Annotated in this window: 47 protein-coding genes, 2 tRNA genes and 5 pseudogenes (1 of these 54 running past the window's edge); 32 read left to right on the top strand and 22 right to left on the bottom strand. The window is 38.9% G+C overall.

From position 1 onward, the window contains the following. The 3 genes from H7N67_RS01405 to H7N67_RS01395 form a co-directional block, all read left to right on the top strand. Window positions 1–480, top strand: the end of a protein-coding gene (locus H7N67_RS01405; protein ID WP_187938811.1) for a bifunctional metallophosphatase/5'-nucleotidase. It extends 1,266 nt beyond the left edge of the window; 480 of the gene's 1,746 nt are visible here — the last part of the coding sequence; the start codon falls outside the window, past its left edge; the stop codon is at window positions 478–480. Window positions 481–692: 212 nt separating this feature from the next. Continuing rightward, complete coding sequence (gene tlpB / locus H7N67_RS01400) at window positions 693–2,390, top strand: methyl-accepting chemotaxis protein TlpB (RefSeq protein ID WP_187938810.1); 1,698 nt, start codon at window positions 693–695, stop codon at window positions 2,388–2,390. A gap of 33 nt (window positions 2,391–2,423) precedes the next feature. Then, entirely contained in the window at window positions 2,424–3,206 is a 783-nt protein-coding gene (locus tag H7N67_RS01395) for a glycosyltransferase family 2 protein (RefSeq protein ID WP_187938809.1), read from the top strand. Here the strand turns inward: H7N67_RS01395 and H7N67_RS01390 are convergent. From H7N67_RS01390 to tlpA, 3 genes are all read right to left on the bottom strand, one after another. Then, window positions 3,189–3,950: an outer membrane beta-barrel protein gene (locus tag H7N67_RS01390; RefSeq protein WP_187938808.1), complete on the bottom strand. Its 762-nt coding sequence runs from the start codon at window positions 3,948–3,950 to the stop codon at window positions 3,189–3,191. The two genes, H7N67_RS01395 and H7N67_RS01390, sit on opposite strands and share 18 nt — an antisense overlap. A gap of 109 nt (window positions 3,951–4,059) precedes the next feature. After that, window positions 4,060–5,166, bottom strand: a complete 1,107-nt coding sequence (locus tag H7N67_RS01385) for an epoxyqueuosine reductase QueH (protein ID WP_187938807.1) — start codon at window positions 5,164–5,166, stop codon at window positions 4,060–4,062. Next, entirely contained in the window at window positions 5,166–7,193 is a 2,028-nt protein-coding gene (gene tlpA, locus H7N67_RS01380; RefSeq protein WP_187938806.1) for a methyl-accepting chemotaxis protein TlpA, read from the bottom strand. The genes H7N67_RS01385 and tlpA overlap by 1 nt, the downstream gene beginning before the upstream one ends. A 202-nt stretch (window positions 7,194–7,395) precedes the next feature. Here tlpA and thrC point away from each other — a divergent pair, with 202 nt between their 5' ends. Further along, window positions 7,396–8,856, top strand: a complete 1,461-nt coding sequence (thrC, locus tag H7N67_RS01375) for a threonine synthase (protein ID WP_187938805.1) — start codon at window positions 7,396–7,398, stop codon at window positions 8,854–8,856. Between the two features lie 104 nt (window positions 8,857–8,960). Then, window positions 8,961–9,674: a hypothetical protein gene (locus tag H7N67_RS01370; protein ID WP_187938804.1), complete on the top strand. Its 714-nt coding sequence runs from the start codon at window positions 8,961–8,963 to the stop codon at window positions 9,672–9,674. Window positions 9,675–9,795: 121 nt separating this feature from the next. Here H7N67_RS01370 and H7N67_RS01365 read toward each other — a convergent pair whose 3' ends face one another. Further along, window positions 9,796–10,740 (bottom strand): D-2-hydroxyacid dehydrogenase, encoded by a 945-nt coding sequence (locus tag H7N67_RS01365; RefSeq protein ID WP_187938803.1) that lies wholly within the window; start codon window positions 10,738–10,740, stop codon window positions 9,796–9,798. Window positions 10,741–10,812: 72 nt separating this feature from the next. Between H7N67_RS01365 and H7N67_RS01360 the strand changes: the two genes are divergently transcribed. The 3 genes and pseudogenes from H7N67_RS01360 (at window position 10,813) to futC1 (ending at window position 12,336) form a co-directional block, all read left to right on the top strand. Continuing rightward, window positions 10,813–11,343 carry a hypothetical protein gene (locus H7N67_RS01360; RefSeq protein WP_001125758.1) on the top strand — a complete coding sequence of 177 codons (531 nt, stop codon included), beginning with the start codon at window positions 10,813–10,815 and terminating at the stop codon, window positions 11,341–11,343. A 98-nt stretch (window positions 11,344–11,441) separates the two neighbouring features. Beyond that, a pseudogene (locus tag H7N67_RS01355) lies at window positions 11,442–11,899 on the top strand (O-fucosyltransferase family protein). Then, the gene (gene futC1, locus H7N67_RS01350) at window positions 11,896–12,336 is read left to right on the top strand and encodes an alpha-(1,2)-fucosyltransferase FutC1 (protein WP_187938801.1); all 441 of its coding nucleotides are present in this window, start codon (window positions 11,896–11,898) and stop codon (window positions 12,334–12,336) included. Before H7N67_RS01355 ends, futC1 begins: the two are co-directional and overlap by 4 nt. 21 nt (window positions 12,337–12,357) lie before the next feature. Here futC1 and H7N67_RS01345 read toward each other — a convergent pair whose 3' ends face one another. The 3 genes from H7N67_RS01345 to H7N67_RS01335 form a co-directional block, all read right to left on the bottom strand. Continuing rightward, window positions 12,358–13,188: a DNA-methyltransferase gene (locus tag H7N67_RS01345; RefSeq protein WP_187938800.1), complete on the bottom strand. Its 831-nt coding sequence runs from the start codon at window positions 13,186–13,188 to the stop codon at window positions 12,358–12,360. After that, entirely contained in the window at window positions 13,182–14,009 is an 828-nt protein-coding gene (locus tag H7N67_RS01340) for a type II restriction endonuclease (RefSeq protein ID WP_187938799.1), read from the bottom strand. The genes H7N67_RS01345 and H7N67_RS01340 overlap by 7 nt, the downstream gene beginning before the upstream one ends. Window positions 14,010–14,213: 204 nt before the next feature. Continuing rightward, a tRNA-Ser gene (locus H7N67_RS01335) sits at window positions 14,214–14,305 on the bottom strand. A 129-nt stretch (window positions 14,306–14,434) separates the two neighbouring features. Between H7N67_RS01335 and fabD the strand changes: the two genes are divergently transcribed. The 9 genes from fabD to tlpC all read left to right on the top strand — a co-directional run bounded on the left by fabD (window position 14,435) and on the right by tlpC (window position 24,822). Then, window positions 14,435–15,364, top strand: a complete 930-nt coding sequence (gene fabD, locus H7N67_RS01330) for an ACP S-malonyltransferase (RefSeq protein ID WP_001199015.1) — start codon at window positions 14,435–14,437, stop codon at window positions 15,362–15,364. Window positions 15,365–15,374: 10 nt separating this feature from the next. Next, window positions 15,375–16,070, top strand: a complete 696-nt coding sequence (locus tag H7N67_RS01325; RefSeq protein WP_187938798.1) for a 5'-methylthioadenosine/adenosylhomocysteine nucleosidase — start codon at window positions 15,375–15,377, stop codon at window positions 16,068–16,070. A gap of 136 nt (window positions 16,071–16,206) precedes the next feature. After that, window positions 16,207–18,264, top strand: coding sequence for an RNA polymerase sigma factor RpoD (rpoD, locus tag H7N67_RS01320; protein ID WP_187938862.1), 2,058 nt, complete (start codon window positions 16,207–16,209; stop codon window positions 18,262–18,264). Window positions 18,265–18,283: 19 nt separating this feature from the next. Next, entirely contained in the window at window positions 18,284–19,657 is a 1,374-nt protein-coding gene (locus tag H7N67_RS01315; RefSeq protein ID WP_187938797.1) for an SH3 domain-containing C40 family peptidase, read from the top strand. Window positions 19,658–19,710: 53 nt separating this feature from the next. Beyond that, window positions 19,711–21,063, top strand: coding sequence for an FAD-dependent oxidoreductase (locus H7N67_RS01310; protein WP_000061457.1), 1,353 nt, complete (start codon window positions 19,711–19,713; stop codon window positions 21,061–21,063). 6 nt (window positions 21,064–21,069) lie between these two features. After that, window positions 21,070–21,258 (top strand): DUF5408 family protein, encoded by a 189-nt coding sequence (locus tag H7N67_RS01305; protein ID WP_001168437.1) that lies wholly within the window; start codon window positions 21,070–21,072, stop codon window positions 21,256–21,258. Between the two features lie 355 nt (window positions 21,259–21,613). Beyond that, complete coding sequence (gene rplM, locus H7N67_RS01300) at window positions 21,614–22,039, top strand: 50S ribosomal protein L13 (protein WP_000167675.1); 426 nt, start codon at window positions 21,614–21,616, stop codon at window positions 22,037–22,039. Beyond that, entirely contained in the window at window positions 22,036–22,425 is a 390-nt protein-coding gene (gene rpsI / locus H7N67_RS01295; protein ID WP_001227269.1) for a 30S ribosomal protein S9, read from the top strand. The genes rplM and rpsI overlap by 4 nt, the downstream gene beginning before the upstream one ends. Window positions 22,426–22,800: 375 nt before the next feature. Then, entirely contained in the window at window positions 22,801–24,822 is a 2,022-nt protein-coding gene (gene tlpC / locus H7N67_RS01290) for a methyl-accepting chemotaxis protein TlpC (RefSeq protein ID WP_187938796.1), read from the top strand. Between the two features lie 398 nt (window positions 24,823–25,220). Here the strand turns inward: tlpC and H7N67_RS01285 are convergent, their stop codons facing one another. From H7N67_RS01285 to rpsT, 4 genes are all read right to left on the bottom strand, one after another. After that, window positions 25,221–26,957, bottom strand: a complete 1,737-nt coding sequence (locus H7N67_RS01285; protein ID WP_187938795.1) for a dentin sialophosphopreproprotein — start codon at window positions 26,955–26,957, stop codon at window positions 25,221–25,223. 250 nt (window positions 26,958–27,207) lie between these two features. After that, window positions 27,208–27,990, bottom strand: a complete 783-nt coding sequence (locus H7N67_RS01280; protein WP_187938794.1) for an outer membrane protein — start codon at window positions 27,988–27,990, stop codon at window positions 27,208–27,210. 421 nt (window positions 27,991–28,411) lie between these two features. Next, entirely contained in the window at window positions 28,412–29,470 is a 1,059-nt protein-coding gene (gene prfA, locus H7N67_RS01275; RefSeq protein WP_187938793.1) for a peptide chain release factor 1, read from the bottom strand. A gap of 126 nt (window positions 29,471–29,596) precedes the next feature. Further along, window positions 29,597–29,866 carry a 30S ribosomal protein S20 gene (gene rpsT, locus H7N67_RS01270; RefSeq protein ID WP_001273627.1) on the bottom strand — a complete coding sequence of 90 codons (270 nt, stop codon included), beginning with the start codon at window positions 29,864–29,866 and terminating at the stop codon, window positions 29,597–29,599. 89 nt (window positions 29,867–29,955) lie between these two features. Between rpsT and glmM the strand changes: the two genes are divergently transcribed. The 10 genes from glmM to H7N67_RS01220 all read left to right on the top strand — a co-directional run bounded on the left by glmM (window position 29,956) and on the right by H7N67_RS01220 (window position 38,058). Beyond that, complete coding sequence (gene glmM / locus H7N67_RS01265) at window positions 29,956–31,293, top strand: phosphoglucosamine mutase (RefSeq protein WP_187938792.1); 1,338 nt, start codon at window positions 29,956–29,958, stop codon at window positions 31,291–31,293. Beyond that, entirely contained in the window at window positions 31,287–31,760 is a 474-nt protein-coding gene (lspA, locus tag H7N67_RS01260; protein ID WP_187938791.1) for a signal peptidase II, read from the top strand. The genes glmM and lspA overlap by 7 nt, the downstream gene beginning before the upstream one ends. Window positions 31,761–31,780: 20 nt before the next feature. Next, window positions 31,781–31,856 (top strand) — tRNA-Val (locus tag H7N67_RS01255). A gap of 249 nt (window positions 31,857–32,105) precedes the next feature. Then, window positions 32,106–32,822: an urease subunit alpha gene (gene ureA / locus H7N67_RS01250; protein ID WP_000779226.1), complete on the top strand. Its 717-nt coding sequence runs from the start codon at window positions 32,106–32,108 to the stop codon at window positions 32,820–32,822. Between the two features lie 3 nt (window positions 32,823–32,825). Then, a complete protein-coding gene (gene ureB / locus H7N67_RS01245) occupies window positions 32,826–34,535 on the top strand; it encodes an urease subunit beta (protein WP_000724295.1) in 1,710 nt (569 codons plus the stop codon). A 220-nt stretch (window positions 34,536–34,755) separates the two neighbouring features. Next, window positions 34,756–35,343: an acid-activated urea channel protein UreI gene (ureI, locus tag H7N67_RS01240; RefSeq protein ID WP_000901277.1), complete on the top strand. Its 588-nt coding sequence runs from the start codon at window positions 34,756–34,758 to the stop codon at window positions 35,341–35,343. A gap of 1 nt (window position 35,344) precedes the next feature. Continuing rightward, complete coding sequence (ureE, locus tag H7N67_RS01235; protein ID WP_000583100.1) at window positions 35,345–35,857, top strand: urease accessory protein UreE; 513 nt, start codon at window positions 35,345–35,347, stop codon at window positions 35,855–35,857. An 11-nt stretch (window positions 35,858–35,868) separates the two neighbouring features. After that, window positions 35,869–36,633 (top strand): urease accessory protein UreF, encoded by a 765-nt coding sequence (locus tag H7N67_RS01230; RefSeq protein ID WP_156583903.1) that lies wholly within the window; start codon window positions 35,869–35,871, stop codon window positions 36,631–36,633. A gap of 28 nt (window positions 36,634–36,661) precedes the next feature. After that, window positions 36,662–37,261 (top strand): urease accessory protein UreG, encoded by a 600-nt coding sequence (gene ureG, locus H7N67_RS01225; RefSeq protein ID WP_000238764.1) that lies wholly within the window; start codon window positions 36,662–36,664, stop codon window positions 37,259–37,261. Continuing rightward, window positions 37,261–38,058 carry an urease accessory protein UreD gene (locus H7N67_RS01220; protein WP_187938790.1) on the top strand — a complete coding sequence of 266 codons (798 nt, stop codon included), beginning with the start codon at window positions 37,261–37,263 and terminating at the stop codon, window positions 38,056–38,058. Before ureG ends, H7N67_RS01220 begins: the two co-directional genes overlap by 1 nt. Window positions 38,059–38,397: 339 nt before the next feature. Here the strand turns inward: H7N67_RS01220 and H7N67_RS01215 are convergent, their stop codons facing one another. The 10 genes and pseudogenes from H7N67_RS01215 to H7N67_RS01170 all read right to left on the bottom strand — a co-directional run bounded on the left by H7N67_RS01215 (window position 38,398) and on the right by H7N67_RS01170 (window position 48,201). Then, window positions 38,398–40,818, bottom strand: a complete 2,421-nt coding sequence (locus H7N67_RS01215; RefSeq protein WP_187938861.1) for an FtsK/SpoIIIE domain-containing protein — start codon at window positions 40,816–40,818, stop codon at window positions 38,398–38,400. Further along, the gene (locus H7N67_RS01210) at window positions 40,811–41,158 is read right to left on the bottom strand and encodes a hypothetical protein (RefSeq protein WP_187938789.1); all 348 of its coding nucleotides are present in this window, start codon (window positions 41,156–41,158) and stop codon (window positions 40,811–40,813) included. The genes H7N67_RS01215 and H7N67_RS01210 overlap by 8 nt, the downstream gene beginning before the upstream one ends. Before the next feature lies 1 nt (window position 41,159). Further along, window positions 41,160–41,579 (bottom strand): SMI1/KNR4 family protein, encoded by a 420-nt coding sequence (locus H7N67_RS01205; RefSeq protein WP_042636766.1) that lies wholly within the window; start codon window positions 41,577–41,579, stop codon window positions 41,160–41,162. Then, window positions 41,549–43,032: pseudogene (locus tag H7N67_RS01200) on the bottom strand (HNH endonuclease signature motif containing protein). The gene H7N67_RS01205 and the pseudogene H7N67_RS01200 overlap by 31 nt, the downstream one beginning before the upstream one ends. A 10-nt stretch (window positions 43,033–43,042) precedes the next feature. After that, window positions 43,043–43,303 carry an ESAT-6/WXG100 family protein gene (locus H7N67_RS01195; RefSeq protein WP_042636767.1) on the bottom strand — a complete coding sequence of 87 codons (261 nt, stop codon included), beginning with the start codon at window positions 43,301–43,303 and terminating at the stop codon, window positions 43,043–43,045. Window positions 43,304–43,318: 15 nt separating this feature from the next. Beyond that, window positions 43,319–43,888, bottom strand: coding sequence for a hypothetical protein (locus H7N67_RS01190; RefSeq protein WP_187938788.1), 570 nt, complete (start codon window positions 43,886–43,888; stop codon window positions 43,319–43,321). Then, window positions 43,885–46,311, bottom strand: a complete 2,427-nt coding sequence (locus H7N67_RS01185; RefSeq protein WP_187938787.1) for a hypothetical protein — start codon at window positions 46,309–46,311, stop codon at window positions 43,885–43,887. The genes H7N67_RS01190 and H7N67_RS01185 overlap by 4 nt, the downstream gene beginning before the upstream one ends. A 16-nt stretch (window positions 46,312–46,327) precedes the next feature. Continuing rightward, window positions 46,328–47,029 (bottom strand): coiled-coil domain-containing protein, encoded by a 702-nt coding sequence (locus H7N67_RS01180; protein WP_187938786.1) that lies wholly within the window; start codon window positions 47,027–47,029, stop codon window positions 46,328–46,330. Then, window positions 47,030–47,695 (bottom strand): annotated as a pseudogene (locus H7N67_RS01175) (M protein). 296 nt (window positions 47,696–47,991) lie between these two features. After that, window positions 47,992–48,201: a hypothetical protein gene (locus H7N67_RS01170; protein WP_000848999.1), complete on the bottom strand. Its 210-nt coding sequence runs from the start codon at window positions 48,199–48,201 to the stop codon at window positions 47,992–47,994. Window positions 48,202–48,529: 328 nt separating this feature from the next. Here H7N67_RS01170 and H7N67_RS01165 point away from each other — a divergent pair, with 328 nt between their 5' ends. The 5 genes and pseudogenes from H7N67_RS01165 to H7N67_RS01145 all read left to right on the top strand — a co-directional run. Beyond that, window positions 48,530–52,087: a bifunctional proline dehydrogenase/L-glutamate gamma-semialdehyde dehydrogenase gene (locus tag H7N67_RS01165; protein ID WP_187938785.1), complete on the top strand. Its 3,558-nt coding sequence runs from the start codon at window positions 48,530–48,532 to the stop codon at window positions 52,085–52,087. Between the two features lie 26 nt (window positions 52,088–52,113). Then, a complete protein-coding gene (gene putP / locus H7N67_RS01160; RefSeq protein ID WP_187938784.1) occupies window positions 52,114–53,604 on the top strand; it encodes a sodium/proline symporter PutP in 1,491 nt (496 codons plus the stop codon). Window positions 53,605–53,640: 36 nt separating this feature from the next. Further along, window positions 53,641–56,109, top strand: a complete 2,469-nt coding sequence (locus H7N67_RS01155) for an adenine/cytosine DNA methyltransferase (RefSeq protein WP_042636774.1) — start codon at window positions 53,641–53,643, stop codon at window positions 56,107–56,109. Then, window positions 56,109–57,368 (top strand): restriction endonuclease, encoded by a 1,260-nt coding sequence (locus H7N67_RS01150; protein ID WP_187938783.1) that lies wholly within the window; start codon window positions 56,109–56,111, stop codon window positions 57,366–57,368. The genes H7N67_RS01155 and H7N67_RS01150 overlap by 1 nt, the downstream gene beginning before the upstream one ends. Before the next feature lie 43 nt (window positions 57,369–57,411). Next, window positions 57,412–57,549: pseudogene (locus H7N67_RS01145) on the top strand (DNA cytosine methyltransferase); the annotation flags it as partial. A 52-nt stretch (window positions 57,550–57,601) separates the two neighbouring features. On the opposite strand, the pseudogene H7N67_RS08175 reads toward H7N67_RS01145, so the two are convergent. Continuing rightward, a pseudogene (locus H7N67_RS08175) lies at window positions 57,602–57,671 on the bottom strand (RNA-guided endonuclease InsQ/TnpB family protein); the annotation flags it as partial.

Below are 57,671 nucleotides of genomic sequence, written 5' to 3'. Positions count from 1 at the left end.
GATTTGACGATCAGTTTTAATGAAAATGTTCGTGGCTATAACTTTGACATGTTTTCTGGTGTGAAATACCAAGTTGATGTTACCAAACCCGCCGGGCAAAGGATTATTAATCCGACAATTAACGGAAAACCCATTAACCCTAAAGCGGTCTATAAATTAGCGATCAACAATTACCGATTCGGGACATTATCCACGACTTTAAAGCTGGTTACGGACGCTGATAGGTATTATGATTCTTACGCTGCATTGCAAGATAACGGGCAAATACGGGATTTGATCATCCAATACATCACTGAAGAAAAAGGCGCAAAAGTAACCCCTGAATTGGAGGGTAATTGGGAAATCATCAACTACGATTTCAAAAACCCGTTGCTGGAAAAATTGAGAGAAAAATTAAAAGAGGGGAGCGTCAAAATCCCCACTTCAAAAGACGGGAGGACTTTGAACGTCAAATCCATTAAGGAAAGTGAAGTAAAATAAGATTTTTTATTTTTATTATTTATTCTTTAAGCCTAACTTAAAAAGGAATGTTCTATAATCCTAGATTGTTGGCTTTTCGCTTTTTTCAGCGGTTTTCAAACCACCGGGTTTTAATTTTATTTAGCGCCACTCATTTTTCGGGGGGGGGGGTGCATTTAGAAACTGAACTCTAAAATTAGGGTTTGACTTAAAAATGATTTATTAGGAGATAAATGATGTTTGCTTCAGTATTTGCTTCGCTAGGGACTCGTATTATGTTTGTCGTGCTAGCCGCTCTTTTGGGTTTAGGGGGGCTTTTTATTGGTTTTGTAAAGGTTATGCAGAAAGATGTGTTAGCGCAACTCATGGAGCATTTAGAAACCGGGCAATACAAAAAGCGTGAAAAAACGCTCGCTTACATGACAAAAATTATTGAACAGGGCATTCATGAGTATTACAAAAGTTTTGACAATGCTACTGCAAGAAAAATGGCGCTAGATTATTTCAAACGCATCAACGACGATAAGGGCATGATTTATATGGTGGTGGTGGATAAAAACGGGGTAGTATTGTTTGATCCGGTCAATCCTAAAACCGTAGGCCAATCAGGGCTTGACGCTCAGAGCGTTGATGGGGTGTATTATGTTAGGGGGTATTTGGAAGCGGCTAAAAAAGGGGGAGGCTACACTTATTATAAAATGCCTAAATACGATGGAGGCGTGCCGGAGAAAAAATTCGCCTACTCGCATTATGATGAGGTTTCTCAAATGGTGATCGCAACGACTTCTTATTACACTGACATTAACACAGAAAATAGAGCGATCAAAGAAGGCGTGAATAAGGTTTTTAATGAAAACACCACAAAACTATTCCTTTGGATACTGACAGCGACGATAGCGTTAGTGGTTTTGACGCTCATATACGCTAAATTGAGGATCGTGAAACGCATTGATGAACTGGTCCTTAAAATCAACGCTTTTAGCCATGGGGATAAGGATTTGAGGGCCAAAATTGATGTGGGTGATCGCAACGATGAAATCTCGCAAGTGGGCCGTGGGATCAATTTGTTTGTGGAAAACGCCCGCTTGATTATGGAAGAGATTAAAGGGATTTCCACTTCCAATAAAACTTCAATGGATAAATTGGTCCAAATCGTGCAAGAAACCCAAAAGAGCATGAAAGATTCCTCAACCACCCTAAATTCCGTAAAAAATAAAGCCACGGATGTAGCGAGCATGATGAATGCTTCCATAGAGCAGTCTCAAGGGTTAAGGAAGCGTTTGATTGAAACGCAAGGGCTTGTCAAAGAGAGCAAGGATGCGATTGGGGATTTATTTTCTCAAATCACAGAGAGCGCGCACACTGAAGAGGAACTCTCTAGCAAAGTGGAGCAGCTAAGCCGTAACGCTGATGATGTCAAATCCATTTTGGATATTATCAATGATATTGCCGATCAAACGAATTTATTAGCCCTAAACGCTGCTATTGAAGCCGCAAGGGCTGGTGAGCATGGCAGAGGCTTTGCGGTGGTGGCTGATGAAGTTAGGAATTTAGCCGGGCGCACTCAAAAGTCTTTAGCCGAAATCAATTCCACTATCATGGTGATTGTCCAAGAAATCAATGCCGTGAGTTCGCAAATGAATCTCAATTCGCAAAAAATGGAGCGCTTGAGCGATATGAGTAAAAGCGTGCAAGAAACTTACGAAAAAATGAGTTCTAATTTAAGCTCAGTCGTGTCAGACAGCAATCAAAGCATGGACGATTACGCTAAATCCGGACGCCAAATTGAAGCTATGGTAAGCGATTTTGTAGGAGTGGAAAAAGTGGCTTCTAAAACTTTAGCGGATTCTTCAGATATTTTAAATATCGCTACGCATGTGAGCGGAACGACCATGAATTTAGACAAACAAGTGAACTTATTTAAAACTTAATTAAGGGGGAGTTTATCAAAAAAGAGGGTTGGATTGTTAAAAGTTTCTGTGATCACGGCGTGTTTTAATAGCGAAAAAACCATTGAAGACACCATTCTTTCCGTGCTTCATCAAACTTATAAAAACATTGAACACATCATTATAGACGGGGCTAGCGCGGATAGCACTTTAGGAATCATTCAAAAATATAAGGATAAAATCGCTTGCGTGGTGAGTGAAAAAGATAAGGGCATTTATGACGCCATGAATAAGGGCATAAAGCGTTCTAGTGGGGATATTATCGCTTTATTGAATAGCGATGATTTTTACAAAGACGAGTTTGTGATAGAAAAAGTGGTGCATGAGTTTGAAAACAAAAATTGCGATAGCGTGTATGCGGATCTGGTGTTTGTCAAACCGGATCGTTTAGAAAAAGTGGTGCGCTATTATGAAAGCGGGGAGTTTAGCCCTAAAACCTTGCTTTATGGCGTGGTGCCAGCGCACCCCACGCTTTTTGTCAAAAAAGAAATTTATGAACGCTACGGCTTATACAAAACCGATTATAAGATTTCAGCGGATTTTGAGATGATCATCCGCTTGTTTGTGGTGCAAAAAATAAGCTTTTCTTACTTGAAAGAAGCGTTAGTGGTGATGCGCACCGGGGGGGTTAGCACAAGCGGGTTTAAAAGCCTTTTATTAAGGAATAAAGAAAACATAAGAGCATGCCAAGAAAACGGCATTCAAGCGAATGTTTTTTCCATGCTTTTAAAATACCCTAGGAAAGTGATGGGCTTGTTTAAAAGAGGATCTAAAGGGGGGCTAAAACGAGACGATTAAAGAAAGATTAGCGTTAAATCGTGGTTTGAATCTTTCTTGATGGTTATTGTAGGTGTAAAAAACATTTCTCACTAAAGGCATTTCAATCCCAAACTGCAAAGACAAATAGCCGATAAAATCCACGATAAAACCAAAGCGAAAGGGGGCTTGGAAAAAGGTTTTCTTGGCTCTAGGGATGATTGTTGTGATAGCGCCGGATTTGATCGTATCCACCAATAACACCCCTTGCTCTAAAGCGATTCCTAAATAACTCCTAAAGCGATAAATATTTTTATCCACAAAAATCCAAGAAAAATCTAACGCACCTCCGTAATTTTGCACCATTAGGATTTGAGGCTGGGAGAGCGAAACGGAATGGGAATAGTTATAGACGCTAAAGATTCTAAAACCGACTTTAGGGTGGTTTCTTAAAAAATGCTCCAAGCCCGTAGCGGTATTAAACCCTATGCTATTAGCCATAAGAGTCAAGTTTTGATTAGTGGTTGAATAAGCGGCTTGCGAATAGTTGTATCCAAAAATAAAGAAAAATTTAAGGCTTTTTTCTAAAGCCCTTTTTAAGATTTGCTGGTTTTTATCTAGGATTTTCTGTTTTTCATTGTTTTTATCAAGGGTTAGGGGTTTAGGTTTGTCGTCTTCATTCTTGTTTTTAAAATTTTCTAAGAATTGAGACCAAGTGATTTCTTTAGCTTCTAAAAAGAGTGGATTCAACGATAAAAAGAGATAAACACTAAATAGAGTTTTCAAATACAGCCTTAAACTTTTTGCGGCTATTATGCCTAATTATCTTAAATTGATTTTAAATTACTTGTGCGTTTTACTATAACCCCCACCCACGCACAACGCTTAATTTGGCTTAGAGCAAATAAAACACCTTTTCTTCTTGGAAAATGCTTTTAATTTCCACAAAAAGGGTTTTTTCTATGCGTTCTTCTAGCACAATAATAGGGTTTATGCTCTCGCTCCCGCTCACTAACGCCCTTAAAGACAACTCTTCTTCATAATTTAAGGGGTTAAGGTTTAACTCTTTTAAATTATCGTAGTTTTTTGCCATAAGAGTGTTAAGGCCTTCTAAAGTTAAAAACAAGGTTTCATCTCTTTGGCTATAGCCTACTAGCGCGTTTAAACGCTGGGAAAAAACCCACCTTAAATCGTTGATCCTAACCTTAGCCTTGCTTTTAGAGCGCACTAGAATGTAACAATTCAAGGGGTTTGAATTTTTAGAAAGCCACACGCCTCCACTTAATAAGCGGTAAGTTGCGATCGTTTTTTGGGCTAAAAAAGGCTTATTAGCGTCCTTTTTAGCTGCGTCTAATGTTCTAAAAACTTGCGTCCTTTCTTCAATACTTGCGGGTAAAATCTGGCGTTTTAAAGGCGAGTAAAGCTCAAAGGGGCTTCTGTTTTGGGATTCTTTTTGGATTTTTAAAGCGAATTGGCAACCGCAATAATTTTGCCGATAAAGCTCGTTTTCTCTCGCCAAAGCTTGCAAGTTTAAATCCAACTCGCTCTTAAAATGTTCAAAATTATCGTTTCTAAACACAACAAATTCCAAATTGTGCCTTTGCGCGATGTGTTGCCCCTTGGCGATGAGCTGGTTAGGGTCTTTTTTAGGGCTTGTGAGTAAGGTGGTGGTGAATTTTTCTTCCCCTAATTCAAAGGCTTTCAACGCGCTCGTTTCTAATCGCAAGTCAAAGCATTCAAAACAGCGTTCGCTTTTTTCCCCTAACAATTCCTTACCCTTAGCTTTATCTAAAAATTTTTCTAATTCATAATCGCCTTCAAGCAATTCAATTCCTAGCATCTCGCAAGTGCGTTTCACATCTTCTAAACGCAACAAGTATTCGCTATAAGGGTGGATATTGGGGTTATAGAAAAACCCTACAATTTTTTCACCCGCAAAAGCCTCTTTAGCCTTTTTTAAAAAATACAGGTTATCCACTGAACAGCAAATATGAATGAGCATTAAAACTGCTTTTTATTCACGTCTTCTAAAATATCGTTAGAGACCTTGTCAATTTCTTGACTGATTTCTAACGAATCGCTAGCGATTTTTAGATTGCCCTCAGTAACTGATCTTAAGGCTTCAATAGAAGCGTTGATTTCTTCCACTTCTTTAACCTGGTTTTTAATGCTCTCGCTCGTGTCTGAAATGCTTTGAACAAGAATATTAATATTAGCTTCAATTTCGCTGAGCGATTTTTGCGTCCTTTCAGCGAGTTTCCTCACTTCATCAGCCACCACCGCAAAGCCTCTGCCATGCTCGCCCGCTCTTGCGGCTTCAATAGCAGCGTTTAGGGCTAAAAGATTGGTTTGATCAGCAATATCTCTAATGATTTCTACAATGCTTTTAATGTCTTGCCCTTGTTCAATCATGGCTTCACTTTGAGAGCTCACGCCTTGAATGGAAGTGGTGATATTTTCTATCGTTTTGGAAGTTTCCATCAAGCTTTTGTGTTGGGAGTTTGAAGCCTTTTCTAAATTTTGCACGCATTCTTTTAAATTCGCGCTATCGTTCGCTAAATCTTTGGCAAAATTAGACGAAGTTTCTAGCATTTTTTGGATTTCTTGCCCTAAAGCGTTAGTAACCAATTCCACCCTACCCGAAGCGTTTTGGATCCGGCCTCTAAAATCCAAACCAGAATAGCTTTCAAAGATTTTGAAAATGCTTGGCATGTGAGTCCCCACGCTTTCTTGCAAATAATCCATGATCCCGTTTAGTGCTTCCCTCAATTCTTTCAAATCAGGGCTTGCGGGATCAGCTGTGATGCGCACCGCAAAATTCCCTGCTTTCACGTCTGAAACCACTTTAATGGTGTCTTGGACGGCTTGCCTGTCTTCTTGCATGGTTTTTTGGGTTTGCAAGATATTTTTATTGATCGCTGTTTGCATGCGGCCTAATTCGTCATTAGATCGCGCTTCAATCAATTTAATATCGTTAGAATGGGCTTGATTGTTCAATAATTTAAAGAAATGAGACAAGGTGCTAGAAACGACTTCCAAAGGACTGCTCACGATCGCTCGCATTAAGAGAGTGATCGCTATAATCAAGGCTAACACCATGATAGCGCTCGCTATGATCACCACAAAACGCACCGAGCCCACTTGCTCATAGACCTTGTCTTTTTCAATGATTAAAGCGATCATCCAATTAAGATTGTCTTTACTTTCTGCTTTGCCTAGCATTCTAAAGGTTTCAACGGCTAAAAAATTCTCCTTATGGCTAAAGGGATCCAGGTATTCTAAAGTCGCTTTAGAGCCGTTTTCTAAAATAGCCATCACTTCGTTGGTGGCTTTAGGCACGCTCTTATAAATTTCTGCGATAGATTTGTCTTGCAAACTCTTATTCGCGCTCAAAAGCACTTTACCTTTAACGCCAATTAAAAATAAATCGCTCCTGTTTTTAGTGATTTCATTACTGAAGCTGTCAATGGAAATAAAAATCATCAAAGCCCCTACAACCTCTTGAGCGTTTCCATTCAATAAAGGTAAAAGAATATCAACCCCATAAACTTCCGCCCCATTAGGCATTTTCCTATAATAAGGCAAGCTTTTAGAAATTTCTTTATTTTTCATCGCTTTTTGCACTAAAGGGTTATTCCCTAATGACGGGTTTTCCATCACTTTAATCGTATCGTTATCCCTTAAAAGCGTCAATCTCAAATCCTCTCTGTCTTTAAAAAACATGCTCACCCCAGCGACATGGGAATTGGCTAAAATGAAGTTTTTTAACAAGTTGATTTTGATTTCTCTTTTGGTGTCTTTAGGGAGCATTTCTTTGACAATGCCCATGCTCGTATAGGTGTTTTCCAAAACCCCTTGCACTTCCTTAACCTTAAAATGCAAACTATCTTGCATAGAACGCAAGGTGTTTTCTTTTAAAATCTCTTTCACCCTGCTGTTCAAGGACACCCCTAAAATGCTCACGCACACGATCGCAATCAACGCCACCCACAATATGATTTTATTACCGATACTCAAACCTTTAGACAAAACACAACCTTACTATGATGAATTTTTTGCCCATTTGCGGCAAAATTTTAAACCGCACTATAGTATTATAAGCATAAATCCAAAATTAAACCGGATTAAAAAGACAATCAATCATTCTCATTAAAAAATTGTTTTAAGGTTACATTCGCTCTTTTAGGGTATGCTACGACTTGAAATTATCCAAATATAAAAAGGAATCATTATGCCTTTTGTCCCCACGCGCTCTTTGAAAGAAAAAAAGATTGATTTTATTGAAGCAATATTAAACCCCAACGCCCCCAAAGGCGGGCTTTACACTTTAGAGCGTTTTGAAACATTAGAATGGCAAGATTGTTTGAATCTGAGCTATAACGAGCTAGTGGAATGCGTGTTTGAGCGGTTGGGTTTAGAGATTCCTAAGGGTTTATTGACAGACGCTTTAAAACGCTATGAAAATTTTGATAACCCTAAAAATCCAGCCCCTATTTTTGCGCTCAATGAAAGGCTTTTTGTCCAAGAGCTCTACCATGGGCCTAGTTTGGCGTTTAAAGACATGGCGTTACAGCCTTTAGCGAGCTTGTTTTCTAACCTAGCGGTAGGAAAAAATGAAAAGTATTTAATGCTCGTTTCTACAAGTGGGGATACCGGCCCTGCGACTTTAGAAAGTTTGGCGGGCATGCCTAATGTTTTTGTGGTGTGTTTATACCCCAAAGACGGCACAAGCTTAGTCCAAAAGCTCCAAATGGTTACCCAAAGCGCTAGCAATTTAAAGGTCTTTGGGATCAGCGGGGATTTTGATGATGCGCAAAACGCGCTCAAAAACCTTTTAAAAGACGATGATTTTAACGAGGCTTTAAAAGCGCACCAATTGAAATTAAGCGTGGCTAATTCCGTGAATTTTGGGCGTATCGCTTTTCAAATCGTCTATCATATTTGGGGCTTTTTGGAATTGTATAAAAAAGGTGCAATCAATTCTAAAGAAAAAATCACCCTAGCCATACCTAGCGGTAATTTTGGGAACGCTTTAGGGGCGTTTTATGCCAAAAAAATGGGCTTGAATATTGCTAAAATCAAGGTTGTAACCAACAGCAATGATGTTTTAAGGGAGTTTATAGAAACAGGGCGTTACGATTTAACCCACCGCTCTTTAAAGCAAACTTTCTCGCCGGCTATGGATATTTTAAAAAGCTCTAACGTGGAAAGGGTGCTTTTTAGCCTTTATGGGTTTGAACGCACGCTAGAATTGATGCAAGCTTTAGAAGAAGAGAAATTTTATGCCTTAAAACCTAAAGAATTAGCCCTTTTACAGGAGCATTTTTCTTGCGCGAGCTGCTCAGATGAAGCTTGTTTGAAAACAATCCAAGAAGTTTATGCAGAGCACCAATACCTGATTGACCCCCACACCGCCACCGCTTTAAACGCTAGCTTGAAAACCCACGAAAAAACCCTTGTTTCTGCCACCGCTTCTTATGAAAAATTCCCTAAAACCACCCTTTTAGCCCTAAACGAGCAAAAGAAAAACGATAACGACAAAACCGCCCTAGAAACGCTTAAAAACAACTACAATACCCCAGATAGCAAACGCCTTGATGATTTGTTTGAAAGAGGGATCAAGCACCAAGAAGTTTTAAAACTCAATGAGATCAAATCTTCTATTCTTTTGTGGCTAGAAAACACGCATTAGAGTTTTTTACGCTTTTAACCTTAATAAAAGTTACATTTTAAGTTAAAACACACTATAATTAAATAAACTCTAAACGAAAATTAAACTGAATGAAAGGAGTCTGAATGAAAAAAATCGTTTTAGTAGCGATAGCCTTACTGATAAGTGCTTGCGCGAGCTATAAGATCACGCCTGAACATGTTACATCTTATAATAATGGGATTCAAGTGATGACCTCCACGCAAGCCAAATCTAAAGTCCAGCTAGAAATCGCTCAAAGCAAATTGAAAGGTTTGAATGAATCCCCCTTAGTGCTGTATGTAGCGGCGCAAGTTATAGAGGGAAATCCTGTGGTGTTTAGCCGTAAAGCCATTTCAGTGTCTATCAACCAAACGAATTTACCGGTCTTAAGCTTGAGACAGGTGATGAAATCCAGTTTTGATTTTGAGGGTATTTTACAAAGTTTTAATATTGCCGTGCCGACCACCCCTATTGATAATGTCAATATGATCACCCCGCCTATGTTTTATTACGGGCAAGGGAGTTTTTTAGCTTATAACGGCATGATGTATGGGGGAATGGGCTTGTATGGACCAGGCTTTGGCATGATGATGATGGATGATGTAGAAGAGCAAGAAGTCATGCAAGAAAGTCGCCAAGCTTTAAAAATCCTAGCGATCAATTACCTTAAAAACAACACCCTTAATGTTGAAGGTAAGGCTAAGGGAGGGTTTGTGGTAGTGGATACCAAAAACCTTAAAACCCCGGGTGTGGTGGTGGTTAAAGTCTTTTTAGAAGATGAAATCCACACCTTTAAAATTGATATTTCTAAGATGTAATCATCCCCTTTAATAAAGCCTTTGGGGGTCAATCCACCTTAAAGGCTTTTTTCTTAATGGGTTAAATCTAGCAAGATTGTCTGATAACCATTAAAAACGATTAAACCCCATTTTTTTGCGTTTATTTTTGAGAAGCTAAAAAATCCTGGATATTTTCTTTGGTTTTTTCCACTAAAGTTTTCAAGCTGTCGCTATACGCCCATGCGATATGGGGGGTTAAAAGCAATTTATTTTGGATCTTTGGGTTCAAAAACGCATGATCTTTTTCAAAAGGCTCTTTCACAAACACATCGCTCCCATAATACAAATCTTTGGTTTCTAAAATTCCAGCCAGATCCTTTTCATTCACAATGCCCCCACGCCCCACATTGATTAAAACCGCCCCGTCTTTTAGGCTTTGCAATTCCTTTAGAGCGATTAAATCGCGCGTGCTTTCATTTAAGGGGGCATGAATGCTGATAATATCGCTTGTTGTGAGCAGATCTTTTAAACTCAAACGCTCATACTCTTCTTTTTTATCTTTAGGGGAAAAATACACCACCTTTGCCCCGAAAGCTTGGGCGAGTTTGGCGACTCTTTTACCGATTGTGCCTAAACCAATAACCCCCCATTGACTCCCTTTAATAAGCCCCATTTTAATATCGCTAATGTGCGTAAAAATATCGCTTTGACTATATTCCCCGCTTTTGCAATAATGATCGTAATCATTGATCCTTCCCAGCAAAGACAACGCGCACGCTAAAGTGTGCTGGGCTACGGATTCTGTAGAATAAGCGCTCACATTTTTGACTTCTATGCCTAAAGCTTTCGCGCTTTTTATATCCACATTATCCGTGCCTGTAGCAGTAATGCAAATGAGTTTGAGTTTAGGCAATTGGCTTAAAATTTCTTGAGTGATAACGACTTTATTCAGCACTACAATCTCAGCGTCTTTGCAGCGCTCAACCACTTGATTAGGCGAAGTGATCTCATAAAAATCAAAATCCGCCACTTCTTTTAAAACTTCTAGCGCCTTTAACCCCACGCTTTTAGCGTCTAAGACCACGCCTTTTTTGAATGTTTCCATCTCTTTACTCCTAGATTTAATTTTAAAATTATATAATTAAACCACAAAATCCTTTTTTAAAAGAAACTAAGCATGCCAAAACCCAAGAAAAACACCCTCCCATGTAGCCTTTCTATCAAAATGTCTTATTTCATGCGCTTTCTCATTAAATGGCGCACCCGCTCTTTAAGCCATAAAATGATGACTCTGATTCAAATCTTAAGCATTCTGGCTTTAGCGAGCAAGGCCAGCGAAGATTTAGAAGAGCAACTCAAAAAAATCAAAGCTTACATTTATAGAACCCTAAACGCTAAAATCGCCTCTGATGTGTATAACCGAGTGCTTATTTTAGTGAATGAATATTGCGCTAATGAAGAATTGTTTGATAAAGAGAGCGTTAAAATTTCAGATTTACTCATTCAAGACATTCAGCTTTACGCTTTAGTGGATGAAATGCTTAAAGAAGATAAATACCAAGTCCAGCACACCATTTTAAAGGGCATCATCAAGCGCAAATACGATGAAGCCTACTCGCTCAATAGCGAAGACAGGATTCTTTTAGAATACCAAGAACGCTTACTAGAACCCTCATACGCATCTTTTTCAAATAAAAAATTCAAATGATTTGAAAGCGTTACTTGCCCCACTTTTTAGGCTTTTATTGAAAAAGGGCTTTAAAATGAGCTAAAATTAGCGTTTCATTTGACAAATAAAGGGATTGAATGGCTTTTAAGGTGGTGCAAATTTGCGGAGGGCTTGGGAATCAAATGTTTCAATACGCTTTTGCTAAAAGTTTGCAAAAACACCTTAATGCACCTGTGCTATTAGATATTACTTCTTTTGATGGGAGTAATAGGAAAATGCAATTAGAACTTTTCCCTATTGATTTGCCCTATGCGAGCGCGAAAGAAATCGCTATAGCCAAAATGCAACACCTCCCCAAGCTAGTAAGAGACGCGCTCAAATGCATGGGATTTGATAGGGTGAGTCAAGAAATCGTTTTTGAATACGAGCCTAAATTACTAAAGCCAAGCCGCTTGACTTATTTTTTTGGCTATTTCCAAGATCCACGATATTTTGACGCTATATCCCCTTTAATCAAGCAAACCTTCACTCTACCCCCCCCCCCCAGAAAATAGTAAAAAAAAAGAGGAAGAATACCACCGCAAGCTTTCTTTGATTTTAGCCGCTAAAAACAGCGTGTTTGTGCATATAAGAAGAGGGGATTATGTGGGGATTGGCTGTCAGCTTGGTATTGATTATCAAAAAAAAGCGCTTGAGTATATGGCAAAGCGCGTGCTAAACATGGAGCTTTTTGTGTTTTGCGAAGATTTAGAATTCACGCAAAATCTTGATCTGGGCTACCCTTTTATGGACATGACCACTAGAAATAAAGAAGAAGAGGCGTATTGGGATATGCTGCTCATGCAATCTTGTCAGCATGGCATTATCGCTAATAGCACTTATAGCTGGTGGGCGGCTTATTTGATAAAAAATCCAGAAAAAATCATTATTGGCCCCAAACACTGGCTTTTTGGGCATGAAAATATCCTTTGTGAGGAATGGGTGAAAATAGAATCCCATTTTGAGGTGAAATCCCAAAAGTATAACGCTTAAAGCGGCTTAAAAAAGGGCTTACTAGAGATTTAAATCTTTGATTTTAGATTGTATCTCTTGATAGCGAGCGTCTAATTCTATTTTTCTGTTCATGGATATTTTGATAAATTCGCTTTCTTTTTCTATGCCGATAAATTCCCTTTTCAAAAGATTGGCCGCAATGCCTGTGGTAGAGCTCCCGCTAAAAGGATCGCCAATGAGGGAATTTTCATCGCTCGCCATTAAAAGCAAGCGCACTAATAAAGCGAGGGGTTTTTGAGTGGGGTGCTTGCCATTAACTTTTTCCCAAGGAGCGATCGCTGGGAAATTCCACACATCGCGCATTTGTTTATCATTATTGATCTTTTTTAAAATCTCATAGTTAAAAACATGCTTATGCTTGCGGCTTTTCCTCGCCCAAATGATTTGCTCAGCGGAATGCGTTAAATAACGGCAGCTGAAATTGGGCGGGGGGTTGGTCTTTTGCCAAGTAATGAGGTTTAAAATCTTAAAATCCAATTTTTGTAAAATACGCCCCAAAGAAAAGATGTTGTGGTAAGTCCCACTGATTAAAAGGCTTCCTGTGTTTTTTAAAGCCTTTTTGGCGTTGTTTATCCACTGGTAATTGAACTCATCAATATCATTGACGCTCTCTTCTTTATCCCAATCGCCCTTATTGACGCTCACGATTTTACCGCTCTGTATGCTTAAGCCGTCATTAGAAAGGAAATAAGGCGGATCAGCAAAAATCAAATCAAAAGCGTTTTCAAATTGGGGCAAAACCTCATTGCAATCCCCTTGATAAAGGGTGAAAAGCTGATCTTGGCTTTTAAAAATGGGGTGTGCGATTTCATTAGAATGCGTGATTACCATTTTTGCATCTTTAATATAAAATCACCCACATTGCTCAAATTGTAGATCTCCACAGATTTGTAAGCTTCTTGGAGTTTGTTTTTAGCGTCCAGCCAACCTATGCCATCGGTTATCCAAATAAATTCGTAATTGGGGAATGCTTCAAATTTTAAAGCTAAGTCCTGATAGGATCTTGCTACTTCATTAAGCTTACTCCCACTAATGGTATAAAAATTAGCTTCTATAAAATAAGTTTTATCTTTACCACAAACAACAAAATCAAATTTTTTAATATCATCTCCAAAAGCTTGGCATAAATCCTCAAATTCTCTAATATTTACTTGTTCTTTAAATTGAGCTTGAAAAAAAAGACCGCTAAGATGATTTTCCATGACTTTTCCGCTGCGATTTTTTCTTGCATTGCTATCAAGCCCCACTTCTATACCAAAAACAAAATCATTTAAATCTTTAATATCTCTGTTGCAAAAAATTCGCTCCAACCCCGTTTGACGAATAAACTCATAGACTTTTTCATCATCTTCAAAATAAGAATATAGGGGGTAAAAATTGCCATTAGCATCACGCACTATATCATCTTTATTTCTCACAGCAATGAGAATATTTAAAACATTAAAAGCTTTGGGGTATTCTTTAAAAAGACTTTTAATGCAATTTTTAAGTTCTTTTGTATCTTTCCCAAGTAAAAAATTCAAGTGGTTTAAAGCAATACTTATTTCATTTTTATTTTTGAGACACTTTTGCCAATCGGTGAAAAAATCTAAAGTTCGATTGCTTGTCTTAAGGCTTTTTAAAAAAGTATCAAAGGGCAGATGGTTTTTCATTTTTACTCCGTTTTAATGTTTTTCTTCAATATATATTTTTTGCGTTTTACAACCCTTATAGGGTTAGGCTGGGTGTCTCTCTTCACCCAACCTAAAATTTGTATTTGTAAAATCTGTAAAAGGAGTGTCGTAAAAGGAATGCTTAGAAACTATATGTCTCTTGTTAATACATTCTAAACAAAAAGTTTTTAAAGGCAAAAAGGCTGGCGGACAGGGAGGGATTCGAACCCTCGGTAACCTTGACGGCTACGCATCCTTAGCAGGGATGTGGTTTCAGCCAACTCACCCACCTGTCCTTCAAAAAGTAGAATTATAGTAAAAATAAGTTAAAATAAACCTTAAACTTTAATGGTTTCTAAACAAAACTAAGGGCTTTTATATTACAATCTCAAATTATGGATTAATAAAACTTAAAGGATAACACCATGCAATACGCGCTATTATTTCCAGGGCAAGGCTCGCAATGTATAGGAATGGGAAAATCATTCTATGAGAGCCACACCCTAGCTAAAGAATTGTTTGAAAGGGCCTCTAATGCGCTTAAAGTGGATATGAAAAAAACGCTTTTTGAAGAAAACGAGCTTTTAAAAGAGAGCGCTTACACCCAACCTGCCATTTATTTAGTGAGCTATATCGCTTATCAGTTACTCAACAAGCAAGCAAATGGGGGGTTAAAACCCGTTTTCGCTTTAGGGCATTCGCTCGGCGAAGTGAGCGCGGTGTCTTTGAGTGGGGCGTTAGATTTTGAAAAAGCCCTTAAACTCACGCACCAAAGAGGCAAAATGATGCAAGAAGCGTGCCTGAATAAAGATGCATCCATGATGGTCGTTTTGGGCGTTTCTGAAGAAAGCCTTTTGAGTTTGTGTCAAAGAACCAAAAATGTGTGGTGCGCGAATTTCAATGGCGGCATGCAAGTGGTTTTAGCCGGGATTAAAGACGATTTGAAAGCCCTAGAGCCGACTTTAAAGGAAATGGGGGCTAAAAGAGTGGTTTTTTTAGAAATGAGCGTGGCGAGCCATTGCCCTTTTTTAGAGCCTATGATTTTTAAATTCCAGGAATTGCTAGAAAAAAGCCTGAAAGATAAATTCCATTTTGAAATCATCTCCAATGCGACTAACGAAGCGTATCACAACAAAGCCAAAGCCGTTGAATTATTGAGCTTGCAACTCACTCAGCCGGTGCGTTATCAAGACTGCGTGAAATCTAATAACGACCGAGTGGATGTTTTTTTTGAATTAGGCTGTGGGAGTGTGTTAAAGGGGCTTAACAAGCGCTTAAGCAACAAGCCCACTATAAGCGTGGGGGATAATAAAGGGCTTGATGAAGCCATTGAGTTTTTAGAAGAATACGTGTGATTGGGAGAAAATGGTGCAAAAAATTGGCATTTTGGGGGCGATGAGAGAAGAAATAACCCCTATTTTAGAATTGTTTGGCGTGGGTTTTGAAGAAATCCCTTTAGGGGGGAATGTTTTCCATAAAGGCGTTTATAATGATAAGGAAATCATTGTCGCTTATAGCAAGATTGGCAAGGTGCATTCCACTTTAACCACAACGAGCATGATTTTAGCGTTTGGCGTTCAAAAGGTGCTTTTTAGCGGAGTAGCTGGAAGCTTAGTTAAAGATTTAAAAATCAATGATTTGTTAGTGGCTCAAAAATTAGTCCAACATGATGTGGATTTGAGCGCGTTTGATCACCCTTTAGGGTTTATCCCCGAAAGCGCGATTTTTATTGAAACGAGCGGAAGTTTAAACGCCCTAGCTAAAAAGATCGCTAATGAGCAACATATCGCGCTCAAAGAAGGCGTCATCGCATCAGGCGATCAGTTTGTGCATAGTAAAGAAAGGAAAGAATTTTTAGTTAGCGAGTTTAAGGCGAGCGCGGTGGAAATGGAGGGGGCGAGCGTGGCGTTTGTGTGCCAAAAATTTGGCGTACCATGCTGCGTGCTAAGGAGCATTAGCGATAACGCCGATGAGGAAGCTAACATGAGTTTTGATGAATTTTTAGAAAAAAGCGCTCAAACTTCAGCGAAATTCTTGAAAAGCATGGTGGATAAGCTTTAGGGCTTGTTTTTACCAAACGCAAACCATTAAATTTTATTTTAAACTCATTTTATAATTAGAATTTAAGCTATTTTTTAGTAAAATAACAAAGGATTAGGTGTATCTTATCTTATGGATCTAGCTTTTGATTGAAAGCATGGGTTCTTATTTTATGGAGTGTCCAATGAAAAAGAAAGCTAACGAAGAAAAAGCCCAAAAAAGAGCTAAACAAGAAGCCAAAACAGAAGCCGCACAAGAAAATAAAACTAAAGAAAACAATAAAGCCAAAGAGAGCAAAATTAAAGAAAATAAAACCAAAGAAAGCAAAATCAAAGAAACTAAAGCGAAAGAGCTTGTTCCTGTTAAAAAGCTTAGTTTCAATGAAGCGTTAGAAGAATTGTTCGCTAATTCCTTAAGCGATTGCGTTTCTTATGAGTCTATCATTCAAATCAGCACGAAAGTCCCCACTCTAGATCAAGTCAAAAAAATCAAAGAATTGTGCCAAAAATACCAAAAGAAATTGGTCAGCTCTTCAGAATATGCTAAAAAACTCAATGCGATTGACAAGATTAAAAACACCGAAGAAAAGCAAAGAGTTTTAGATGAAGAATTAGAAGATGGCTATGACTTTTTGAAAGAAAAGGATTTTTTAGAGTGGAGCAGAAGCGATAGCCCGGTGCGCATGTATTTGCGTGAAATGGGGGATATAAAACTTTTAAGCAAAGATGAAGAGATTGAATTGAGCAAGCAGATCCGCTTGGGTGAAGACATTATTTTAGACGCGATTTGCTCGGTGCCGTATTTGATTGATTTTATCTATGCGTATAAAGACGCTTTAATCAATCGTGAACGAAGGGTTAAAGAGCTTTTCAGGAGCTTTGATGATGACGATGAAAATAGCGTGAGCGATTCTAAAAAAGATGACGACAACGAAGAAGACGAAGAAAACCAAGAAAGGAAAAAAGTCGTTTCCGAAAAAGACAAGAAGCGCGTAAAAAAGGTTCAAGAAAGCTTTAAAGCCCTAGATAAGGCTAAAAAAGAATGGCTCAAAGCCCTTGAAGCCCCTGTAGATGAAAAAGAAGATGAGCTAGTGCGTTTATTGACCCTAGCTTACAAACGCCAAACGCTCAAAGACAGACTCTATGACTTAGAGCCTACCAGCAAACTGATTAATGAATTAGTCAAAACGATGGAAACCACTTTAAAAAGCGGCGATGGGTTTGAAAAAGAGTTGAAACGCTTGGAATACAAACTGCCCTTATTCAATGACACTCTCATCGCTAACCATAAAAAAATCCTTGCTAATATCACTAACATGACTAAAGAAGATATTATCGCTCAAGTGCCAGAAGCGACTATGGTGAGCGTGTATATGGATCTTAAAAAGCTTTTTTTGACTAAAGAAGCGAGCGAAGAGGGCTTTGATTTAGCCCCCAACAAGCTAAAAGAAATTTTAGAGCAAATCAAAAGAGGGAAATTGATTTCCGATCGCGCTAAAAACAAAATGGCTAAATCCAATTTAAGGTTGGTAGTGAGCATCGCTAAACGATTCACAAGTAGAGGCTTACCCTTCTTGGATTTGATTCAAGAGGGCAATATCGGCTTGATGAAAGCAGTGGATAAGTTTGAGCATGAAAAGGGCTTCAAGTTTTCTACCTATGCGACCTGGTGGATCAAACAAGCTATTAGCAGAGCCATAGCCGATCAAGCCCGCACTATCCGCATCCCTATTCACATGATTGACACCATTAATCGCATCAATAAAGTCATGCGTAAACACATTCAAGAAACCGGCAAAGAGCCTGATTTAGAAGTGGTGGCTGAAGAAGTGGGGCTTTCGTTAGATAAAGTGAAGAATGTGATTAAGGTGACTAAAGAGCCTATCAGTTTAGAAACCCCAGTCGGCAATGATGATGACGGCAAATTTGGGGATTTCGTGGAAGATAAAAATATCGTTAGCTCCATTGATCACATCATGCGAGAAGATTTAAAAGCCCAGATTGAAAGCGTTTTGGATCAGTTGAATGAGCGAGAAAAAGCGGTGATCCGCATGCGTTTTGGGCTTTTAGACGATGAAAGCGATCGAACTTTAGAAGAAATTGGCAAGGAATTGAATGTTACTAGAGAAAGGGTGCGCCAGATTGAAAGCTCTGCGATCAAAAAATTGAGAAGTCCGCAATACGGGCGCATTTTAAGAAACTATTTGCGCATTTGACATTAAGGTTCTCTAAAGCATGCGTTATTTTCTTGTAGTTTTCTTGTTTTTGTTTGTGGGTTGCATGAAAAAGGATTTCACGCTCAAAGATTTATCCTTGCCCCAAGAGGCTTCAAACTATCTTGCAAGCTCTCAAAATGGCAGTCATAATAACCAAAGCATTGACCCCCAAGCGTTAAGAGAAAACCTAAAAGAGAGCTATCTCAAAGCGTGGTATTCCCCATGGCTAGATGCGAAAATCAAAAGCAATAAAAAAGAAGTGTTTTGGATCCTCAAAGAGATGAATAAATCCACCGGTTATGGCGAAGATCTAAAACCCAACGCAAAAGCTTTCAATGATGAGCTTATTAAAAGCATGGATATTGAGCATTACCCGAGCGCTAAGATTAGGGCTGTTGTGGTGCGAGATAGCGATGTAAGGGCTGTGCCTACTAACAAACCTTATTATCTCTCTCCAAAAGGCTATCCCTTTGACAGGTATCAAAATTCGCTGATTTTTCAAGGCACGCCGGTTTTGATCACGCATTTTAATACAGATAAAACTTACGCCCACATTCAAAGCAGTTTTGTTTATGGCTGGATTAAAGTCAGCGATCTAGCTTACATGCACGATAAAGACATAGAGCTTTTAACCAAGCTTAAAAATTATGTCATGCCTATAAAAGATAAAATCCCCCTTTATACAGACTATGGGGATTTTTACACCGATGCTAGGGTGGGCGAATTGTTCGCTCTCATCCCCCAAAGTCAAAACGCATCTCAAAAACCCCAAAAAAAGGAATTGAAAGCCTATGGTTTTTTGAGAGACGCTAAGGGTTATGCAGATTTACAAAGCGTGATCTTAGATGAAAAGGATTTTTTTGTTTTCCCTAAGGCTTTTAACAGCGAGAACATGGCGTATTTTATAGACACCATGCTAGGGCAAAAATACGGCTGGGGGGGGCTATTGGGTAATAGGGATTGCTCGGCTTTCACTAGAGATAGTTTTGCTAATTTTGGTATTTTGCTCCCCAGAAATTCCTACGCGCAAAGCCGTTATGCGAACAATTATGTGGATTTAAGCTCCATGAAAGCTAAAGAAAAAGAAGATTACATCCTTAAAAACGCCACGCCTTTTGGAACGCTCATCTATTTAAAAGGGCATATCATGCTCTATTTAGGCGCATACAACCATCAAGCGATAGTCGCTCACAGCATTTGGTCGGTGCAAACCCAAAAGCATTTTAAAACCTTGAGCCATAAAATAGGAGGCGTGGTGATCACTTCATTATGGTTAGCCGAAGAACATAATGGGGCGTTTTCTAAAAAGAAATTATTGATTGATAGGGTGCTTGGAATGAGCGATTTGAAAGATTTTGTCCATAAAACCTCAAGCCCCTTGAATGCGAATTGATTTTCTTATACTATGATTACGATTTATCAATTTAAAACATTTGGAGAAAGACAATGAGTATGGAATTTGATGCTGTGATTATTGGAGGTGGGGTTTCAGGGTGCGCGACCTTTTATACTTTGAGCGAATACAGCTCCTTAAAGCGCGTGGCTATCGTGGAAAAATGCTCTAAATTGGCTCAAATCAGCTCCAGTGCTAAAGCTAATTCGCAAACCATTCATGATGGCTCTATTGAAACGAATTACACTCCTGAAAAAGCTAAAAAAGTGCGTTTGAGCGCTTATAAAACCAGACAATACGCGCTCAATAAAGGCTTGCAAAATGAAGTGATTTTTGAAACCCAGAAAATGGCTATAGGCGTGGGCGATGAAGAATGCGAGTTCATGAAAAAACGCTATGAATCCTTTAAAGAAATCTTTGTGGGGTTAGAAGAATTTGACAAGCAAAAGATTAAAGAATTAGAGCCTAATGTGATTTTAGGGGCTAATGGCATAGACAGGCATGAAAATATTGTCGGGCATGGTTATCAAAAAGATTGGAGCACCATGAATTTTGCGAAGTTGAGTGAAAACTTCGTTGAAGAAGCCCTAAAATTAAGGCCTAACAACCAGGTGTTTTTGAATTTCAAAGTGAAAAAGATTGAAAAACGCAACGACACTTACGCCGTAATTTCAGAAGACGCTGAAGAAGTGTATGCTAAATTCGTTTTGGTCAATGCTGGCTCTTACGCTTTGCCTTTGGCTCAGAGCATGGGCTATGGCCTAGATTTAGGGTGCTTGCCTGTGGCGGGCAGCTTTTATTTTGTGCCGGATTTATTAAGGGGTAAGGTTTATACCGTTCAAAACCCCAAGCTCCCTTTTGCAGCCGTGCATGGCGACCCTGATGCTGTCATTAAAGGAAAAACACGAATCGGGCCTACCGCTTTAACGATGCCTAAATTAGAGCGCAATAAATGTTGGCTTAAAGGCATTAGCTTGGAATTGTTGAAAATGGATTTGAATAAAGATGTGTTTAAGATCGCGTTTGATTTGATGAGCGATAAAGAAATCCGTAATTATGTGTTTAAAAACATGGTTTTTGAATTGCCTATTATCGGTAAAAGGAAATTTTTAAAAGACGCTCAAAAAATCATTCCCTCTCTTAGCCTAGAAGATTTAGAATACGCTCATGGTTTTGGCGAAGTGCGCCCGCAAGTTTTAGACAGAACCAAGCGAAAACTGGAATTAGGCGAAAAAAAGATTTGCACCCATAAAGGCATCACTTTCAACATGACCCCTTCTCCAGGCGCGACGAGCTGCTTGCAAAACGCCCTTGTGGATTCCCAAGAAATCGCTGCGTATTTGGGCGAGAGCTTTGAATTAGAACGCTTTTATAAAGATTTATCCCCAGAAGAATTGGAAAATTAAAAACGCATGCAAAAAGAACAAGAAGCCCGAGAAATCGCTAAAAAAGCCGTTCAAATCGTGTTTTTTTTAGGGATTGTGGTGGTGCTTTTGATGATGATAAACCTTTACATGCTCATCAATCAAATCAACGCGAGCGCTCAAATGAGCCAACAAATCAAAAAAATAGAAGAAAGGCTTAATCAAGGGCAAAAGTAAAGGCTTTGGCTTATTAAGCATGAGTAACAAAATTAAAAAATGCTCAAAGGCATTTTTTAAAATAAATGCAATAAAAGAGCTTGCGAAAAGCAAGTGATAGCCTCTTTAAAAAGCGGTCTTTTGGGGTTAGGAGGTTTTTAGTTGGGGGTTGTAGGGGAGGGTTATTGTAAAATACCCCCCTATCCCTTTAAGAAAATGGGTTTTACTTAAGAAATGAGTTTTACCATAAAATCAAAAGCAATCAAACAATTTTTTTTAAAAAACCCTATTTTTAAACTTTAAACTTTCCTTAAATTCAGCAATATTTAAGCTTATTTCCTTATAATGAGTGCTTTAATTTTATCAAAGGATTCTTATGACAAAGACTGCTAAAGTCAATGACATCGTTCGTGATTGGGTCGTTTTAGACGCTAAAGACAAAGTTTTTGGCCGCTTGATCACTGAAATCGCTGTGCTTTTAAGAGGGAAACACCGCCCTTTTTACACCCCCAATGTGGATTGTGGGGATTTTGTGGTGGTTATCAACGCCAATAAGGTTAAATTTTCAGGCATGAAATTAGAGGATAAAGAGTATTTTACCCATTCAGGCTATTTTGGCAGCACCAAGAGCAAGACTCTCCAAGAGATGCTAGAAAAAACCCCTGAAAAGCTCTACCACTTAGCCGTTAGGGGCATGCTCCCTAAAACGAAATTAGGGAAAGCGATGATTAAAAAACTCAAAGTTTATCGTGATGATAAGCACCCTCACACCGCACAAACTAGCAAAAAGGACGCTAAATGAGAAAAATCTATGCTACCGGTAAAAGAAAAACCGCTATCGCTAAAGTGTGGCTCACTCCGGGTAAAGGCGAATTGAGTATCAATGAGCAGAGCCTGAATCAATGGTTGGGCGGGCATGAAGCCATTAAAATGAAGGTCATGCAACCCCTACTTTTAACCAAACAAGAACAATCTGTGGATATTAAAGCGGTGGTTTTTGGTGGGGGCTACTCAGCGCAAGCGGAAGCCTTAAGGCATGGCATTTCTAAAGCTTTGAACGCTTATGATATTGCTTTTAGAGCCATTTTAAAACCTAAGGGCTTGCTCACTAGGGATTCAAGGGTGGTTGAACGCAAAAAATATGGTAAAAGAAAGGCTAGAAGAAGCCCGCAATTCTCTAAAAGGTAATTTTTATTTCTTTTTGCCTCTCCTTTGGAGGGCTTTGGCTCTCTTTCATTTTCTACTTTTTGTTCTCTCTTGTTTTATTAAAATTTCAAAATAAGCTATAACTACGCCACCACCAAAAAACACGCCTAAACCCCTAAAACTCGCATCTGTCTTTTTTAGGTTTTTAGCTTTTTGTGTGACAAAAAGATTAACCCCCCGCTTGGGTATTTGAACGCCCAAAATCATTCGGTTTTTTCAAATAAGCCCGCTTGTGTAGGCTCTTAAAAAAGATTTTTGCTTTTGTGTTTTTTAGGGTTTTTTGCGTGTGGTTTGATTGGAGTTGTGAATAATGTGTAATAATCGTTCTCTATCAATAGTTTTAAAAGGACAAAGGGAATGAAATCTACAAGAATTGGTTCTAAAATTGTGATGATGGTGTGTGCGGTTGTTATTGTCATTAGCACTGTTATGGGCTTTATTATCAATCACAAGGTTGAAAGCGTGTTGCAAAGCCAAGCCACAGAATTGTTGCAAAAAAAGGCTCAGTTAGTCAGTTTTAAGATTCAAGGCATTATGAAGCGTATTTTTATTGGCGCTAACACCCTTGAAAAATTCTTAAGCGATGAAAATAACGCTATCAACGACACCCTAAAAAAGCGCATGCTCTCTGAGTTTTTGCTAGCAAACCCTCATGTGTTATTGATTAGCGCAATTTATACGAATAATAATGAACAAGTTATCACTGCCATGAACATGGATTCAAAAATCGCCTACCCTAATACCGCACTCAATGAAAACATGACCAATCAAATCCATTCGCTCAAAAGTATAACCCGTTCAGATCCCTATTATAAGGAGGTTAATGGCGATAAAATCTATGGCATGGATATTACCCTCCCCCTAATGGGTAAAAATCAAAATGTTATAGGCGCGCTAAATTTCTTTTTAAACATTGACGCTTTTTATACCGATGTAATAGGCAAGAAAAAGAGCAACACCTTTTTAATGGGGAAAAACGGCAGGCTTTTAATCAACCCTAATCGTGAGATCCAAGATAAAATTTTAAGCGCTATCAATCCAGACAAACGAGTCGCTAAAGCTGTGGAGTATTACAATCAAAACGAAGCAGGCACTTTGAGCTACCATTCATTGAGCGGGAATACAGAAACCTTTTTAGCCATACAGCCCTTTGATCTTTTTGAAGAAAAAGGGAATAACGGCAATCATTGGCGTTGGGCAATCGGAAAATATGTCAATAAATCTTTAGTTTTTAAAGAAGCGACAAACACCAAATTCATTATCATCACCACTTTAATTTTAGGCGTGCTGGTGTTAGCCCTTTTAGTCTTTATCATCGTTTCCAATCTCATAACCAAACGCATCAGTAGGGTCAATAACACCCTAAATGATTTTTTCAACCTGCTCAATAACCCCAAAAATAACCATGCCATAAGCCTAACGCCCCCAAGCGCTTATGATGAAATCGGGCAAATGCAAGCTTCCATTAATGAAAATATCCTTAAAACCCAAGAAAACATTCAAGCCGATAATAAAGCCATTCAAAACAGCATTGAAGTGGCTAATTTTGTGGAAAATGGGGATTTCACGCAAGAAATCGCATGCGTGCCTAGAAATAAAGATTTGCAAGCTTTAAGAAACACGATTAATAGCATTATCCAGTATTTCCGCAACCAAATTGGCGCCAATATTGAAGCCCTAAATAACGCCCTAGAGCATTATAAAAACCTGGATTTCACCCACCACATCCAAAACCCCAAAGCCAACATGGAAAAAGCGCTCAACACTTTAGGGCAAGAAATTTCTAGCATGCTTAAAGCTTCTTTAGGGTTTGCGAACGCGCTCAATCATGAATCCAAAGATTTAAAAACTTGCGTGGATAACTTAACCAAAACCGCCCACAAACAAGAAAGAAGCCTGAAAAACACCACCCAATCCTTAGAAGAAATCACTAATATTATCACAACGATTGATTCTAAAAGTCAAGAGATGATTTCTCAAGGCGAAGACATTAAAAGCGTGGTGGATATGATTAGAGACATCGCTGATCAAACGAATCTATTAGCCCTAAATGCCGCTATTGAAGCCGCAAGAGCTGGCGAGCATGGCAGAGGCTTTGCGGTGGTGGCTGATGAAGTGAGGAAGCTCGCTGAAAGGACGCAAAAATCCCTCAGCGAAATTGAAGCCAATATCAATATTTTAGTTCAAAGCATCGCCGATAACGCTGAGTCTATCAAAATGCAAAATAAGGGCGTAGAAAACATCCACAACTCCATTAACGCCTTGCAACAAGATGTGCAGGATAATTTGACTATCGCTAACCATTCCTTACAAGTCAGCACCAAAATTGATGGGATCTCCCAAGATATTTTAGAAGATGTGAGCAAGAAGAAATTTTGATTTCTGCTTTTAATTTTGAGCGTCTGAAACGTGGAACCGCCCCTTTTTAAAGCAAGGGGCTTTCTAGCTGTAAAGTGTTCTAACGGACGCTAACATGAAAGGCTCCTTAAAGTCTGCATGGGCGTTTCTTACCCTAAAAAGATTAGAGGTATTTTGTTAGCTTGAATATAGCCTAAGTGCTTACATCTTGCACCCTAAAGGACGGAGTTTTTTGCACTAGTTTGATGATAAAAAGCTTTGGTTGGATTTTTAAAAGCGTTCTTAAAGAGAGTTAGTTGGGGGTTAAAGGGGTATTCATCGCAAAATATCCCCCCTATTACTTTAAAAGAATCGTTTTTACTATAAATAAAAATATTCCTTAAAGTTTTGGCTATCACTCTTTGATATTGGGGTTAATCTCAATTCCCCATGTCTCCCATATCGCCACCCATATCGTCGTTCATGTCCCCCATATCGCCCATGTCATCGTTGCTATTACCCATGTCGTCGTTCATGTCGTTCGCGTTGTTCATGTCATCGCCCATGTCGTTGCTCATGTCGTCATTAGCGTTACCCGCATCATCGTTGCCGTTGTTCATGTTGCTCATATCATCAGTGTTACCGGTATCCGTATTGCCGGTGTCCGTGTTGCCGGTATCCGTACTATTCATATCGCCGGTATTGTTGCTGCTAGCATCTTTATCGTCAGTGGGGGTGTCAGTGGTGCTAGTATCATTTGTGGTGTTAGCGTCCATGTGATCATCATTGTGATCATCGGTGTTAGTGGCACTGTTAGGGTTTATGAGCGCGTTACCCCCTTGATCTTTGCTGTCATTTGCATGGGTGTTGGCCATGTTACTAGTAGGCGTTTGTTGTGCAGGTTGTTGCATAGGGTTATTCATCGCATCATTCAAATCATCTCTATCATCGCCATCAATTTTCAAACTCCCGTCTAAATAATTCCCCACCACATCGCTGCTATGGCTTAATTGTTGCACGCTGTCTAGGGCTTTATCCACTTGAGCTTGTTGCTCGCTTGAAAGCCCTTTTTGATCTTTTAAGTCATTGTCTAGTTGGTTCAAGTTATTGTCTAGCTTGTCTCTTACTTCCATAGCTTTATTGACCACTGAATCAATCTTACTAGGACTCGCCCCATCTTGCTTCATTTCTTTGATTTGCCCCACCAAATGGTTAAGCTCTTTGGCTTGAGAAGTTATCGCATCCACGCTTTTAGTGGGCATGGCTTTGGTGTGGAAAAGCGAATTGTCTTTGAGCATGCGGCTGTTGTCTAAATTGACTAAAGCGCTATTCAAGCGGTTGGTTTGAATATCCTTGCTGAATTTAGGATCACGATAAAAACTCATGAGATTTGCTGGTTGCGAAGATTTATCGTCTTTATCGTCTTTGTCATCATCAGTAGGCGTATCAAGTTGATTAATGGAAGCGTCATGGTCTAAAATCTCTTCTTGATCGATCGCATACATGTAATTTTCTAACATCAAGTAATCTTGAACTTGCATCATGAAAAACATGTTAGGGTAGAACCCATACATGCCATCATAAAAGTCATAAAAATCATACATGCCCATGCCATACATTCCATACATGCCATACATACCATAATAAGGGCTATAGTAGGAGGAGTTGTAATAGTTGTTGCTCCTGTAATAAGGGCTTTGAGCCTTTTCATTCTCCTGTTGCTTTTTAAGATACGCCCCTACCACGCTCAAATCAGCGAGCATTTTTTGAGCCGTTTTTTGATCTTTTAAAGAAATGCCTAAGGGGATATAAATACCGGTGCGGTAACTATAAAAAGAATCCCTAGCGATGATTTTAAGGCAATATTTCAAATTCTTTTGCAATTTTAGGGCTTGCCTTAAACGCGCATGCGCTCTTAAATTCCCCAAGATGCCAGAGCCAAAACGCATTTTTTCCACTAATGTGCTGAATTTTTTCGCATCGCCATTAGCCGCATTGATATAGTTTAAAGCGCTAGCCCCCCACTCTTCAGTGCTGCTTTTATAACCCCCAAAATTCACTATTTTTGGCGTTAATTCCCCTTTTAATTGCGAATCTTTTAAATCAAACAACGCCCTATTCACGCTGATAGCGTTTAAACTGAGTGTCATTATAAAAAGTATTTTTATAGCTTTCATTGATAACCTTAAAAAATATCTCTTGCGAGCATTATAGACTATTTTTAGAAATTAAAATGATTTTTGAAAACAAGCCAAAGTAAAAAATAAAACCTAAAAAACAAAAGGTTCTGTTTTAAACGCTTCTTTAGTTTTAAAAAACTTTCTTAAACAAAAACCTAACCCCCCAACACAACAAAACAAATATCGCAAAAAAAAGAAAAAAGAAACCAACAGAGAGAAAACCCTCTATTGGAAAGAAGAGAAAGGCTTAGAAGTTGATCATGTAGTTAAAATAGATAGAGAAGTTCCTTTTATAGAACATATCTACTGATCCATCTACGCCCCTTTCTTTATAGAATTGGTTGGTGAATAAAGGCAATTTAAAGCCCACTTCAATCCCGCTGTGTTTAGAGAAATTGCTCCTAAAACCAAATTCCACAGGCATTTGGAAGTAGCTTGTGTTCATGCTCGCTGAACAGCCGGCGGTGTTGTTGCAAATTCGCATTTGAGATTTCAAGTAGCTCTCTCCTTGAACGATAAACGAATCCCCTCCTAACCCAAAGCCTAAGAACAACCCTGCTGTGTTATAGCCCTCTTTACTTTCATAGAAGTTATAGAGCGCATCAAAGCCCACGCCATAAGTGAAGTCATTCACTTGAGACGCGCCCTCCATGATTCCAAGCTGGCTCCCCACAAAGCTTAAATTCGCATGGTTATAGCTGTAGTATCCATAAGATCTAAAGCCAAAGCGTTTGGTTTTACCAAAGAACCACTTATACCCTGCCATCGCATCTACCCCATACATTTGCCCGTAATTATTGGTGTTGATCACGCTTGGCGTGTAGGTTGCTTGGGCTTGAGGGGCTGGAGCTGTTTGATTGCTGCCAAACATTGAAGTGTCTATTGGGGTGTTATTGTTAGCGCCTGGGGTGCGGGTGGTGTTTTGGTTTTCTAAATTAGAATATTGAAACCCCCCTCCTAAAAACGCACCGCTTTTTTCTGCCATAGACACACTAAAGGCTAATGCCATACCTAAAAAAACTTTTTTCATTTAAAACTCCTTAATGTGAGAAATCCTAAGGATTTCTTTTTTTATTGCATTCATGCATGCCACAAAAAAATATAGGGGATCACCAAAATTTGAGAGTTGTCCTCATATATTTATTCGCTTTTACAGAATACAATTCGCTCTTACAAATATTGAGCTTTGGAGTTATATCACAAAAAAGTGAATTTTTTGTTAAGAATATGTTAAATAAATCGTTTTATTTTTTAAAAATGTATTTATATATATAGAATTTAAAATTATATTTATAGCTAGATTTTATGGAAGCTTTTACGCTGTTTTTGTGGCAAAAATTTAGAGCATGTAAAATTTGGAAGCATGTTAGGGTTTTTAGTGGTAGTGGGTGGCTATCTTAAAAAATGCTTGAGCGTTTTATCCCCTTTGTTTTATCGTTTTAGTAGGGGTTTTATTCAAACTGGCTTTGAGCATGAGCGATTAAAGGGTTAATCACTTCATCTAAATTCCCTGAAAGCATGATCTCTTCTAAACTATACAGAGTTAAATTGATTCTATGCTCGCTCAAGCGGTTTTGCGGGTAATTATAGGTGCGGATCCTTTCACTCCTATCCCCACTACCCACTTGCTCCTTTCGGTCTTTGGCGTTAGCGAGTTGCTGCTCTTCAATTTGTTTTTCATAAAGGCGCGCTTTTAGGATTTTTAGGGCTTTGTCCTTGTTTTTATGCTGGGATTTTTCATCTTGCATGCTCACGCTGATATTGGTGGGGAGGTGCGTGATGCGCACCGCAGAGTCTGTGGTGTTGACGCATTGCCCCCCATGCCCACCAGCGCGAAACACTTCAATCTTTAGATCGCTAGGGTTGAGAGTAACTTCCACATCATCCACTTCAGGCATGATCGCTACCGTGATAGCGGAAGTGTGGATTCGCCCTTGAGATTCTGTCTCAGGGACTCTTTGGACTCGATGCGTGCCTGCTTCAAATTTGAGCCTTGAATACACGCCCTTACCCTTAATCAAAACGATGATTTCTTTATAGCCCCCTACGCTGTTTTCGCTAGAGCTTACTATTTCTACTTTCCATTTTTTCAAATCCGCATAACGGCAATACGCCTTAAACAAATCCCCTACAAAAATGCCCGCTTCATCGCCCCCTGTGCCGGCTCTTAACTCTAAATAAATGTTTTTATCGTCGTTAGGATCTTTAGGAATAAGGAGTTGCTTAATGGCAGTTTCTAGATCGCTTTTTTGGATTTCTAAAATTTTTAACTCTTCTTTAGCCAGTTCGCTCAATTCCTTGTCTTCTAAAAGCTCTTTATTTTCTTTGATATTCTCTAAAACGCTCAAATACTCTTTGCTCGCTATGGAGATTTCTTCAATGGAGCTTTGCTCTTTGCTCAATTCGGTGAGTTTTTTAATATCGTTAATCACTTCAGTGCTAGAAAGCAACGCTGTGAGTTCGTCGTATCGTTTGAGAATGGAAGAAAGCTTTTCGGCTAGAATAGACATGCGAGACTACCTATCAATAAAAAGATATATAAAAAGACGCGACAATTCAAAAAACGCAAAACTTAAAAAGAAGCCCAATAATAAAAACCCATCACTGGGCTTAAAGAAGTTAAAAACGCCCCAAAACTAAGCGAGAGCGATTTTTTTCACTGAAGCGTTAAGCCTTGAAACTTTCCTAGAAGCGGTGTTTTTCTTTAAAATCCCCTTGCTGACAAATTTATGCAACTCTTTATTAGCGATTTTCAAACGCTCTTGAGCTTTTGCTACATCATTGATGGCGACCGCTTCACGCACGGCCTTAATGATATTTTTAACTTTAGTTTTATAGAACCTGTTGCGTTCGGTTCTTTTAATGGTCTGTCTGATTCGCTTTTCTGCGGACTTATGATTTGCCATAGCCTTGTTTTAATCCCTTTGTAATGTAAAATTTGGCATAATTCTATCTAAAAATTGATTAAAAATAGTTTAAAAGGTATTTTATAACGATGAAAATTTTTGGGACTGATGGCGTGAGGGGTAAAGCAGGGGTGAAACTCACCCCCATGTTTGTGATGCGTTTGGGCGTTGCTGCCGGATTGTATTTTAAAAAACATTCTCAAACGAATAAAATTCTAATCGGTAAAGACACCAGAAAAAGCGGCTATATGGTAGAAAACGCTTTAGTGAGCGCTCTCACTTCCATAGGCTATAATGTGATCCAAATAGGGCCTATGCCCACCCCTGCGATCGCGTTTTTAACCGAAGACATGCGCTGTGATGCGGGCATTATGATAAGCGCGAGCCACAACCCTTTTGAAGATAATGGCATTAAGTTCTTCAATTCTTATGGTTATAAGCTTAAAGAAGAAGAAGAAAGAGCGATTGAAGAAATCTTTCATGATGAAGGATTACTGCATTCCAGCTATAAAGTAGGCGAGAGCGTCGGTAGCGCTAAAAGGATAGACGATGTCATAGGGCGCTATATCGTGCATTTAAAACACTCTTTCCCCAAACATTTGAATTTACAGAGTTTAAGGATCGTGCTAGATACCGCTAATGGTGCGGCTTATAAGGTGGCTCCGGTCGTTTTTAGCGAGCTTGGGGCTGATGTGTTAGTGATTAATGATGAACCTAACGGGTGTAATATTAATGAGCAATGCGGGGCTTTACACCCTAACCAATTGAGCCAGGAAGTGAAAAAATACCGCGCGGATCTGGGCTTTGCTTTTGATGGCGATGCTGACAGGCTAGTGGTGGTGGATAATTTAGGGAATATCGTGCATGGGGATAAGCTTTTAGGGGTGTTAGGGGTTTATCAAAAATCTAAAAACGCCCTTTCTTCTCAAGCAATTGTCGCTACAAACATGAGCAATTTAGCCCTTAAAGAATACTTAAAATCCCAAGATTTGGAATTGAAGCATTGCGCGATTGGGGATAAGTTTGTGAGCGAATGCATGCGATTGAATAAAGCCAATTTTGGAGGCGAACAAAGCGGGCATATCATTTTTAGCGATTACGCTAAAACGGGCGATGGTTTGGTGTGCGCTTTGCAAGTGAGCGCGCTTGTGTTAGAAAGTAAGCAGGTAAGCTCTGTTGCGTTAAACCCCTTTGAATTATACCCCCAAAACCTAGTGAATTTGAATGTCCAAAAAAAACCTCCTTTAGAAAGCCTGAAAGGTTATAGCGCTCTTTTAAAAGAATTAGACCAGCTAGAAATCCGCTATTTGATCCGTTATAGCGGCACTGAAAACAAATTACGAATCCTTTTAGAAGCTAAAGACGAAAAACTTTTAGAATCCAAAATGCAAGAATTAAAAGAATTTTTTGAAGGGCATTTGTGCTAAAAACCACCCAACAAAGCCTGTTGGTTTTTATGGGGGTTTTTTTCCTTATTTTTGGCGTGGATCAAGCGATCAAATACGCTATTTTAGAGGGGTTTCGCTATGAAAGTTTGGTTATAGATATTGTTTTAGTATTCAATAAAGGCGTGGCGTTTTCCTTGCTCAGTTTTTTAGAGGGGGGTTTGAAATACTTGCAAATCCTTTTGATTTTAGGGCCTTTTATCTTTTTAATGCGCCAAAAGGAGCTTTTTAAAAGCCATGCCATAGAGTTTGGCATGGTGTTTGGCGCTGGGGTTTCTAATGTTTTAGACCGGTTTGTGCATGGGGGCGTGGTGGATTATGTGTATTATCATTATGGCTTTGATTTTGCCATTTTTAATTTCGCTGATGTCATGATAGATGTGGGCGTGGGCGTTTTATTGTTAAGACAATTCTTTTTTAAGCAAAAACAAAACAAAATTAAGGCATAATTGCCCTTTTTAAAATAAAAGGTCGCGTAGCTCAGTTGGTAGAGCACTACCTTGACATGGTAGTGGCCGCTGGTTCAAGTCCAGTCGTGGCCACCATTATCACTCCAATTTTAATTCTCATTTTTTTGCGAGTTTTTGATCTTTATAAATTCTAAAGGGGTATTAAATGCGCTTCCAATAACGATTTTATAGCGCTTCAAAACTATAACACTAATTCATTTTAAATAATAATTAGTTAATGAACGCTTCTGTTAATCTTAGTAAATCAAAACATTGCTACAATTACATCCAACCTTGATTGCGTTATGTCTTCAAGGAAAAACACTTTAAGAATAGGAGAATGAGATGAAACTCACCCCAAAAGAGTTAGATAAGTTGATGCTCCACTACGCTGGAGAATTGGCTAAAAAACGCAAAGAAAAAGGCATTAAGCTTAACTATGTAGAAGCGGTAGCTTTGATTAGTGCCCATATTATGGAAGAAGCGAGAGCTGGTAAAAAGACTGCGGCTGAATTGATGCAAGAAGGACGCACTCTTTTAAAACCGGATGATGTGATGGATGGTGTGGCAAGCATGATCCATGAAGTGGGTATTGAAGCGATGTTTCCTGATGGGACCAAACTCGTAACCGTGCATACCCCTATTGAGGCTAATGGAAAATTAGTTCCTGGTGAGTTGTTCTTAAAAAATGAAGACATCACTATCAACGAAGGCAAAAAAGCCGTTAGCGTGAAAGTTAAAAATGTTGGCGACAGACCGGTTCAAATCGGCTCACACTTCCATTTCTTTGAAGTGAATAGATGCTTAGACTTTGACAGAGAAAAAACTTTCGGTAAACGCTTAGACATTGCGAGCGGGACAGCGGTAAGGTTTGAGCCTGGCGAAGAAAAATCCGTAGAATTGATTGACATTGGCGGTAACAGGAGAATCTTTGGATTTAACGCATTGGTTGATAGGCAAGCCGATAGCGAAAGCAAAAAAATTGCTTTACACAGAGCTAAAGAGCGTGGTTTTCATGGCGCTAAAAGCGATGACAACTATGTAAAAACAATTAAGGAGTAAGAAATGAAAAAGATTAGCAGAAAAGAATATGTTTCTATGTATGGCCCTACCACAGGCGATAAAGTGAGATTAGGCGATACAGACTTGATCGCTGAAGTAGAACATGACTACACCATTTATGGAGAAGAGCTTAAATTCGGTGGCGGTAAAACCCTAAGAGAAGGCATGAGCCAATCTAACAACCCTAGCAAAGAAGAACTGGATTTAATCATCACTAACGCTTTAATCGTGGATTACACCGGTATTTATAAAGCGGATATTGGTATTAAAGATGGCAAAATCGCTGGCATTGGTAAAGGCGGTAACAAAGACATGCAAGATGGCGTTAAAAACAATCTTAGCGTGGGTCCTGCTACTGAAGCCTTAGCCGGTGAAGGTTTGATCGTAACTGCTGGTGGTATTGACACACACATCCACTTCATTTCACCCCAACAAATCCCTACAGCTTTTGCAAGCGGTGTAACAACCATGATTGGTGGCGGAACTGGTCCTGCTGATGGCACTAACGCAACCACTATCACTCCAGGTAGAAGAAACTTAAAATGGATGCTCAGAGCGGCTGAAGAATATTCTATGAACTTGGGTTTCTTGGCTAAAGGTAACGCTTCTAACGACGCGAGCTTAGCCGATCAAATTGAAGCCGGTGCGATTGGCTTTAAAATCCACGAAGACTGGGGCACCACTCCTTCTGCAATCAATCATGCGTTAGATGTTGCGGACAAATACGATGTGCAAGTCGCTATCCACACAGACACTTTGAATGAAGCCGGTTGTGTAGAAGACACTATGGCAGCCATTGCCGGACGCACTATGCACACTTTCCACACTGAAGGCGCTGGTGGCGGACACGCTCCTGATATTATTAAAGTAGCTGGTGAACACAACATTCTTCCCGCTTCCACTAACCCCACTATCCCTTTCACGGTGAATACAGAAGCCGAACACATGGACATGCTTATGGTGTGCCACCACTTGGATAAAAGCATTAAAGAAGATGTTCAGTTCGCTGATTCAAGGATCCGCCCTCAAACCATTGCGGCTGAAGACACTTTGCATGACATGGGGATTTTCTCAATCACTAGTTCTGACTCTCAAGCTATGGGTCGTGTGGGTGAAGTTATCACCAGGACTTGGCAAACAGCCGACAAAAACAAAAAAGAATTTGGTCGCTTGAAAGAAGAAAAAGGCGATAACGACAACTTCAGGATCAAACGCTACTTGTCTAAATACACCATTAACCCAGCGATCGCTCATGGGATTAGCGAGTATGTAGGTTCTGTAGAAGTGGGCAAAGTGGCTGACTTGGTATTGTGGAGTCCAGCATTCTTTGGCGTGAAACCCAACATGATCATCAAAGGCGGGTTCATTGCATTAAGTCAAATGGGCGATGCAAACGCTTCTATCCCTACCCCACAACCAGTTTATTACAGAGAAATGTTCGCTCATCATGGTAAAGCTAAATACGATGCAAACATCACTTTTGTGTCTCAAGCGGCTTATGATAAAGGCATTAAAGAAGAATTAGGACTTGAAAGACAAGTGTTGCCGGTAAAAAATTGCAGAAATATCACTAAAAAAGACATGCAATTCAACGACACTACCGCTCACATTGAAGTCAATCCTGAAACTTACCATGTGTTCGTGGATGGCAAAGAAGTAACTTCTAAACCAGCCAATAAAGTGAGCTTGGCGCAACTCTTTAGCATTTTCTAGGATTTTTTCTAGGATTTTTAATTTTCTAGGATTTTTAGGAGCGACACTCCTTAGTCCTTATTTTTTAGCTCTCTGATTTTTTGTTTATCAAAAAATTGGGGGCTTTTTTTTGTTTTTATTTTTTGTCAATTTACTATTTTTCTTTATGATTAGCTCAAGCAACAAAAGTTATTCGTAAGGTGCGTTTGTTGTAAAAATTTTTGTTTGGAAGGAAAAGGCAATGCTAGGACTTGTATTGTTATATGTTGGGATTGTTTTAATCAGCAATGGGATTTGCGGGTTAACCAAAGTCGATCCTAAAAGCACTGCGGTGATGAACTTTTTTGTGGGCGGACTTTCCATTGTTTGTAATGTGGTTGTCATCACTTATTCTGCACTCAACCCTACAGCCCCTGTAGAAGGCGCTGAAGATATTGCTCAAGTATCGCACCATTTGACTAATTTCTATGGGCCAGCGACTGGGTTATTGTTTGGTTTCACCTACTTGTATGCGGCCATCAACCACACTTTTGGTTTGGATTGGAGGCCGTATTCTTGGTATAGCTTATTCGTAGCGATCAACACTGTTCCTGCTGCGATTTTATCCCACTATAGCGATATGCTTGATGACCACAAAGTGTTAGGCATCACTGAAGGCGATTGGTGGGCGATCATTTGGTTGGCTTGGGGTGTTTTGTGGCTTACCGCTTTCATTGAAAACATCTTGAAAATCCCTTTAGGGAAATTCACTCCGTGGCTTGCTATCATTGAGGGTATTTTAACCGCTTGGATCCCTGCTTGGTTACTCTTTATCCAACACTGGGTGTGAGATGATCATAGAGCGTTTAGTTGGCAATCTAAGGGATTTAAACCCCTTGGATTTCAGCGTGGATTATGTGGATTTAGAATGGTTTGAAACGAGGAAAAAAATCGCTCGCTTTAAAACCAGGCAAGGCAAAGACATAGCCATACGCCTTAAAGACGCTCCCAAGTTGGGTCTCTCTCAAGGGGATATTTTATTTAAAGAAGAGAAGGAAATTATCGCCGTTAATATCTTGGATTCTGAAGTTATTCACATTCAAGCTAAGAGCGTGGCAGAAGTAGCGAAAATATGCTACGAAATAGGAAACCGCCATGCGGCTTTATACTATGGCGAGTCTCAATTTGAATTTAAAACACCATTTGAAAAGCCCACACTAGCGTTATTAGAAAAGCTAGGGGTTCAAAATCGTGTTTTAAGTTCAAAACTGGATTCCAAAGAACGCTTAACCGTGAGCATGCCCCATAGTGAGCCTAATTTTAAGGTCTCACTGGCGAGCGATTTTAAAGTGGTCATGAAATAGAAAAATAACAAATGGATAAAGGAAAAAGCGTGAAAAGCACTGAAAAAAGCGTGGGTACGCCCCCAAAAACTCCAAAGACAGACAACAACGCTCATGTGGATAATGAATTTCTGATCTTACAAGTCAATGATGCGGTGTTCCCTATTGGATCTTACACGCATTCTTTTGGGCTAGAAACTTACATCCAGCAAAAAAAGGTTAGCAATAAAGAAAGCGCTTTAGAGTATTTAAAAGCCAATCTCTCTAGCCAGTTCCTTTACACGGAAATGCTGAGCTTGAAACTAACCTATGAAAGTGCCCTCCAACAAGATTTAAAAAAAATTTTAGGGGTTGAAGAAATCATTACGCTATCCACAAGCCCCATGGAATTACGATTAGCCAATCAAAAGCTAGGCAATCGTTTCATTAAAACCTTACAAGCCATGAACGAATTAGACATGGGTGCATTTTTTAACGCTTACGCTCAACAAACCAAAGATCCCACCCATGCCACTAGCTATGGCGTTTTTGCGGCGAGTTTGGGGATTGAATTGAAAAAGGCTTTAAGGCATTATCTTTATGCGCAAACTTCTAACATGGTGATCAACTGCGTTAAAAGCGTCCCCTTATCCCAAAACGACGGGCAAAAAATCTTATTGAGCTTGCAAAGCCCTTTTAACCAGCTCATAGAAAAAACCCTAGAACTAGACGAAAGCCACTTGTGCGCGGCAAGCGTTCAAAACGACATTAAGGCGATGCAGCATGAGAGTTTATACTCGCGCCTTTATATGTCTTGAATTTTAATCTCAAATTGAAAGGAATTTTATGGTAAAAATTGGAGTTTGTGGTCCTGTAGGAAGCGGTAAAACCGCCTTGATTGAAGCTTTAACGCGCCACATGTCAAAAGATTACGACATGGCGGTTATCACTAATGATATTTACACTAAAGAAGACGCAGAGTTTATGTGTAAAAATTCGGTGATGCCACGAGAGAGGATTATTGGCGTAGAAACTGGAGGCTGTCCTCACACCGCCATTAGAGAAGACGCTTCTATGAATTTAGAAGCGGTAGAAGAAATGCATGGCCGTTTCCCTAATTTGGAACTGCTTTTGATTGAAAGCGGAGGCGACAACCTTTCAGCGACTTTCAACCCAGAGCTAGCAGATTTTACGATTTTTGTGATTGATGTGGCTGAGGGCGATAAAATCCCTAGGAAAGGCGGCCCAGGAATCACGCGCTCAGACTTGCTTGTCATCAATAAGATTGATTTAGCCCCCTATGTGGGAGCGGACTTGAAAGTCATGGAAAGGGATTCTAAAAAAATGCGCGGCGAAAAGCCCTTTATTTTCACGAATATCCGCGCTAAAGAAGGCCTAAATGATGTGATCGCATGGATTAAGCGCAACGCTTTATTGGAAGATTGATGAACACTTACGCTCAAGAATCCAAGCTCAGGCTAAAAACCAAAATAGGGGCTGACGGGCGGTGCGTGATTGAGGACAATTTTTTCACGCCCCCCTTTAAGCTTATGGCACCTTTTTACCCTAAAGACGATTTAGCTGAAATCATGCTTTTAGCGGTAAGCCCTGGCTTAATGAAAGGCGATGTGCAAGACATGCAATTAAGCATCGGTCCAAATTGCAAGCTAAGGATCACCTCGCAATCCTTTGAAAAAATCCATAACACTGAAGACGGGTTTGCCAGCAGAGACATGCATATTGTTGTGGGGGAAAACGCTTTTTTAGACTTCGCGCCTTTCCCGTTAATCCCCTTTGAAAACGCGCATTTTAAGGGCAATACCACGATTTCTTTACACTCTAGCTCTCAGTTGCTTTATAGTGAAATCATTGTCGCTGGGCGAGTGGCGCGCAATGAGTTGTTCCAATTCAACCGCTTGCACACCAAAATCGCTATTTTACAAGATGAGAAACCCATCTATTATGATAACACGATTTTAGATCCCAAAACCACCGACATGATGAATATGTGCATGTTTGATGGCTATACGCATTATTTGAATTTGGTGCTTGTCAATTGCCCCATAGAGCTGTCTGGCGTGCGAGGATTGATTGAAGAGAGCGAAGGGGTGGATGGAGCCGTGAGCGAGATTGCTAGTTCTCATTTATGCCTAAAAGCTTTAGCGAAAGGTTCAGAACCCTTGTTGCATTTAAGAGAAAAAATCGCTCGCTTTATCACCCAAACGATTACGCCAAAGGTTTAAAAACACTTCAAAAAGATTAAATTAAGATTAAATTCCTTTAGTCTTTTTAACCCCCCCCTTTTTTTTAACTCTCTTTTTTTAACTCTCTTTTTTTAACTCTCTTTTTTTAACTCTCTTTTTTTAACTCTCTTTTTTTAACTCTCTTTTTTTAACTCTCTTTTTTTAACTCTCTTTTTTTAACTCTCTTTTTTTAACTCTCTTTTTTTAACTCTCTTTTTTTAACTCTCTTTTTTTAACTCTCTTTTTTTAACCCTCTTTTTTTAACCCTCTTTTTTTAACTCTCTTTTTTTAACTCTCTTTTTTTAACCCTCTTTTTTTAACTCCCCCCTTTTTTTAACCCTATAAGCTGAAAGGCCTGAACTCAGTAACGCTGTCTTTAGAAAGCTCTATGAAGAGCGCGTTGAGTTCGCTTGGTGAAGGTAAACCGCTTTTGAGAGCGTTTAAGTTTTCCCCATTGCACTTAAAGGCCAGGCATTGCTTGAAGTGGTTGTTTAACAATTCTCTTAACTTGTCAAAATGGTAATTAGTTTTAATCTGTTTGAAGTTGTGCACAAAGATGATGCAATACTGCTCGTTGTCTATGGCTTTTTCTAAAAACGATTTTAACTTTTCCACCCCTATTTTGTCGTGCAACTCTTTGGCTTCGTTTAAATTGTCTACCATCAGCACGCTATTAGGGTTCATAGCGGTGTCTAAAACGCTTAAGATATTTTCTACAGGCGTGATGCCGTATTCTTTTTGCACATCAAAAGACCTTATCAAGCGTTTTTCTTTATTGCAAAAAACCAATTCTTTGTTCGCGCTCTTAATGTTTTGGAACAAGAGTTTCATTAAAGCGATGCGAGCGTTTAAATCTTGGCTCACCACCAACAAATGCGATTCGTTACTTTCAAACTCCACTATCAAGTCCTTTTGCTCATAATCCACTTTTTTGCCCAGATGCAAACGCATTTCATTAGCCTTAAGGATATTGGGCATTTTTAAAGGCTTCTCGCCATTATAGATTTTACGCTCTATGGGCGCGAGATTTCTTTGATTAAATTCAGCGTGTATTTTTGTGAGAAAAGATTTGAAATCATCAGGGGCTTTAGGGATACTCATCTTGGTGTGGTATTTTTGATGCCCTCCGTTGTTGTTGAAAATGGCTTCTGGTTTTTGAATCTCACAAGCCACATCATTGTCTAAAATTTTAGTGCTGTCGTCTGCATCCATAGGCAAAGCGATGCGGTTAGCGATTTGAGCCTTAATGCTACTATCAATTTCACCGCCGCGCATGGTTTGAGTGGCTAAAATTAAATGCACCCCATAGCTGCGGCCTTTTTTGAGAATGGTGGTTAAATATCTCTTCACTCTCTCTTTAGTGGAACTATCGCTAAAAAGCACCTGAAATTCATCAATCACTACAATCAGTCTGGGCATTTTTTCATGCTTTCGGTAATCGCTCAAATCTTTCACCTTAAACTGCTTGAACAGATTGGCTCTTTCTTGCATTTCTTTACAAAGCCAGCTTAAAAAACTAACACCAAAACCCACCGAACTCGCCACGCTCACCAACCTCGCATGCTCTAAAGTGGGATCTGCTACATACGCGTTAAATTCCACTCCCTCTTTATAGTCTAACAAAAAGAGTTGGACTTCATTGGGCGCGTAGTAGAAAGCTAAATTTTGGATCAACACATGCAAGAAATTGGATTTTCCGCTCCCGCTGCACCCGCAAATGAGCGTGTGGTTTTGCGCTTCACCGATCTCAAAACACACCTCTTTGTGGTTAATATCCCACCCCACCGGCACGCTTACTTCATGCTGAGAGCATTTAGTCCAAAATTCTTCGTCTTTTTGTAAGGCTTTCAACTCGCTTTTGACTACTTTCTTTTTCTCGTAATACGCTTTGATTTTATCAGCGAAGTCTTTCATGTGCTGGGATTTAATACCTTGATCGTTGATCACTTCCACATTAAGGTATTTTAAGCGTTCAAAGCTTGTCCTGTCTTTAAAAAACTCCGCATAGCGTTTCAAATCTTCTGCGGATTGATTGTTTTTTTCACTCTCCAAATTGACAAAGCTCAAAACCCCATTTTTAGAGCCAAAACGCATGATCTTTTCCAAATAATAAAGCGCGTTTTGACTTAAAGCATCTACCCCGCTTAAAAAAAGCGCTTTTAAAGGCAAGGGGTCTGTGGCGTATTCATTATAATGTGCAAAATCTCTAAAGCCGGCCAATTTTTCTTGCAAATTAACCTTTAAATATTCATACAAATGCTTTAGGGCTTCTTCTATTTCCTTGCTTTCGGTCAAAATCCTTTGCTGGTAAATAAAATCATTGTCTTTATTTAAAAGCCTTCTGGCCAGATTGAAAATACCCCCTAGACTCAGCGCATCAATCAAAATCACTTCCAGTTGCACTAAAGGCGCGCTGGAGAGTAAGCGCATGAGCATTTCTCTCAAAAACTGCCCGTCTTTTTCATGCTCTATATACAAGCTTTTAGGGGGGAAAGGATAAACTTTAGGCAATAAAAATTCCATATTAGCACCATTTTTGCCCCTAACTTGCAATAAACCACAGCTTAAAAATTGTGGGTAAGTGGTCGTTTCATTGAATTGCGGCGCGTCTGTGAATTGCGCTTGAATTTTCCTGATACTCTTTTGATATTCTTCTATTTTTAAAGTGGATGGCCTAAGAAAACTCTCTGGCTCTTTTTGAGTGATCACTTTATCTAAGGCGTCGTCTAGTTCTTTTAATAAATTACCCGCATCAATCATCTTTATCCTTAAGATATTCATCATAGCGCCTCTTAGCTTCTCTTTCATACTCTCTGGCTTCACGCATAAGCCTATCGATCTCGCTTGATGGATGGAAATTCATATGAATTTGCTTCTCCAAATACTTGGCTTCTTCAAGTTGCTCGTTGATTTTTCTCATTTCGTATTGAGTTTCCTGCTCTAAATTTTCTAAATCATGCGCGATTTTTAGCATCTCCTCTAGCGCCTCACTTTTAAGTTTCTGCCCTAAATCATCTTGCATGGCGTTTTCTACGAAATAGTCGCAAATCCTTCTTAACTCATTGGTGCAACCCTCCAAATAAACTTCATGAGAAAACATTTTAACCCCTTGATTCCAGTTTTTTTAAAAACATTTTAAGGTGCAACAACGCATGTTTTGAACCATCATCAGTGTCTAAAAACAGCACCACATCAGTAGTCGTATTCCAAAGATAATACCCCCCATACCCGTCATTAGCGAAGATAATTTCTTCAGGCTCTAACCATTCTTTCAAGCTCTGCATGAAATCAATGAACAAGCTCTCTAAATTGAAATTCAAAACATGTTTGAACGTGTAAGACTCATTGCCCACCATGAAAGAACGCCATTGGCTAAAGCCATAGTTTGATCGTTTGACAAAGTCCTTAAACGCATCGCTCAAGCCTATTTTTAATCGCTCTTCTAACCCGTTCAACGCATTGTCATTGAGCGGCTCTACAAATTCCCAATTCAGTCCTGTGTTTGTAGGAATTTCTCCCATAGTTTGTATCCTTTCGTGTGTTTCACGCCTAATAATAACTATTCTCTCACCAACGCTAAATTCCCTAAAACATTCGCGTCAAAATGCCACAAATACCCCTTAGGAATGAATCCTTTTGCGATTTGCTCCAGTTCTGTCGCATCAAAGCCCAAACCGTTGTCTTTAAGCGCGGCTTCTAAAGCCTTTAGGGCATGATGAGCGCATGCGGTTTTATTGAAATATTCTAAAGGCACAATGGCGCTAAAAACGCTATCAAATTCCGCCAAACGCAACCCATTAAAGCGGACTTCTTCCGGATAAGGGTTTTGCTCATCTACCATAAAGCCCTCTTTACGGCTTTCTAAAAACTCCCTATACTCCAACGCTTTTTGCGTATAATTTTCATTCCGTTCTAAGACGGGCGCTATTTTTTGGCTCAAACTTTCTGTGGCGCGCTCCAACTCTGTTTCTAAATTATCAAAAGCTTCATTGATAGCGTTTGAATCGTTGGGGGATTCTTTGATTTTTTCTGCAAAATCTTGTAAAGCTTTCTTACAATTTTTAACGCAACGATTTTTGGCTAGAGTCAAGCTTTCGTTATAAGAAGGCACGCCTAAAACGCTTGGCATCAAATCCTCTAAATCCTTTTCCAACTCCTTCTCTTTAGAGATTGCCAAGCACTCTAAATCATCGTTAGGGTTTTCATCATAAGAAGATGTGCCCATCAAATCCTCTAAATTCTTTTCAAATTCTCGCTCTTTAGAGGCTTTAGCGCGATCCCTATGAGAAAAAGCGTTGATTTTATCTTTCAGATCAGCGTATAAAGAAAAGCTAAAATCTTCCCTCAAATCCTTCAAGCGCTCATCAAAAACGCTTTTTTAGGGGTATAAGCAATCTTAGGGCTTTCAAAATCGCACTCCTTTAAACTTTCTGGGGGCGCAATATTGTATTCATTATCTATCGCCGCGCTCGCATAGTTCAAGCGCCTGATAAATTCCTGGTGCTTATCAGTATAAAAATGCAACATCTTTTTAACGCCCTCCCAAGCCCCCTCTACAAGCTCCACGCTCGCTTTGGTTTGAATGGAGTAGATTTCAAGCATTCGTTCTAATAACCTTACATTGTGTTCCCATTTTTCTATATTGTCTTCCATAAGGTTTAAGCCCTTTTCACAAAGTTCAGCGCCTAATTTAACAGGAGGGATAACCGACCCTACCGCATTACAAAAATCTCTCCCAAGCTCCCCAAGAAATCCCCAAAAGCCCCTTCGCTCCTTTTTGGCTTTTTTTGATTCTTCTCTAGCATTTTGCAATTGCATTTCAATTTTTCTGCGCTCCACTATGATTTTTAGCGCGTAACTATCAAGATTTGTGATAAATTGAAGACACCTTTCTTTTTGCAAACGCTCTTTAAATTCCCTGCATTTTCTAACGATTTCTTTGACTTCTTCTGTGTCCGTTTTCCATTCAGCCACAAACCACCCCTTAATAATCTTGCTCTAAAACCCTAATCCTCTCTTTAAGCCATGCGATTTGCTCTTGCGCGGCTTCATCAAATTCATTGAAAGTGCCTTTCAAGTTATCCACCACCTCGCTAAATCTCTCTCTTTTAGCATCTTGCCATGATTCTAAATTGTGGAAATGATTACTCAAGCTATTCACTTCCTCTCTTAGTAGCTCTTTAAAGCGTTCTAAATGCCCTACAAATTCCCTGATCTCTTCGGTATCCATTTGCACTCTGCTCATCGGTTGTCCTTTCTTTTAAAAATTTTCTTCATTAGAATCAGGCTTTCTATCGCCGCTGATTCTAATGCTCCCACCCCCATAGCTAGGGGGTGTTGTGGGGCGAATCTCTAGCGTTTCGCCTCTTTCTCTTTTGTATTTTTCTTGCTGGCTTTGGTGGTATGTTTTCATGCTGTCTATCACGATTGCTTTGTGGATGCTCCCTAAATCAGCGTTGGTGAGCAATTTTTTAGCGCCATTACCCAAGCTGTTAGAATGCCTGTCTTCTATCTTAAGAGACAAATTCAAGCCCTTAAAATTCTCTAAAGCCTCCACTAACGCTACCACAAGCTTCCTGTCCCAAATGGAATTTTTCAAATCCTTACACAAGGAAAAAACTTCGCTTGAAAACGGGTAGTCATACAAAAACAAAAGGTCTAAATTTTCTAAAAATTCCAGATTGCAACGCTCTCTAAAACTTCTCAAAAAGCCCTCTTTTAAAGGCGCAAAGCCTTCAGTGATAGGGATTAGCCTCTTGTCTTGGGTGTGTTTAAACACCATAATGCTTTTTTCAATCACGACAAACGCATAAGCGTTCTTAGTCATCATAGTTTTTCTACCTCGCTTTCATAGATTAGTTGGCCGTCTTTAAACAGCCCCACTTTAATGCTTTGTGAATCCACGCAACACACTTTCACGTCCACTTCTTCAATCTCTTCTAGCGCTATGGAAATCATTTGCGTGTCTTGAATGTCCAAAGTGTTGGTGTTGGCTAGGGATTTGTCGCTGTAGCGTATCTCTAACCCATCAAAGCCTCCCCATTCCTCTTTAGTTTGGAAAATCTGGTATTCATTAGGCTTTAAAGAATCCCTATGGATTTTAGCGTGGAATTTCCCCTCTATTTCAATGCCTAAATCGTATTTAAACACAGGGTTGGAGCTTATAGAGGGCATTTCAATCCCTTTAGCCTTGTCCCTGCTTTCTAAAAGCCCAAAAGCCACCCCGGTTTTGCAAGTGGGCTTCACATAAGCGGGCGTGTTAGAAACGTCTTCTCCTGTAAGCTCTAAAATCTGTTTGTCTGAGGCTTCTGTGCCTAGTGGCTCATAAATGATGAATATGAAATCATCTTTAGAAGTCTTTTGCTTGTAATCTTTGAGCTGCTTTTCTTTGGCGTTTTCAAACGCTTGTTTGACTAGCACCGAACGGCTCGCATTCCCGCCTAAGAAAACATGAAACGCCCGACACTGATCATCAATGTTTTCAGCCATCACTTTAGAAAATCCGGCAAAGAAGTTGGCAACGCTTTCATTGATCTTGTCTTTTAAGAGGCTTAAAAGCTCTTTGCAATCAACTTTAAGATCGCATTCTGTTTCTACCCCATTCCTATCCAACAGCATGGTTTTAAAATCCTTTTCAAAACCCTCTATGCTAAACTCTTCATTTTCTTCTATCGCTTCTATAATATCAGCGTCTAAATTTTCTAAAAAAGGGCGTAATTTAGAAGCGATCTCTTGCAAATTCAAGCGTGCTCCACTGGAATTTTGCATAAACGATCCAAAGCGTTGCGTATCGATCCTGTCATAGTTGGGCTTAGCGATGACAATATCTTTTGCTTTCAGCTCTTGGAAATTTTTAGCATACGCTTCCCAAGCCAGCAATTCCAATAAATTTTCACCGCCTAAATATTTATCCCCTCCACTGCTAAAATGCGTCATTTTGTAAAGGAATTTGGGGCTAGCGCTTTTTTCCCATTTGCCAAAGTCAAAATCCGTCGTCCCGCCCCCAAAATCAAACACCCCGTAATAAACCGGCTTGTCTAACTTGTCTGATTTATCAAACCCGTAGCTTTTTAAAGCGCTAATGGCATACGTGCAAGGCTCGCTCGCTCTCAATTCCACTTTGAAAGTTTTAGCCGTTTTTTCATCGCCAAAAACATGCCGAGGTAAGGATTTTTTCAAGCCTCTTTCAAAACTCTCTCTGATTTTTTCAGCCTGATGCTTTTCATACTTGATGGGGTAGGATAAAAAGTATTTCAAAAACACGCCATTATGCATGTTATTAATGCAGCGGCCGATGCAGTAAGCATAGATTTCTATGGGGTTAAAACCCGTGCAATTAGCGAAGCTTTCTAAAGAAAAATCCTCTTCAAAATCCCTAAAATTCTGTTTTTCATCCGCTCCAGCCCATTGTTTCAATTGAGAAAAAAACCGATACAAATCATTGCCTTTAACGCCTGCAGCATTCTTTTGGGCTTCATGCGCCACTTCTATATCGTTCTTTTCTGTGAAAGGGCGGTGATCTAGCGCGTTATAAGCGTTAAGAAAGTTTCCTTTATGTCTAAACTCCATGATCGTGGGGTTTTCAAACTTTGTTGGGCTTGCGTCATCTGCTAGCCCGCCAATAGAGAGCAAGCGGTAATCTCCGTTCTTATCCATATAGCTTGCGGTCGTGCTTTTAGTCCCAAAGTCAATAGCGACAACGCCCTTGTTTAAATCCTTCAAACTTGAGCGTGCATAGAAGTTCATTTCTTTGTTGTTTTCGTCTTTAGGTAAATTATCAAATCTAAAGGTTACGCTTTCTTTAGGCGCGCTAGGCACCTCTAAATCCCAATGCCCTCCGTTTAAATCAAGCAATTGGCTTTGGCTATAGCTCTTAAGGCCTACCGCTACACTATCCACCTTGAGCATCAATTCTTTAGATTTTTCAAAATCCACATCCACATCGCTAGTAGAAACGATCTCTAAGGTTTTTTCTATTTGCTCATTAGTGATCTTTTTATCTTGTGCTAAATCCTCTATGAATTTTTGATTTTCATCAGAAAGATACCTTAAAGAAGTCTCATTATTGACGATCGCACGAAGCACCCGCAACGCTTGTTTGAATTTGATTTTGTCTTCTTCTGACACTTCATCTTTGAAATTCGGCTCACTTTCTTCATTGAATTTGACTCCATCCTTTAAAGACCGATCGCACAATTTCTCTACTAAGGGGTGGCCAAGAGGCAGTCTTAAACTTTGTAAGGGGTTTACCATGATATTTCTCCTTCAATTATGATTTTTGTTGTTTTGAGGGTTGCTCTTTCAAGCCATCAACCCTCTCTTTGAGGGCGATGTTCTCTTCTTCTAATTTTCGGTTTTGGCGTTTTAAATCCTGGTTTGCGCTCGCTAAACGCCTGTTGTGTAAGTCCAGGTCGCTTTTGGCTTCCATACCCTCTAAGCTCTTTAAGCGCGCGATTTCTCGCTCCAGCTCGGTTTTTTCTGTGGCTATTTTTTCTTCAGCTTGCACTAATTGGGCGTTAGAGTTTTCTAAAGACTGCCGTAATTGGTTGTTAGTGTTTTCCAAATTTTTTTGAGCGCTTTCTAATTGTTTGAGCTTGTCGGTTAGGCGTTGGTTGTCTTTCTCTAAATTGGCGCATCGTTTTTCTAAAAACCCATGCTCATCTTGTAATTTCGCTCGCTCTTGTTCGAGACTATCCTGCTCTTTATTGAGCGCGATAACTTGGTGGTTGAGCTTGTCGTTTTCGGTTTTAAGCTCGGTGTTTGCTTTAGTTAGATTTTCTTTTGTTATGAATAACTTGTCGTTTTTTTGTCGTAATTGATTGTTAGCGTCTTTTAACTCACTAGTTCCTATAGCTAATTTTTCGTTTTCTGCAAATAGCTCAGCTTTTTCATTTTCTAACCCACTGATGCGGGCTTCTAATTCTTCTCTGATTTGAGAGAAGCCAAACCATTTTTCAATGAGTGTTCCCATTTATGATCCCATATCCACGATAGTGTAACATGCTATTTTTTTGTCGTATGTGTAGCCTCTTAAGACCACTCTTTGTATCTTTTGAGAAGTGTTTTGCTCTGGGTATAGCTTTTTGCAAGAATGATCATAAGCGCTTGGCTCTTTCAAACGCTCAAATTTACTATCCTTAATGTATTCAAAAAGCAAATCAAATAATTCAGCTAATTTCTCGCTCTTATCGCTTAATTCTTGGCTCGCTTTGTCATAAAGGCTTTCTAAATAGTATTTGCTATCGCTAAGAACATATGCGATCAAATCCATTGGGCTGTAAGTTGTTGCTACAAAATTAAAATTCAAGCGATCTTTGACTTCCAAAAAGACTTCATAGAGTTTTTATAATTTTTGGTATGGAGCGTGCCTTCGCTCTAGCTCGTTTAGTTTTTGGCTCGTTTGTTCAGCTTGGCTTTCTGCTGTTGATAGATCTGTGGTTAGGTTTTCTTTATCTTTAGTTAGATTTTCTTTTTCTCTAGCTAGATCAGTTCTTTCTTTATTTAATTTAGTGTTTGTTTCTTTTAGTTCAGCGTTTTCTTCTTGGATTTCTTTAAGCGCTTTCTCTCTTCCTTGAGCGTCTTTTGAGTTTTCTTGGGTGTCGTTAGAATATTTTCCAAGCGAAAAGAAAGAGCCTATAAAATGAGAGAATTTTATAAGGGGTTCAAGGTCTTCTAATTTGCTTTCTAGTTTTTTAAAGCGATCTGTAAGATCTTCAACAGATTTTAAAAGCTCTTCATTATTGGGGGGGGGTGGAAGCAGTCGTTCTTGAAATATTCGTATTTTCTGTATTCATGTTTTCTACAATATGAACGCCACTCATAAGAATATCTCCTTTTATGTTATATCAATGTTAAAAAGATTGTTATTGTAATTTGAGAAAACTTAAAACGAGCTTCATTTCCCCCCCCTTTTCGCCCCCCTCTAATAAACCCCTAGAATGTAGAATCCCAATGGTTTAAGTTAGAAGAATAAGGGTCAAAAAAGCCCTTAGGCGTGTATTGCGCTTCTTTTTTGGTGGAAGCGTCTTTTGAAGAATGGTCTTTAGGGAGACAAGCGAAACGCTGAGCATCAAAGCTAGAGCAACCGCTCAATAACAATGCGCCGAGTGTGCCAATCATAATGCCATTTTTAATTGTTTTCATTTTATATCCTTTGTTTTGTAAAATTTCTTATAAATCCGTTTAATTTAAAATCGTTTCATTGGTTTGAAGCTTTTAAATTACACGGCGAGAATGATAAAATTTATTTTTAAACGAAAAGTAAATGAACTTTTTAAACGATAAAAAATTCCTCTAATTTTTGTCTTAAGCGGTAAATAATTACCACTTTTAAAAAAATCAATTTTAATAATTAAATTCATTTAGTATGAAAACAATCACAAATTAAAAAGCATTATTAAAAATGACCGCTTAAAAAACCCGCTTAAAACATGCTACAATCAAGCCAAATTCTTAAATAAAAGGTAAGCTCATGCAAAAAATCATTGACGATTCATTAGAATTAGCTAAAAAACTGCAAGATAGTATCAGTAACCATTTGAGCGAGCAGGAAAAAGCGTTCCGCTCTAAAATGCAAAAGCTTTTAAACAACCCTGAAAACAAAGTCATGCTCATAGAGCTTATGGATCGGAGTTTTAGATGCCTAGACAATAAAGCCCGCTTTGAAATGATTGAGCATGTTTTAGACAAATACAAAAGCCGTGAGATTTTTTCTCCGTTTGAAAAATTGCTTTTAATGGGGTTTTTAAGCTTTGGGAAAATGCTCCCTGATATGAGCGTGCCTTTCTTTGTCAATAAAATCAGAAGCGACACGAAAGCGATGGTCTTGGATCAAGAAGAAAGCCAATTAAAAGAGCGGATTTTAAAAAGAAAAAATGAAAAAATCATTTTGAATGTGAATTTTATTGGCGAGGAAGTTTTAGGCGAAGAAGAAGCTAATGCGCGTTTTGAAAAATACTCTCAAGCCCTAAAATCCAACTACATCCAATACATTTCTATTAAAATCACGACGATTTTTTCTCAAATCAATATCCTTGATTTTGAATATTCTAAAAAAGAGATTGTCAAACGCCTAGACGCTCTTTACGCTTTAGCTTTAGAAGAAGAAAAAAAGCAAGGCATGCCTAAATTTATTAATTTGGATATGGAAGAATTTAGGGATTTGGAGCTTACGGTGGAGTCTTTTATGGAATCCATCGCTAAATTTGATTTGAACGCCGGTATTGTGTTGCAAGCTTATATCCCTGATTCTTATGAATACTTGAAAAAACTGCACGCTTTTTCTAAAGAAAGGGTTTTAAAAGGGTTAAAGCCCATTAAAATCCGCTTTGTTAAGGGAGCGAACATGGAGAGCGAAGAGACTATCGCTTCTATGAAAGACTGGGCGTTACCCACATTTTCTAGTAAGCAAGACACCGATTCTAATTACAATAAAATGCTAGATTTTGTTTTAGAGGGCGATAATTATAAATACATTCATATTGGCGCAGCAAGCCACAATATTTTTGAAATCGCTTATGTCTATACGCGTATCCATGCCCTTAACGACCCTGTTGTGTTAGAGCATTTCAGCTTTGAAATGCTAGAGGGCATGAGCTTGCAAGCGAGCCAGGAATTAAAAGAGATGCACAAGCTCATTCTTTATGCGCCGGTGTGCGATGAAGCGCATTTCAATAATGCGATCGCTTACTTGGTGAGGAGGCTAGATGAAAACACCTCAAGCGATAATTTCATGAAAGCTTTCTTTAACCTCAAAGTAGGCACGAGCGAATGGAAAGACCAAGAACAACGCTTTTTAAACAGCCTTAAAGGAATCGCCACTTTAGACAACGCCACCCACAGGACCCAAGACAGAAACGCCAAGCAAACCGGCCATACCACCTACCCAAACCACTCCTTTAAAAACGAAAGCGATACCGATTTTATTTTAAAAGCTAACCGAGAGTGGGCTAAAAAAGTGCACGAGAAAATGCATAACGCCCCTATTTTAGAGCTTTACCCAGAAATAGATGGGAGGTTTGAAGATCCTAATTTAACCCCTTTAGAAATCTTTGATAAAATCCATCATAAAAAAATCGCCAGCGTGCATTTAGCGGATAAGGAAGCGATTTTAAAAGCCCTAGAAGTGGCTAAAAGCGATAAGAGTCATTTCAGTCAAAAAAGCTTCACAGAAATCCATGCTTTATTGAGTCAAACCGCTCAGCTTTTTAGAGAAAGGAGAGGCGATTTAATAGGGATTTCGGCTTTAGAAGTGGGTAAGACTTTCGCTGAAACGGACGCTGAAGTGAGCGAAGCCATTGACTTTTTGGAGTTTTATCCTTACAGCATAAGAGTGTTACAAGAGCAAAATGAAAAAACGAAATTCACTCCCAAGGGCGTGGGCGTGGTCATCGCCCCATGGAATTTCCCTGTGGGCATTTCTGTAGGCACTATCGCTGCCCCTCTAGCCGCTGGCAATCGGGTGATTTACAAGCCCTCAAGTTTGTCTAGCGTAACCGGTTATAAACTTTGTGAGTGTTTTTGGGATGCGGGCGTGCCTAGAGATGCGCTCATTTACTTGCCCTCTAAAGGGAGCGATATTAGCGAACACCTTTTAAAAGATGAAAGCATTAGGTTTGCCATTTTAACCGGGGGAGAAGACACCGCTTATAAAATGCTAGAAGCTAACCCCACTCTAGCCTTGAGCGCTGAAACGGGCGGTAAAAACGCCACCATTGTGAGCAAAATGGCAGACAGGGATCAGGCGATTAAGAATGTTATCCATTCAGCTTTCAGCAATTCAGGGCAAAAATGCTCTGCCACTTCGCTTTTAGTGTTAGAAAAAGAAGTCTATGAAGATGAGAACTTTAAAAAGACTTTGATAGACGCGACTTTAAGCCTTAGCGTGGGCGATCCTTTTGATTTCAAAAACAAAATCGGCGCTCTAGCGGACAAGCCTAATAAAAAGGTCATCAAAGCCATAGATGAATTGAAAAGCTATGAAAATTACGAAATCCCGGTAAGCTTTGTTGATGATAACCCCTACTTGATGAAGCCAAGCATCAAATACGGCACCAAAAAAGGCGATTTCACGCACCAAACTGAGCTTTTTACGCCCATTTTATCCGTGATGAAAGCGCAAGATTTAGACGAGGCGATAGAGATAGTCAATTCTACCGGTTACGGACTGACTAGCGCGTTAGAGTCTTTGGACGAAAGGGAGTGGGAATATTATTTGGATCGCATTGAAGCCGGTAATATCTATATCAACAAACCCACCACAGGAGCGATCGTTTTGCGCCAGCCTTTTGGAGGGGTTAAAAAATCCGCTGTGGGGTTTGGGAGAAAGGTGGGCATTTTTAACTATATCACGCAATTTGTGAATATCCATCAAGAAGAAGAAGATGAAAACGCCTTAAAAAACCCCTTAAGCGAAGCTTTAGAAAGACTAACTCAAAAAGGCTATGATGAGCATACGCATGAGTTGAAGCGCGCGATTTTTATGGCGAAGAGCTACGCTTATCATTATAAGCATGAATTTAGCCAAGCTAAAGACTATGTCAAAATCAGAGGCGAAGACAACCTTTTTTCCTACACTAAAGTTAAAAGCGTGGGCTATCGCATCACCGAAAAGGACACTTTGAGCGATATGTTAGGCGTGGCTTTAGCATGCTTAATTTCTCAGATCCCTTTAACGCTCAGTGCAGAAAACGAACGAGCGAACAAGGATTTAACATTTTTCTTAGAATGCTTAAAAACGCTCCAAATAAACGCCCCTATCGTTTATGAAAGCTTGCAAAAATTTAGCGAGAAATTGCATGCTTTCAATCGTATCCGTTATTTAAAAAGTGATTTGGATTTATTGCACAAGCAAGCGAGTGCTTTAGGGATGGTTTTAGCCACGGCTAAACCCTGCTTGAACGGGCGTTTTGAATTGCTGTATTACCACTTAGAGCGATCGGTTAGCATTTCGTATCATCGTTACGGGAATTTAGGCTCAAGGGTTTTAAGGCAACCAACTTGCCACAAATCATGCTGTGCTGAAAAATAAATATTGTATTAAATAAGGAGATCAAAATGGGACATGTTGTTTTAAGCACCCCTATTGTTACGATGTTTGTCGTTTATTCGCTGTTAATGCTCTATATTGGTTTTTATTTTTACAAACAAAATGAAACGACTGAAGATTATTTCTTAGGCGATCGTTCTATGGGCCCTGTGATTAGCGCTTTGAGCGCGGGGGCGAGTGACATGAGCGGGTGGCTTTTAATGGGATTACCTGGAGCCTTATATGTGGGGGGGCTTATCAACTCACACATCGCCATAGGATTGAGTTTAGGAGCGCTCATTAACTGGGTTTTTGTGGCCAAACGCTTACGCATTTATACGAGCGTGATCGCTAATTCCATCACCATTTCAGATTATTTTGAAACGCGCTTTAGCGATGATAAACACATCTTGCGCTTGATTTCGGCTTTTGTGATTTTAATCTTTTTTATTTTTTACATTTCTTCAGGGCTAGTGAGTGGGGCCAAACTCTTTGAAGCGACCTTTGGCATCCAATACACCTACGCTTTAAGCATTGGCACGCTGATTATTGTTTCTTACACCTTTTTAGGGGGGTATAAGGCGGTGTGTTGGACGGATTTGATTCAAGGGCTTTTGATGATGAGTGCTTTAATCGTGGTACCGATCGTTATGATAATCCATCTTGGAGGGATTGGAGAGGGGGTTAAAATCATTAGAGAAATCAAGCCTGAAAACCTTTCTTTCTTGCAAGGCTCTAGCGTAGTCGCCATTATTTCAAGCCTTGCTTGGGGGTTAGGCTATTTTGGACAACCCCATATTTTAGTGCGTTTCATGTCTATCCGCTCCATTAGAGATGTGCCTAAAGCGACCACTATTGGGATTTCTTGGATGGTTGTTTCTTTGATTGGGGCATGCGTTATGGGGCTTTTAGGCGTTGCATATGTGCATAAATTTGACTTGAGCTTACAAGACCCTGAAAAGATTTTCATTGTGATGAGTCAATTGCTCTTTAACCCTTGGATCACAGGCATTTTATTGAGCGCGATTTTAGCGGCGGTGATGAGCACGGCTAGTTCGCAACTGCTTGTAAGCTCTTCTACCATTGCTGAAGATTTCTATGCGACGATTTTCAATAAAGATGCCCCGCAAAAATTAGTGATGGTTATTTCTAGGCTTTCGGTTTTAGGGGTGGCTTGCATCGCTTTTTTCATTTCAACGGATAGAAACGCTAGCATCCTTAGCATCGTGAGTTACGCATGGGCTGGCTTTAGCGCGAGTTTTGGCTCTGTGATTTTATTCTCGCTTTTTTGGTCAAGAATGACGCGCATTGGCGCGATTGCTGGCATGCTCTCTGGGGCTAGCACGGTGATTTTATACGATAAATTCGGCAAAAGCTTTTTGGATATTTATGAAATCGTTCCGGGCTTTATTGTGGCGAGCATAGCCATTGTGGTGTTTAGTTTGTTTTCTAGCGTGCGGGCAGGCACTAAAGAAGCCTTTGAAACCATGCTTAAAGAAATTGAGAGCTTGAAGCATTGATGCTTCAAATGAGCTTGGTTAATCCCTAAAACCCCTATGCTCTTTAATCAAACCTTAACCTATGTTTCTTTATTTTCTGGGGCAGGAGTAGGGTGCTATGGGCTTTTAGAAGAAGGGTTTGAATGCGTTGCTACCAATGAAATTTTAGAAAAACGCTTGAATATCCAAAGGATCAATCGTAAATGCAAACTAGATGAAAGCTACATTAGTGGGGACATTAAAAAGCCAGAAACAAAAGAAAAAATTTTAAAGCAAATTGGATTTTATTCTAAAAAATTTGGTAATGATAGGGTTGATTTAGTGGTAGCAACCCCACCTTGTCAAGGCATGAGTGTGGCCAATCATAAAAAGAAAAACGATGAAATCAAACGGAATTCTTTAGTGGTTGAAAGCATTGATTTGATCAAACAAATCAAACCCAGATTTTTTATTTTAGAAAATGTCCCTAGTTTTTATAAAACAGGTTGTATAGACAAAAATGACAATTTACTAGAAATAGGATCTATGATAGAGCAAAATTTGAGTGGTGATTATATGCTCTATGATGAGGTAATTAATTTTAAAAATTTTGGAGCTAATTCAAGCCGAACAAGAACTTTAGTGATAGGGGTTTGTAAAGAGTTTAAAGATTTTACAAGCGCGTTAGAATTTTTCCCTGATTTCAAACAAGAAAAAACCTTAAAAGAAGTGATAGGCTCGTTAAAACCACTTACTTGGGGCGAGTATGATAGCACGGATTTTTATCATAGTTTTAGAACTTATCCAAAGCATATGCAAGAATGGATTAAGGATTTAGAAGAAGGACAAAGCGCGTTTGAGAACACAGAATTAAACAAAAAGCCTCATAGAATTGTCGGTAATAAGATTGTCTTAAATGTTTCTAAAAATGGCGATAAATATAAAAGGCAAAAATATCATAGCGTTGCCCCTTGCATTCATACAAGAAGCGACCAAATGGCTAGTCAAAACACGATCCACCCCAAAGATGACAGAGTGTTTTCAATTAGAGAGCTGATGTTTTTAATGAATATCCCTAGCCGTTTTAAGTGGTTAGATTCAGAATTACAAGAATTAAACGCCCTTAAACAACAAGAAAAAGAAAAAATCTCCAAACAAAACGAAATGAATATAAGACAAAGTATCGGTGAAGCTGTTCCAACGATTATTTTTAAGCAAATTGCTATAAAAATAAAAAACTTCATGTCTCAAACCCACTTAGAGCCTAAAGAAATCATTAGGCTTATTGATGCACACCATTTGTTAGAGCCAAAAAATTTGAAGCGATTTATTTTAGAGAATAAAAACAAGATTGCAAGAGCGAGTTTGGTGAGTTTGGCAGAAATGTCTAATTCTAAACGCATAGAAAAAAGCGCGTATTTTACAAACCCTTTTATTATTAATGAGATAGCGAAGTTATTGCCAAGCTTTAAACAAGAGAGCATTACTATCATAGAGCCAAGTGTAGGGTGTGGGAATTTCTTAAGCGCTCTTTTTAAAAAATACGCTTCTGTTAAAAAAGTTTATTTAAAATGTATAGATATTGATAAAAATAGTTTAGAAATTTTAGAGATTTTATATAAAGATTGCATTCCTAACAATTTTGAAATGGAATTGATTTGCACAGATTTTCTAGCCTATGAATGCGGCAAAGTGGATTTAATTGTGGGTAATCCGCCTTTTGGCAAAACGCATGAAAGATTTAAAGATTATAGTTTAGGACTCACTCATTTAGCAGGGATTTTTTTAGAAAAGTCTTTAAAACTAGCCAACTTTACAGCGATGGTTATGCCTAAAAACCTTTTAAGCACTAAAGAGTATGCAGAAACCAGAACTAAGCTTGAAAAAAAGGGAGTAGGAGCGATTTTAGATTTTGGTGAGCTTGGTTTTAAGGGTGTTTTAGTAGAAACAATTGCTATTGTTACACAAAAATCAAAAGAAGTTTTAGTGCGTTCGTTACCCCTAAATCTAAGCATCAAGCAAAAGCCAAGCTATATTTTTGACAAACAATTGCCCTATTGGGTTATCTATCGTAACGCTTTTTTTGATAAGGTGTTTCATTCCATGCAGTTTGGTCTTTTTGAAGTGTTTAGAGACAGACAAATCACTAATTCTGTGTTAGTTAAAAATGGTATTCGTGTGATTAAATCTCGCAATATTGATGAAAACGGAAAGATTATTAGCATTGAAAATTACGATAGCTACATTCAAGAAGAGGTTTTAAATCCGTTTAAGATAGCTTCATTTTTAGACAGAGATGATGTCTATTTAACCCCCAATATGACCTATAAGCCAAGGATTTTAAAAAAAGAAAAAGGCTATGTGGTTAACGGCTCTGTGGCTATTTTAATCCCTAAAAACCCTATATCTTTAAGCAAGAAACAATGCGATTATATCTCTAGCATTGAATTTAGAGATTTTTATAAAATCGCTAGGAATTATCAAACGCGCACCTTAAATATTGATAGCATGAGTTGCTTTTGGTTTGGGATTTTAAAGAGTAGCTAATGAAGGAACAGCAAATTATTGATTTTTTAAAACTTAGAAATTATGATATTAGAAAAACACAAAACGCGCGATGGATAGATCAAAAATGCACCCCTGATGTGTTGTCTATTGTTGCTGATTGTATTTTAGAATTTACGCAATATAATATTGAAAAATCATTTTCTATTAGGGATATTTGGGATAGCCATTACACCAATGAAAATATTAAAATGATTTTTTCTAAACCTGATTTAAATTCTGACTTTTCCATGCATGAATACGATAAGTTTTTTTCTCAGCCTATTAAATTATTAGCCTATAGCGGTATTTTATTTGAAACAAAAACTGGCAATAGAAATATTTATACCATACAAAACATAGAGCTATTAGAATATCTCATGCAAAGAGAAACAAACGCTTTAAAATTCCTTATTTTATACATTCAAAAGGTATTAATGGATAGTGGGATTGATTCTATATTTGACAACTTTTTACAAAAACAAGACACAGAAAGTTTTAAACAACTAAAAGATGGTTTCACTCATTTTACTATCAATAACACAGCAATCAAAAACACTACGGAATGTTTTAGGATTTTTACTAAAATTATCAATCCTTTAGCTTTTTATTATGGTAAAAAAGGCACAAGAAAAGGGTTTTTATCCAACACTATAATTACAAAAGATGAGCTTAATTACAATCGTATCAATTGGCGAGATATAGGAAAAGATAAAAATACCACCAGACAAGAATACGATCTTATAAACTCTAAAGGGATTGCTAATTCTAACTATCTTATTTCAAAAGCTAAGAAAGTGGTGAAACAATATAATGATAAATTCAATCATTCTCTTTCTGAAGTGAAAGGAGAAAATGAAACAGTGCAAGCCACACAAATACACCATATTTTCCCTGTTCAAGACTTTCCTCTTATTGCTGATTATATAGAAAACCTTATCGCGCTCACTCCTAATCAGCATTTTATTTACGCCCACCCCAATAATCAAACCCGCCTGATTGATAAAGATTTTCAATATGTCTGTTTATTAGCTAAAACAAATACAATTTTTAATGACACTCAAGGCGTATATGATTGGAAGCATTACATTTTTGTGTTGAATATGGGTCTCAAGACAACTATCTTTTCTCAAGTCAATAATGAGTGTGAATTATTGCGAGCAATAGATACTTTTTATTTTGATTTTAACAAAAGCAAAGATCCAAGTTGGCAATATCTGCTAGATAAAAACGATTTAAGAGATTTTAAGCTAAAATTTTAATAAGTTTTATTGAAACTGGCTGTGAAATTTATGAAAGCTTGAAATGAATTATAAAATTTTAGATTTATTTTGTGGGGCTGGGGGTTTTAGCACTGGGCTAGAATATTTAAAGGAGTTTGACGCTTTAATAGGGCTAGATTGCGATAAACAAGCCCTAATCACTTTTGAAAACAACCGTGAAACCACCCCTTGCTAAAGCAAGGAGCTTCCTAACTAAAGCGCCCTAATGGACACTAACACGAAAGGCTTTGTTCTTTAAAGTCTGCATGGATATTTCCTACCCCAAAAAGACTTAACCCTTTG

Source organism: Helicobacter pylori (genome assembly GCF_014498195.1).
GTDB classification, from domain to species: Bacteria; Campylobacterota; Campylobacteria; order Campylobacterales; family Helicobacteraceae; genus Helicobacter; species Helicobacter pylori_DO.
The sequence above is the reverse complement of the archived record's forward strand: the minus strand, read 5'-3'. Positions and strand labels throughout refer to the sequence as shown.

Coding starts and splice junctions, on each gene's coding strand:
- H7N67_RS01220 (WP_187938790.1), top strand. CDS start 37,261: ATGAACACTTACGCTCAAGAATCCAAGCTCAGGCTAAAAACCAAAATA.
- rpsI (WP_001227269.1), top strand. CDS start 22,036: ATGAGAAAAATCTATGCTACCGGTAAAAGAAAAACCGCTATCGCTAAA.
- thrC (WP_187938805.1), top strand. CDS start 7,396: ATGCCTTTTGTCCCCACGCGCTCTTTGAAAGAAAAAAAGATTGATTTT.
- H7N67_RS01230 (WP_156583903.1), top strand. CDS start 35,869: ATGGATAAAGGAAAAAGCGTGAAAAGCACTGAAAAAAGCGTGGGTACG.
- H7N67_RS01185 (WP_187938787.1), bottom strand. CDS start 46,311: ATGGTAAACCCCTTACAAAGTTTAAGACTGCCTCTTGGCCACCCCTTA.
- rplM (WP_000167675.1), top strand. CDS start 21,614: ATGACAAAGACTGCTAAAGTCAATGACATCGTTCGTGATTGGGTCGTT.
- ureI (WP_000901277.1), top strand. CDS start 34,756: ATGCTAGGACTTGTATTGTTATATGTTGGGATTGTTTTAATCAGCAAT.
- H7N67_RS01215 (WP_187938861.1), bottom strand. CDS start 40,818: ATGATTGATGCGGGTAATTTATTAAAAGAACTAGACGACGCCTTAGAT.
- H7N67_RS01150 (WP_187938783.1), top strand. CDS start 56,109: ATGAAGGAACAGCAAATTATTGATTTTTTAAAACTTAGAAATTATGAT.
- H7N67_RS01280 (WP_187938794.1), bottom strand. CDS start 27,990: ATGAAAAAAGTTTTTTTAGGTATGGCATTAGCCTTTAGTGTGTCTATG.
- H7N67_RS01310 (WP_000061457.1), top strand. CDS start 19,711: ATGAGTATGGAATTTGATGCTGTGATTATTGGAGGTGGGGTTTCAGGG.
- H7N67_RS01315 (WP_187938797.1), top strand. CDS start 18,284: ATGCGTTATTTTCTTGTAGTTTTCTTGTTTTTGTTTGTGGGTTGCATG.
- ureE (WP_000583100.1), top strand. CDS start 35,345: ATGATCATAGAGCGTTTAGTTGGCAATCTAAGGGATTTAAACCCCTTG.
- H7N67_RS01195 (WP_042636767.1), bottom strand. CDS start 43,303: ATGAGCAGAGTGCAAATGGATACCGAAGAGATCAGGGAATTTGTAGGG.
- H7N67_RS01340 (WP_187938799.1), bottom strand. CDS start 14,009: ATGAAAAACCATCTGCCCTTTGATACTTTTTTAAAAAGCCTTAAGACA.
- fabD (WP_001199015.1), top strand. CDS start 14,435: ATGCAATACGCGCTATTATTTCCAGGGCAAGGCTCGCAATGTATAGGA.
- H7N67_RS01325 (WP_187938798.1), top strand. CDS start 15,375: ATGGTGCAAAAAATTGGCATTTTGGGGGCGATGAGAGAAGAAATAACC.
- H7N67_RS01190 (WP_187938788.1), bottom strand. CDS start 43,888: ATGATGACTAAGAACGCTTATGCGTTTGTCGTGATTGAAAAAAGCATT.
- H7N67_RS01285 (WP_187938795.1), bottom strand. CDS start 26,957: ATGAAAGCTATAAAAATACTTTTTATAATGACACTCAGTTTAAACGCT.
- rpsT (WP_001273627.1), bottom strand. CDS start 29,866: ATGGCAAATCATAAGTCCGCAGAAAAGCGAATCAGACAGACCATTAAA.
- H7N67_RS01210 (WP_187938789.1), bottom strand. CDS start 41,158: ATGTTTTCTCATGAAGTTTATTTGGAGGGTTGCACCAATGAGTTAAGA.
- H7N67_RS01170 (WP_000848999.1), bottom strand. CDS start 48,201: ATGAAAACAATTAAAAATGGCATTATGATTGGCACACTCGGCGCATTG.
- ureG (WP_000238764.1), top strand. CDS start 36,662: ATGGTAAAAATTGGAGTTTGTGGTCCTGTAGGAAGCGGTAAAACCGCC.
- H7N67_RS01180 (WP_187938786.1), bottom strand. CDS start 47,029: ATGGGAACACTCATTGAAAAATGGTTTGGCTTCTCTCAAATCAGAGAA.
- H7N67_RS01345 (WP_187938800.1), bottom strand. CDS start 13,188: ATGGTAATCACGCATTCTAATGAAATCGCACACCCCATTTTTAAAAGC.
- H7N67_RS01365 (WP_187938803.1), bottom strand. CDS start 10,740: ATGGAAACATTCAAAAAAGGCGTGGTCTTAGACGCTAAAAGCGTGGGG.
- H7N67_RS01305 (WP_001168437.1), top strand. CDS start 21,070: ATGCAAAAAGAACAAGAAGCCCGAGAAATCGCTAAAAAAGCCGTTCAA.
- glmM (WP_187938792.1), top strand. CDS start 29,956: ATGAAAATTTTTGGGACTGATGGCGTGAGGGGTAAAGCAGGGGTGAAA.
- prfA (WP_187938793.1), bottom strand. CDS start 29,470: ATGTCTATTCTAGCCGAAAAGCTTTCTTCCATTCTCAAACGATACGAC.
- ureA (WP_000779226.1), top strand. CDS start 32,106: ATGAAACTCACCCCAAAAGAGTTAGATAAGTTGATGCTCCACTACGCT.
- H7N67_RS01385 (WP_187938807.1), bottom strand. CDS start 5,166: ATGCTCATTCATATTTGCTGTTCAGTGGATAACCTGTATTTTTTAAAA.
- H7N67_RS01370 (WP_187938804.1), top strand. CDS start 8,961: ATGAAAAAAATCGTTTTAGTAGCGATAGCCTTACTGATAAGTGCTTGC.
- tlpB (WP_187938810.1), top strand. CDS start 693: ATGATGTTTGCTTCAGTATTTGCTTCGCTAGGGACTCGTATTATGTTT.
- ureB (WP_000724295.1), top strand. CDS start 32,826: ATGAAAAAGATTAGCAGAAAAGAATATGTTTCTATGTATGGCCCTACC.
- H7N67_RS01165 (WP_187938785.1), top strand. CDS start 48,530: ATGCAAAAAATCATTGACGATTCATTAGAATTAGCTAAAAAACTGCAA.
- putP (WP_187938784.1), top strand. CDS start 52,114: ATGGGACATGTTGTTTTAAGCACCCCTATTGTTACGATGTTTGTCGTT.
- H7N67_RS01205 (WP_042636766.1), bottom strand. CDS start 41,579: ATGGGAGAAATTCCTACAAACACAGGACTGAATTGGGAATTTGTAGAG.
- H7N67_RS01155 (WP_042636774.1), top strand. CDS start 53,641: ATGCTCTTTAATCAAACCTTAACCTATGTTTCTTTATTTTCTGGGGCA.
- tlpC (WP_187938796.1), top strand. CDS start 22,801: ATGAAATCTACAAGAATTGGTTCTAAAATTGTGATGATGGTGTGTGCG.
- rpoD (WP_187938862.1), top strand. CDS start 16,207: ATGGGTTCTTATTTTATGGAGTGTCCAATGAAAAAGAAAGCTAACGAA.
- H7N67_RS01360 (WP_001125758.1), top strand. CDS start 10,813: ATGCCAAAACCCAAGAAAAACACCCTCCCATGTAGCCTTTCTATCAAA.